Annotated in this window: 36 protein-coding genes and 1 pseudogene (1 of these 37 running past the window's edge); 7 read left to right on the top strand and 30 right to left on the bottom strand. The window is 65.7% G+C overall.

Annotated features, from left to right (window positions below; genetic code table 11):
• Positions 1–86: 86 nt before the first annotated feature.
• Positions 87–890, bottom strand: a pseudogene (locus C7411_RS08155) (IS110 family RNA-guided transposase); the annotation flags it as partial.
• Between the two features lie 378 nt (positions 891–1,268).
• Here C7411_RS08155 and C7411_RS08150 point away from each other — a divergent pair.
• From C7411_RS08150 to C7411_RS08140, 3 genes are read left to right on the top strand one after another with little or no spacing between them, the layout of a single operon-like run.
• Positions 1,269–2,708 carry an MFS transporter gene (locus C7411_RS08150; protein WP_110384163.1) on the top strand — a complete coding sequence of 480 codons (1,440 nt, stop codon included), beginning with the start codon at positions 1,269–1,271 and terminating at the stop codon, positions 2,706–2,708.
• A gap of 24 nt (positions 2,709–2,732) precedes the next feature.
• Positions 2,733–3,929, top strand: coding sequence for a CaiB/BaiF CoA transferase family protein (locus tag C7411_RS08145; RefSeq protein ID WP_110384162.1), 1,197 nt, complete (start codon positions 2,733–2,735; stop codon positions 3,927–3,929).
• A 2-nt stretch (positions 3,930–3,931) separates the two neighbouring features.
• On the top strand, positions 3,932–4,774 hold the full coding sequence (locus C7411_RS08140) for a citryl-CoA lyase (RefSeq protein WP_110384161.1): 843 nt from the start codon (positions 3,932–3,934) through the stop codon (positions 4,772–4,774).
• Between the two features lie 74 nt (positions 4,775–4,848).
• Here C7411_RS08140 and C7411_RS08135 read toward each other — a convergent pair whose 3' ends face one another.
• The 21 genes from C7411_RS08135 to C7411_RS08035 form a co-directional block, all read right to left on the bottom strand.
• Positions 4,849–5,649 (bottom strand): IclR family transcriptional regulator, encoded by an 801-nt coding sequence (locus C7411_RS08135; protein WP_165822762.1) that lies wholly within the window; start codon positions 5,647–5,649, stop codon positions 4,849–4,851.
• Between the two features lie 98 nt (positions 5,650–5,747).
• A complete protein-coding gene (locus C7411_RS08130; RefSeq protein ID WP_181431322.1) occupies positions 5,748–6,755 on the bottom strand; it encodes a LacI family DNA-binding transcriptional regulator in 1,008 nt (335 codons plus the stop codon).
• A 35-nt stretch (positions 6,756–6,790) separates the two neighbouring features.
• Positions 6,791–7,888 (bottom strand): ABC transporter ATP-binding protein, encoded by a 1,098-nt coding sequence (locus C7411_RS08125; protein ID WP_110384158.1) that lies wholly within the window; start codon positions 7,886–7,888, stop codon positions 6,791–6,793.
• A 9-nt stretch (positions 7,889–7,897) separates the two neighbouring features.
• Positions 7,898–8,827 (bottom strand): carbohydrate ABC transporter permease, encoded by a 930-nt coding sequence (locus C7411_RS08120; protein ID WP_110384157.1) that lies wholly within the window; start codon positions 8,825–8,827, stop codon positions 7,898–7,900.
• On the bottom strand, positions 8,824–9,768 hold the full coding sequence (locus tag C7411_RS08115; RefSeq protein WP_110384156.1) for a carbohydrate ABC transporter permease: 945 nt from the start codon (positions 9,766–9,768) through the stop codon (positions 8,824–8,826). The genes C7411_RS08120 and C7411_RS08115 overlap by 4 nt, the downstream gene beginning before the upstream one ends.
• 8 nt (positions 9,769–9,776) lie before the next feature.
• Entirely contained in the window at positions 9,777–11,015 is a 1,239-nt protein-coding gene (locus C7411_RS08110; RefSeq protein ID WP_110384155.1) for an ABC transporter substrate-binding protein, read from the bottom strand.
• Between the two features lie 241 nt (positions 11,016–11,256).
• Complete coding sequence (locus C7411_RS08105; protein ID WP_110384154.1) at positions 11,257–12,660, bottom strand: GH1 family beta-glucosidase; 1,404 nt, start codon at positions 12,658–12,660, stop codon at positions 11,257–11,259.
• A 208-nt stretch (positions 12,661–12,868) separates the two neighbouring features.
• Positions 12,869–14,545: a SulP family inorganic anion transporter gene (locus C7411_RS08100; RefSeq protein WP_110384153.1), complete on the bottom strand. Its 1,677-nt coding sequence runs from the start codon at positions 14,543–14,545 to the stop codon at positions 12,869–12,871.
• 195 nt (positions 14,546–14,740) lie between these two features.
• Positions 14,741–16,465, bottom strand: a complete 1,725-nt coding sequence (locus tag C7411_RS08095; RefSeq protein ID WP_110384152.1) for a SpoVR family protein — start codon at positions 16,463–16,465, stop codon at positions 14,741–14,743.
• The gene (locus C7411_RS08090; RefSeq protein WP_110384151.1) at positions 16,462–17,730 is read right to left on the bottom strand and encodes a YeaH/YhbH family protein; all 1,269 of its coding nucleotides are present in this window, start codon (positions 17,728–17,730) and stop codon (positions 16,462–16,464) included. Before C7411_RS08090 ends, C7411_RS08095 begins: the two co-directional genes overlap by 4 nt.
• A 174-nt stretch (positions 17,731–17,904) precedes the next feature.
• Positions 17,905–19,827, bottom strand: coding sequence for a PrkA family serine protein kinase (locus tag C7411_RS08085; protein WP_069265701.1), 1,923 nt, complete (start codon positions 19,825–19,827; stop codon positions 17,905–17,907).
• Between the two features lie 788 nt (positions 19,828–20,615).
• Positions 20,616–21,377, bottom strand: coding sequence for a 2-keto-4-pentenoate hydratase (locus C7411_RS08075; RefSeq protein ID WP_110384149.1), 762 nt, complete (start codon positions 21,375–21,377; stop codon positions 20,616–20,618).
• A gap of 379 nt (positions 21,378–21,756) precedes the next feature.
• Positions 21,757–23,544 carry a methyl-accepting chemotaxis protein gene (locus C7411_RS08070; RefSeq protein ID WP_110384148.1) on the bottom strand — a complete coding sequence of 596 codons (1,788 nt, stop codon included), beginning with the start codon at positions 23,542–23,544 and terminating at the stop codon, positions 21,757–21,759.
• A gap of 200 nt (positions 23,545–23,744) precedes the next feature.
• Complete coding sequence (rbsK, locus tag C7411_RS08065) at positions 23,745–24,686, bottom strand: ribokinase (RefSeq protein WP_279306236.1); 942 nt, start codon at positions 24,684–24,686, stop codon at positions 23,745–23,747.
• A 44-nt stretch (positions 24,687–24,730) separates the two neighbouring features.
• A complete protein-coding gene (locus tag C7411_RS08060) occupies positions 24,731–25,768 on the bottom strand; it encodes a LacI family DNA-binding transcriptional regulator (RefSeq protein WP_110384147.1) in 1,038 nt (345 codons plus the stop codon).
• 138 nt (positions 25,769–25,906) lie between these two features.
• Positions 25,907–26,989, bottom strand: coding sequence for an ABC transporter permease (locus C7411_RS08055; RefSeq protein WP_110384146.1), 1,083 nt, complete (start codon positions 26,987–26,989; stop codon positions 25,907–25,909).
• Positions 26,986–28,716, bottom strand: coding sequence for a sugar ABC transporter ATP-binding protein (locus tag C7411_RS08050; RefSeq protein WP_110384145.1), 1,731 nt, complete (start codon positions 28,714–28,716; stop codon positions 26,986–26,988). The genes C7411_RS08055 and C7411_RS08050 overlap by 4 nt, the downstream gene beginning before the upstream one ends.
• Positions 28,716–28,874: a hypothetical protein gene (locus C7411_RS37360; RefSeq protein ID WP_165822761.1), complete on the bottom strand. Its 159-nt coding sequence runs from the start codon at positions 28,872–28,874 to the stop codon at positions 28,716–28,718. The genes C7411_RS08050 and C7411_RS37360 overlap by 1 nt, the downstream gene beginning before the upstream one ends.
• A gap of 108 nt (positions 28,875–28,982) precedes the next feature.
• Positions 28,983–29,945 carry a sugar ABC transporter substrate-binding protein gene (locus tag C7411_RS08045; protein WP_110384144.1) on the bottom strand — a complete coding sequence of 321 codons (963 nt, stop codon included), beginning with the start codon at positions 29,943–29,945 and terminating at the stop codon, positions 28,983–28,985.
• A gap of 175 nt (positions 29,946–30,120) precedes the next feature.
• The gene (corA, locus tag C7411_RS08040; protein WP_110384143.1) at positions 30,121–31,098 is read right to left on the bottom strand and encodes a magnesium/cobalt transporter CorA; all 978 of its coding nucleotides are present in this window, start codon (positions 31,096–31,098) and stop codon (positions 30,121–30,123) included.
• Between the two features lie 206 nt (positions 31,099–31,304).
• Positions 31,305–31,751, bottom strand: coding sequence for a hypothetical protein (locus tag C7411_RS08035; protein WP_110384142.1), 447 nt, complete (start codon positions 31,749–31,751; stop codon positions 31,305–31,307).
• Between the two features lie 163 nt (positions 31,752–31,914).
• Here C7411_RS08035 and cydX point away from each other — a divergent pair, with 163 nt between their 5' ends.
• The gene (gene cydX, locus C7411_RS38880; protein ID WP_110384185.1) at positions 31,915–32,094 is read left to right on the top strand and encodes a cytochrome bd-I oxidase subunit CydX; all 180 of its coding nucleotides are present in this window, start codon (positions 31,915–31,917) and stop codon (positions 32,092–32,094) included.
• A complete protein-coding gene (locus C7411_RS08025) occupies positions 32,091–32,684 on the top strand; it encodes a P-loop nucleotide/nucleoside kinase family protein (RefSeq protein WP_110384141.1) in 594 nt (197 codons plus the stop codon). Before cydX ends, C7411_RS08025 begins: the two co-directional genes overlap by 4 nt.
• A 4-nt stretch (positions 32,685–32,688) precedes the next feature.
• Here C7411_RS08025 and C7411_RS08020 read toward each other — a convergent pair whose 3' ends face one another.
• Both C7411_RS08020 and C7411_RS08015 read right to left on the bottom strand, forming a co-directional pair.
• Entirely contained in the window at positions 32,689–33,792 is a 1,104-nt protein-coding gene (locus C7411_RS08020) for a saccharopine dehydrogenase family protein (RefSeq protein WP_042265706.1), read from the bottom strand.
• Between the two features lie 210 nt (positions 33,793–34,002).
• Positions 34,003–34,467 (bottom strand): Lrp/AsnC family transcriptional regulator, encoded by a 465-nt coding sequence (locus tag C7411_RS08015; RefSeq protein ID WP_042265707.1) that lies wholly within the window; start codon positions 34,465–34,467, stop codon positions 34,003–34,005.
• Positions 34,468–34,693: 226 nt separating this feature from the next.
• Here C7411_RS08015 and C7411_RS08010 point away from each other — a divergent pair, with 226 nt between their 5' ends.
• On the top strand, positions 34,694–35,245 hold the full coding sequence (locus tag C7411_RS08010) for a Spy/CpxP family protein refolding chaperone (RefSeq protein WP_110384140.1): 552 nt from the start codon (positions 34,694–34,696) through the stop codon (positions 35,243–35,245).
• A gap of 172 nt (positions 35,246–35,417) precedes the next feature.
• A complete protein-coding gene (locus C7411_RS08005) occupies positions 35,418–35,852 on the top strand; it encodes a PGDYG domain-containing protein (RefSeq protein ID WP_110384139.1) in 435 nt (144 codons plus the stop codon).
• 69 nt (positions 35,853–35,921) lie between these two features.
• On the opposite strand, the gene C7411_RS08000 is transcribed toward C7411_RS08005, so the two are convergent.
• The 6 genes from C7411_RS08000 to C7411_RS07975 all read right to left on the bottom strand — a co-directional run.
• Positions 35,922–36,287 (bottom strand): DUF3022 domain-containing protein, encoded by a 366-nt coding sequence (locus tag C7411_RS08000; protein ID WP_110384138.1) that lies wholly within the window; start codon positions 36,285–36,287, stop codon positions 35,922–35,924.
• A 33-nt stretch (positions 36,288–36,320) separates the two neighbouring features.
• Complete coding sequence (locus tag C7411_RS07995) at positions 36,321–37,130, bottom strand: YhfC family intramembrane metalloprotease (RefSeq protein WP_110384137.1); 810 nt, start codon at positions 37,128–37,130, stop codon at positions 36,321–36,323.
• 114 nt (positions 37,131–37,244) lie between these two features.
• Entirely contained in the window at positions 37,245–38,339 is a 1,095-nt protein-coding gene (locus C7411_RS07990) for a substrate-binding domain-containing protein (RefSeq protein ID WP_110384136.1), read from the bottom strand.
• Entirely contained in the window at positions 38,336–39,301 is a 966-nt protein-coding gene (locus C7411_RS07985; protein WP_110384135.1) for a 2-hydroxyacid dehydrogenase, read from the bottom strand. The genes C7411_RS07990 and C7411_RS07985 overlap by 4 nt, the downstream gene beginning before the upstream one ends.
• Before the next feature lie 21 nt (positions 39,302–39,322).
• A complete protein-coding gene (locus C7411_RS07980) occupies positions 39,323–40,606 on the bottom strand; it encodes an MFS transporter (RefSeq protein WP_110384134.1) in 1,284 nt (427 codons plus the stop codon).
• Positions 40,607–40,704: 98 nt separating this feature from the next.
• Positions 40,705–41,573 carry the 3' portion of a sugar kinase gene (locus C7411_RS07975; protein ID WP_110384133.1) on the bottom strand. It continues 109 nt past the right edge of the window, so the window shows 869 of its 978 coding nt (coding positions 110–978); its start codon lies beyond the right edge, outside the window; the stop codon is at positions 40,705–40,707.

Below are 41,573 nucleotides of genomic sequence, written 5' to 3'. Positions count from 1 at the left end.
CCGCACCGTGCGGCTCTGGCAGACATGCTAACCCGCGTTTGATGCCGCGCGGCAGGCCAGCCTCTACCTCACGGGAGTCATACTGCCTTGCTGATGCCACCGAGCTTCACCTTGCCGCCAGAACTGTTCTGTCGCGGCACGAGACCCAGATAGGCAGCGAATTCCCGACCGGAGCGAAACGTCTTTGCCTGTCCGATGACCGATACTGCGGCGGTCGCCGTGAGCACGCCCACGCCTGGAATCTCCGAGATGCGTCTGCATGCGTCATCGTTACGGCGCCACTCGAGAATGCGCTGTTCGATCTGTGCGATTTGTTCGTCGAGCGCGCGAAGGCGCGAAAACTGATCCTGTAGGCTGACTGCGAGCATGGCTGGCAACTGGTCGGACAGTGACGTCAGCGCGGCTTTGGCGGCCTCGATCGATGCCCGGCGGCCTTGCGGCAACACAACGCCGAATTCGTAGAGCAGTCCACGAAGCTGGTTGACCTGCATGACGCGAATCCGGACCAGTTGTTGACGCATGCGGTGCAGCGCCAGCATGGCCTGCTGGTCTTCGGTCTTGACGGCCACGAAGCGCATGCCCGGACGCTGGGCCGCTTCCCAGATCGCCGCTGCATCGGCGGCGTCATTCTTGTTCGATTTCACGAACGGCCGCACGAACTGAGCTGCGATGAGCCGCACGTCGTGGCCAAGCCGCGCCAGAACGCGTGCCCAATAATGCGCGCTGCCGCAGGCTTCCATGACGACACGGCTCGCAGGCCGGTTGGCGAAGAACGGCACGAGCTGGGCGCGTTTGAGTACCTTGCTGTGAATCGTGCCAGTCTCAGGCTCGACATAGTGAATCTGGAAAACGCGCTTGGCCAGGTCGATGGCAATGGTCGTGGGTTCCATCTGGTTCTCCTTGGCGGCAGGATCTGCCGAACCAGCAATGTGGCACGCTCTGGGCATGAGTCTGTGGCGTCGGATGGCCCGTTAAGGCGGGAGGCGACCATTCCATCTATAAAGCTACTACAGTCAAAAATTCGATAATTTATCTTATGTTAAATAGTAAAAATCCATAGACAGCATCACCTGGCAGGTCTTCCCGCCCGTCCGCAACCCAGATCCCGATAGTCCGCATTCGTTAGAGCCGATTGCCTGCATCGCTTCCCAGTAAAAACCCTGGTCGGTTGCCTCAACGCGGCGCAGTATCATCGAGCCACATTTATAGAACGTCGTTCTGTTAGAAAGAACGAATAGACACGCAAACGAAGCGTTCAGGAGATTCCGATGTCCAGCTTGCCAATCGGAGCGATGCGTGCGTCGCTCCGGGACCATGCCGACGTGCCCGCCAGTGCGGCCGAGATCAACGCGCGCATTGATCGCCTGCCGGCCACGCGCACCATCTGGACGCTTGTGCTCCTGCTTTCGTTGGGCGGCTGGTTCGAGTTCTACGACTTGTTTTTCACGGCCTATGTCGGGCCAGGCCTTGTGAAAAGCGGGCTCTATTCGACCACCACGGCTTCGTTCTTCGGCTTCTCGGGTCTCGGCGCATTCGTGGCGGCGTCGTTCGCGGGGCTCTTTATCGGCACGTTCTGCCTGACCGGTCTTGCCGACCGCTATGGCCGCCGTACCCTGTTCACCGCATCGCTGCTTTGGTATTCGGTTGCGACCTGCATCATGGCGCTGCAGACGAGCGCGCCCGGCATCAACCTGTGGCGCCTCATCGCGGGCATTGGCGTCGGGGTCGAACTCGTCACCATCGACACCTACGTGAGCGAACTCGTGCCCAAGCACATGCGAGGCCGCGCGTTTGCGTTCGTGCATCTGGTGCAGTACACGGCCGTGCCGGCCGTCGCGTTGCTCGCGTGGTGGTTCGTGCCGCGCGCGCCGCTCGGCTTCGACGGCTGGCGCTGGGTCGTGATGTTCGGCGCGTTCGGCGCGCTCATTGCCTGGGCGATCCGCCGCCGCGTGCCCGAGAGCGCGCGCTGGCTCGCCCAGCGCGGCCGCACCGAGGAAGCCGCCCGCATTCTCGCGAGGCTCGAAGCGAAGATCGAGGCGCAGCACGGGCGCTCGCTGCCCGCGCCCGTCGTCGAATCGGCCAGCGCGCAAACGCACGCCAAGACGCGCTTCGCCGAGATCTGGCAGCCGCCTTACCGCCGCCGCACGTGTACGCTGCTCGTCTTCAATCTGTTTCAGGCCATCGGCTTCTACGGCTTCGCCTCGTGGGTGCCGACGCTGCTCGTTTCCAAGGGCATTACGGTCACGCACAGCCTGCTCTACTCGTTCGTGATCGCCGCGTCGAATCCGTTCGGCCCGCTCCTCGGCATGGCAATTGCCGACCGCATCGAGCGCAAGACGCTTGTCGTGCTCTCCGCGCTCGCCATCGCAGTCTGCGGCACGCTGTTCGCCATGCAAACGTCGGCCGGCATGCTCATGTTCCTCGGCGTGCTCATCACGCTTGGCGGCACGCTGCTCTCGGTCGGCTATCACGCGTACCAGGTCGAGCTGTTCCCCACTCGCATGCGCGCCACGGCCGTTGGCTTCGTTTATTCGATGTCGCGCCTCTCCGCGATGTTCTCGGGCTTCATGATCGCGTTCGCGCTGCGCCACTTCGGCGTGCCAGGCGTTTTCGCGCTGATCACGGGCGCAATGATCGTGGTGATGGCGGCCATTGGCATCTTCGGGCCGCGCACGAAGAATCGCGCGCTCGACGATATCTCCCGCTAATTGATTCAATATAAGGCTGTAACCATGCTTCCGTTAGCCGGCGTGCGCGTCCTGGATCTGTCGAATGTGCTCGCGGGTCCGTTCTGCGCCTATCAACTCGCGCTCTTCGGCGCCGAAGTCACCAAGGTCGAGCATCCCGAAGGCGGCGACCTTGCGCGGCGCCTCGGAGCCGACAAAGACGCCGCGGCGCGCAATATGGGCGCGTCGTTCGTGGCCGTGAATGCGGGCAAGCGCTCGATCACGCTGAACCTGAAGGACCCGCGCGGCAAGGCCATTCTGCTCGATCTGGTGCGCCACGCCGACGTCCTCGTCGAAAACTTCCGCCCCGGCGTGATGGATCGCCTCGAACTCGGCTACGATCAGTTATCCAAAGTGAATCCGGCGCTGGTCTACTGCGCGATTTCAGGGTTCGGCGACGAAGGTGAGCTGTCGCGCCGTCCGGCTTACGACCAGATCATTCAGGGCATGTCCGGCGTGATGAGCGTGACGGGCGACGCGCACAGCGCGCCGCTGCGCGTGGGTTATCCCGTCTCCGATACGGTGGGCGGCCTCACTGCTGCATTCGGCATTTGCGCGGCGCTCGTCGACGCACGCACGAGCGGCCGCGGGCGGCGCCTCGACGTTTCGATGCTCGAAGCCACACTCGCGACCATGGGCTGGGTCGTATCGAACTATCTGAACGCCGGAGTCGAACCCGCACCGATGGGCAACGAGAATTTCACGGCCGCACCCTCGGGCACCTTCCGCACCGGCGCAGGACTGCTCAATATCGCCGCAAACGAAACGCGCCAGTTCGAAAGCCTGTGCGAGGCGATCGGCCGCCCCGACCTGCCGCGCGACAAGCGGTTTGCCGCGCGCCATACGCGCAAGCAGTATCGCGAAGCGCTCAAGTCCGAGATCGAAACCGCGCTCGCCGCGGACAGCGCGGCCAACTGGGAAACGCGCCTGCTCGAGCGCGGCGTGCCCGTGGGCCGCGTGCTCTCGGTGCCCGAAATCCTCGCGCATCCGCATCTGGCCGAACGGCGCTTCATACGCGAGTTCGAGGCGGCACAAGGCGAAGCCGCGCAACGCGTGACGCGCGCGGGCCTGCGGCTCGCCGATGCCGACGCCGCGCCCGCCACGCCCGCGCCGACGCTCGGCGCCCACACGCGCGAAACACTCGCACAACTCGGCTACGAAGCCGCCCAAATCGACGCCCTCCACCAGGACGGAGTGATCTGATCATGCCGACGACGAATACGACCACGCCCGATCTCGCCGCCCTGTGCGCCGACTACTGGAGCACCTCGATCATCGACATCCATCCGGGCTCCATCAAGGTGCGCGGCTATCCGATCCAGGAGCTGATTGGCAACGTGAGTTTTCCGCAGATGATCTGGCTGATGCTGCGCGGCGAACTGCCCGGCGACGAAGAGGCGACGCTGCTCGAAGCGGCGCTTGTGGCCTCGGTCGATCACGGGCCGCATGCGCCTTCAATCGCGATCTCGCGCATGGCCACGAGCTGCGGCTTGCCTATCAACGGTGCCATGGCGTCCGCGCTCAACGCGCTCGACGACGTGCACGGCGGCGCCGGCCAGCAGGCGGTCGAACTCTATGCCGACATCGCCGCGCGCATCGTGGCAGGCGCCTCGTTCGAAGCGGCCGTGGAAGCGGGCGTAGATGAATTCGTCGCCGCTCACGGCAAGTATCTGCCGGGCTTCGGCCATCGCTTTCATCCGGTCGATCCGCGCGCAGGACGGCTGCTCGCCCTCGTCGATGCGCGTGTGGCGTCCGGCACGATCAAGGGCCGCTATGCCGCGATTGCGCGCGGCATCGAGGCCTTGCTGAAAAAGCGCAAGGACCGGCCCGTACCGATGAATATCGACGGCGTAACGGCCGTTATCTACGCCGAACTGGGCTTTGCGCCCGAACTGGCGCGCGGCGTGTTCTGCCTCTCGCGTGCGGTGGGCATCCTTGCGCATGCATGGGAGCAGCGCGGGCGCGGCGAGCGCAACAAGGGGCCCATGCCGCGCCAGATTCCGTATGCCTATACCGGCGCGCCTGAGCGGCATCTGGAGCACTCCTGATCAACATGCCGTGAAAGCACGTGTGTGCAAGCGGCGTCTAGCGCCCGCGGCGTTCGCGCTAGCCGCGCGTGATTTCAGGCGTCCTGGCGTGCGCGCGCAGCGTGCGTACGTTGGGCGGCGCGCAGCGCGCGCGAGTCGCCGCCGAGCGCGTCGGTAGCGCGTATCGCGCAATCGAACAGTGCGTCGAGATGGCGTTCGACGAACGCCCTGTCGATGCGCGAACTCGGGCCGGCGAGTGTGAGCACGCCACGCAAGGCATCGTGAACGCCGAACACGGGCATGGACACGCCCGCGGTTTCGCGGTCGCGCTCACCGAGCGAGATGCAGTAGAAGTCGTGGCGAATGGTCTCGAATGGCTCGCCCGGCTCGCCGCCGAATGCCAGCAGCGCGCGACCGCCAGATCCGCTTTCGAGCGGCAGCACGTCGCCCTCGCGCACATGGTGGCGCACCACATGATGGGAATCCACGCGATGCAGGCACACGCGCACCGCATTGTCACGCACGTAGAACGAAACGCTCTCCCCGCTCGCTGCAGCCAGATCGCGCATGAGCGGCAGCAGAATGTCGCCCATGTTGAGGCTGCGCTGATAGAGCGCGCCCAGCGCGAACGTGGCGGGGCCGAGCTGGTAGCGGCCGTCGTCGAGGCGCAGCAGCAGGCGATGCTGTATCAGCGCGCCGGCCAGCCGCAGCAACGTGCTTTTATAGAGGCCCGTGCGCGCCGCGAGTTCGGCGAGCGTGAGCGCGCTGTCTCCTGGTCGAAACGCAAACAGGATGGCACACGCGCGGTCGATGACAGCGACGCCTTCTTCTTTCTTGACCGTACCAGCCGGGTCTTGCGCGGGCATGAATGGAAAACGCGGGGATTGGGAATGCATTCGATTTTACGCGACTTGCCGGCTTGCGGGTGCGGCGGCTTCCCTCACCTCCGGCTCCGCCCCTGTTGCTCGATACACGCTCCGCTCGCGCGTTACTGTTACTTCGCCCGCGCCACCGAATCGCGCATCGTCACGCTCACCGGGAACGTCCGCTCGATCGGCCACTGCGTGCCGTAGCACTGGTTGATGAGCCAGCGCACCGCGTTGCGCGTGAGCTCCGCGTTAGGAATGTGCACCGAGGTCAGTGCCGGCGCCATGTAGGCCGCCGAATAGTCGTCGTCGTAGCCGATTACCGAAACGTCGTGGGGCACGCGCAACCCTGCCTGATGCAGGCGCGCGAGCGCACTCATGGCCATCGTGTCGTTCGCGCAGAATAGCCCGGTGAACCGGTGCCTGCGTTCGAGGAGCGTCCCGGCCGCCACATAGCCGCCTTCGGGCGAGAAGTCCGAGACGATATGCGGCACGGTTCTACGCTCGATGCCGTGACGCGCCAGCTCGGCGAAGAAGCCATGCAGACGCGCCGCATTGTCCGATGACGTGGACGGCCCGCCGATCACCGCAAGCTCGCGATGGCCGTGCTCGATCAGCGTGCGGGCGGCCATCTCGCCGCCGTGAAAGTGATCGGCGCAAAAGGATGCTTCGGGTAACTGATCGAATGAGCGGTTCAGGAAGGCCATGCGCGGGTGCATGGCGTGCAGCATCTGCAGGTCGTCGTCGTACAGATCGTGGCTGATGACGACCACGCCGTCGCAATCGCGGCCAATCAGGAAACGCACGGCCTCGATGGCCTGCTCGCGCGGCGAAGCTTCGCCGCAACCGGTGGCCACCACCACATGGCGCCGTACGGCGCGCAGTTGCGTATCGGTTTCCTTCAGGATGGTGCCGTAGTACGAGCCGAAAAACGTCGGTACGAAGATGCCGATGATGCCGAGCGACTTCGTGGCCATTGCACGGCCGATGGACGAAGGCCGGAAATTGAGCTGCTCGATCGCAGCCTGCACGCGCGCCGCCGCGTCCGCCGACACCGGACCGTTGCCCGATATCGCCCGCGAAGCCGTCGAAAGGCCTACGCCGGCCAGCGCCGCCACGTCTTTCAAGGTCGCCACGTTCCTGGTCTCTCTTTCTTTGTCGGTCGTGCGCATCAAATCCGCGCGCCGGTTTCTTCGTCGAACAGCGAGACATGCGCACCGTCGATCGAGAACGGCACCGCCGCCCCACTCGCAAGCGGCGTCTTGTCCTGATCGATCGACGCGATCTGCCCCCCCTGATGCTCGATCCACAGGACACGATGATTGCCCATGGGCTCCACGAGCGTCAAGCGGCCTTCCCACGTCGTTTCATGCGAGCGCGCGGCACTGCCCGAGCGCACGTCTTCCGGGCGCACGCCGAGCACGCAGGCGCGCGTCGGATCGGGCGTGCCCTTGAACGCATAAGCCGAAACATCCACGTCGAGGCTTGGGCCCCGAAAGCGCAGGCGGCCTTCGTCGGCTTCGAGCCTGCCCCGCAGCAGGTTCATCGGCGGCGCGCCGAGGAAGGTCGCGACGAACAGGTTCTCGGGGCGCGCGTAGACTTCGGCCGGCGTGCCGAACTGCTGGATCGCCCCGCCCTTCATCACCGCCATGCGCGTGGCGAGCGTCATCGCCTCGACCTGGTCGTGCGTCACGTAGATCATCGTCGCGCCGAGTTGCTGGTGCAACTGCTTGAGCTCGCGGCGCAATTCGGTGCGTAGCTTGGCGTCGAGATTCGAGAGCGGCTCATCGAACAGGAACACGTCCGCCTCACGCACGAGTGCGCGCCCAATCGCCACGCGTTGGCGCTGGCCGCCCGAGAGCTGGGCGGGTTTGCGCGAGAGCAGCGGCCCGAGCTGCAGCATGTCGGCGGCCCGCTTGACGCGGCGGTCGATCTCCGCCTTCGGCGTGCCATTGATACGCAATGCGAACGAGAGATTTCGCTCCACGTTCATGGTGGGATAGAGCGCGTACGACTGGAACACGAGCGCCACGCCCCGATCCTTCGGGTCGGCCCATGTCATGTCCTCGCCGCCGATCTCGATGCTGCCGTCGGTCACGTCGACGAGGCCCGCAATGCTGTGCAGCAAGGTGGATTTGCCGCAGCCCGAAGGCCCGAGCAGCACGACGAACTCGCCTGCGCGCACATCGAGATCGAGTTCGTCGATCACCGTGTTCGCGCCGAGGTCGATGCGCAGATTGCGTACGGAAACGTTCGTGAGGTTGCCCATGCCCTGCTCCTAGCCTTTCACCGCGCCCGAGGCGATGCCGCGCACGAACCAGCGCCCCGAAATGAAGTAGACCGCGAGCGGCACGGCCGACGTGAGGATCGTCGCGGCCATGTTGACGTTATAGATGCGCTCGCCGGTCGTCGTGTTGATGATGTTGTTCAGTTGTACCGTCATCGGCAGGTTTTTCGTGCCCGCGAACACGAGGCCGAGAATGTAGTCGTTCCAGATGCCGGTGACCTGCATGATGATCGCCACGACGATGATGGGCACCGACATGGGCAGCATGAGCTGCACGAAGATGCGCCAGAACCCGCCGCCGTCGATGCGCGCGGCCTTGAACAGCTCCTTCGGCAAGGACGCATAGTAGTTGCGGAACAGGAGCGTCATGACCGGCATGCCGAAGATCGTGTGAATCACGACGATGCCCGGCAGCGAACTGAACAGATGCACGAAGGCCAGCACGCGCACGAGGGGGTACACCATCACCTGCACGGGGATGAAGGCGCCCGCGAGCAGAATGCCGAACAGCACGCCCGCGCCGCGCGGCCGCCAGAACGACAGCGCGTAGCCATTCACGGCGCCCACGGCGATGGAGATGGCCGTGCTCGGCACGACGATGCGCACCGAATTCCAGAAGCCCACGCGGATGCCGTCGCAGTCGAGGCCCGTGCACGCGGAGGACCACGCGTCGCGCCACGGCGCGAGCGTGAAATGCACCGGCAGCGCGAGCAGATGGCCGAGGCGGATCTCGGTCATCGGCTTGACCGAAGTCACCAGCATCACATAGAGCGGCAGCAGGAAGAACAGCGCTGCCGTAAACAGAAACGCATACACGCCGAGCCGCGCGGGCGTGAAGCGGCTGCGCGGCTTGCGCCGCTTTTGCGCCGCACGCGCTCGAGCAGGCGCGGGACGCAGCGAATCGGCCGTAGGCGTGCTCATGCCCGGTCTCCTTTGAGCGCCGCGCGGCTGCGCGCGTAGAAGAATGGCGCAAGAATCGCGAGCACGGTGGCGAGCAACACGATCGACGCTGCCGAAGCGAGCCCGATGTTCGCGCGATTGAACAGATAATCCATGATGAATTTCGCGGGCACCTCGCTCGCGGTGCCGGGGCCGCCCTGGGTCATCGCGACCACGGCGTCGTAGAGCTTCACGACCATCACGAAGAGCAGCACGAATGCCGTCGAAAGCGAGGTCTTGAGCATCGGCACGACGATGCTCGCGTACACGCGCCAGCGCGGAATGCCGTCGAGGCGCGCGGCCTTCCATATTTCGTCCTCGATGCCGCGCAGGCCCGCGAGCATGAGCGCCATCACGAGACCGGAAGCCTGCCACACCGTGGCGATCACGAGCGTGTAGATCGCAAAGCGCTGCGTGACGATCCAGTCGAAGCGCGCATGCTCGAATCCCATGTGCCGCAGCACGGCTTGCACGCCGAGTTCGGGGTTGAGGATCCACTGCCAGACCAGACCCGTTGCGACGAACGACATCGCATAGGGATAGAGAAACACCGTACGCAGCGCGCCTTCCGCTGCGACGCGCTGGTCGATGAAGATCGCGAGCAGCAGCCCGATCACGAGGCACGCCGCGATGAAGCACGCGCCATAGATCACGAGATTCTGCAGCGACAGGATCCAGCGGTCGTTCTGGAAGAGCCGCACGTACTGCGTCACGCCCGCGAAGGTGTGGGTGGGCAGCGAGCGCGAGAAGCTGAGCGAGACGCGTGCAGTAAACAACATCGTGCCCAGATACGCGAACAGGACCGTCGCCGCCATGGGCGCGAGCGCGATCCAGGCGGCGAGCGGGAGCCGCCGGCGCACGGGGCGAACGCCGCGCGCTTGCCCCGCTTGACGTTTGGCCGGATGCAGCTTGGCGGCGTACATGGTTGCGCTCAGCTCTTGATTGCGGAGGCGAAGGCGTTCTGCGCGTCTTCGGCCGACTGGTTCTTGTTCCAGAAGTTCGTGATGACATCCTGGAGCGCGCCCTGGACATCAGGCGGAATCAGCATTTCCGGATTCGGCAATTGCCGCGACTTGTCCTTCATGATCGCCATGCCCTCCTTCGCGCAGATGTCGAAGCCCGAGGTGTCCACGTCGGGGCGGATCGGAATCGAGCCCTTCTTCTGGTTGAACGCGACCTGCGCGGCAGGCGACGTCATCACCGTGGCGAGCAGTTGCTGTGCTTTGACCTGCTCGGGGTTGTCGGTCTTCGGGAACACGAACACGTCGCCCGCGATCATGTACGGCGAGTTCTTGAAGCCGGGGAAGCATCCGAAATCCTTGCCCGCCACCTGGTTCGCCGCCGAGAACTCGCCCTTGGCCCAGTCGCCCATGATCTGCATGCCTGCCTTACCGGAGATGACGAGCGCCGTGGCGTCGTTCCAGTTCCGGCCCGGCGAGCCTGGATCCACATAATTATGCAACCGCTTGAAGGTCGTGAGCACATTGCGGAACGCAGGCGTTTTCACGGCGTTCGCGTCGCGGTCGCGATAGACCTTCATGTAGAGATCGCGGTCCATGTCGGCGAAGATGGCGTCGAAGGTGATCTTCTCCTGCCACGCCTGGCCGCCCAGCGCGAGCGGAATCAGGCCAGCCGCCTTGAGCTTGTCGAGATCGCCGAAAAGCTCGTCGAAGTTCTGCGGTTCGCTCTTGATGCCCGCCTTCGCAAAAGCGGGCTTCGAATAGAAGAACCAGTCCTGCATGTGGATGTTCACGGGCGTCGCGTAGTAATGCCCGTTGATCCGGATCGCGTTGACGATCGACTCGGGGAAGATGGCGCCCCAGTTCTCCTTCGTCGCGACGGCATCGACATTGTTCAGGAGTCCCTGGTCGATGAGGTCGTGAAACTGCTTGGACGTATTGAACTGTGCGGCGGTGGGCGGTTCGCCGCCCACGATGCGGTTGATTGCCGTTGCACGCGCCTGGTCCGCACCGGCGATCGCGTTGTCCACCCACTTGCCGCCCGCCTGGTCGTAGGCGAGCGCGAACTGCTTGATCGCGGCCGACTCGCCGCCCGACGTCCACCAGTGAATCACGTTGGCCTTGAGCGGCTCCGCGGCGTGGGCCGCGAGCGCGCCGGCCAGCGCGAGAGCGGCGACGATGCCGCGCAGAACGGGTGCGTTGTGCTTCATTGCGTCTCCTGTCGATCCGGAGTGGGCGCTTCAGCTGTCGCCTGGCGTCAGTGTGTTCGGCACCGGCGTCGGGCCCATGCAGGGCTCCGGTTGCTCCGGGTTGGTCTGCAAAAGCTTATGGTTGGAAGTTTCGCGGCCACGGCGCGTCAAGCGGCATGCCCGAGCGTCGCATGCCATGCCGTGATTGTCACGCTAGTTGTTGCCCTTGCCCGGGAACCCTGTCAAACACCCTGAAGCGTCTTCAAGCGCCGTCGAGCGCGCGCCGCTGCGCGATGAAATGCGCGATGAGTTCCGCACTGCGCTTGGGCGTGCGAACCTGCGTGTCGTAATCGACATGCACGACGCCAAAACGCCGCTCATAGCCGAATGCCCATTCGAAATTGTCGAGCAGCGACCACACGAAATAGCCGCGCACGTCCACGCCGGCCTTGATCGCGGCGTCCACGGCGGCCAGGTGGCGCTTGAGGAACGAGATGCGCTGCGTATCGTTCACTTCGCCGTCGATGACGCGATCGTCCGAGGCCATGCCGTTTTCGGTGATATAGATGGGCGGCAGGTTCTCGTAGTTGCGCCCGAATCCGATCAGCAGGTCGCGCAGGCCGTCGGGGTGGACCTCCCACCCCATCTGCGTGCGCTCGACGTCCTTCAGCGGCACTTCGACAAAGCCGTGCGCGCCATCGCTCTTCACGTTGGTGCGGAAGTAGTAGTTGATGCCGAGGAAATCGAGCGGTGCCGAGATCGTCTTCATGTCGCCTTCGAGCACGAGCGGCTCGGTGCCCGGCCACAATGCGAACAGCTCTTCAGGATACGCGCCCCTGAGCAGCGGATCGAGAATCCACGCGTTGTGCTGCACTTCGAAGCGGCGTGCGGCGCGCACATCTTCCGGCGACGAGGAATCGGGTGTCCCGCGCCCCACGTTCGCGACGATGCCCTTGGTCGAGCCCGGATCGTTCGCGCGCAGCACGCGGGTCGCGAGGCCGTGGCCGAGCAGCAGATGATGCATGGCCTGCGTGGCGTAGCGGCCGTTCGCGAGGCCCGGGGCATGATGGCCGTTGCCGTAGCCGAGGTACGCCGAACACCACGGCTCGTTGAGCGTCATCCATGCATCGACTAAGCCGGACAGTTCGCGGCTCATGAGGTCCGCGTAGTCGGCGAAGCGGTACGCGGTGTCGCGGTTGAGCCAGCCGCCGCGATCTTCCAGATGCTGCGGCAGGTCCCAGTGATAGAGCGTGGCGAAGGTGCGCACGCCCTTCTCCCGCAGGCGTTCCAGCAAACGCTTGTAGAACGCGATGCCTTTGGCATTGGGCCGCCCCGCCTCGTCCATCACGCGCGGCCACGCGATCGAAAAGCGATACGCCTCGAAATTCAGGCTTTCGAGCAGATCGAGGTCGGCCTCCCAGCGGTGATAGTGGTCGCAGGCCACGGCGCCCGTGTCGCCCGCGAGGACCTTGCCCGGCGTGGCGCTGAAAGTGTCCCAGATCGACGGCAGGCGGCCGTCCTCGTGGATCGCGCCTTCGATCTGATACGAAGCCGTGGCCGCGCCAAGCAGGAAGTCGCTGCGCCACAGTGCCGAGCTGGCGGGCGGGGTGAACGGATCGTCGGCAACTGCGGCGTCGGAATGCGGCGATGCGGAGTCCTGATTCACGAAACCTCCTGCGCGGGAGTCACCGGCGTATGCATTCTGGGCAGCCGGATCGGGTTGAAGTGGAAGCGCTTCCACCGGGCTTGAAGCGCACAATAGCAGCGGCCAAATCCCACGGACAATCGGGGTTTTTCTGGACGTTTTTATGTAGCCGCTTCAGATGTTTCTCGCGCTACAGGGCTTTTCCACTTGTAGCATGGCTACACGGCGTTCATGCGTCCGAGCGCGATTCCAGATCGGGACGCACCGCCGCAAGCGCCTCGTGGAGTGTCGGGAAGATGTTGGCGTGCCCCACTACAGGGGTGATGCCGTGCCGATCCATGTCCGAGAGCAAATACCGGTTCACGCGCCCGAAAATCACCTTCACGCCGCGCTCCGCGAGTGCCGAGCACAGATCGATCACGGCGCGCCCCGCGGAATAATCGAGATCGGTAATCGCCCCCGCATCCACGACCACGCAGTGCACGGGCGACGGCGCCCGATCGATCAGCATGCGCAATTCGTCGACGAACAAGTGGTCGTTCGCATAGAACAGGTCCGCACCGAATCGATAGACGATCAGCCCCGGCGCCGTGAGCTGGCCCGCTTGTGCGGGTTCGGGCAGCCAGTGCCCCTCCTCGTTCGGCACGAGCACCATGGTATGCGGCCGGTAGCTATGGCGCACGTGGCGCAGCAAAGAAAGGCCGATCGCGATGAGGATACCGTTCTCCACGCCGATCACGACAACGGCGAGCGCCGTCGTGACCGCAAGCCGGAATTCGCCGGGACTTTCGCGGCGAATGTCGATCAGCTGGTGAATGTTCACGAGACCCACGGCAATCGTGAAGACGATCGCGGCCAGCACGCAATGCGGCAGGTATTGCAGCAGGCGGCTGAAGAACAGCAGCACCACGAGCACGACGCCCGCGAAGACGAGCTGCGCGAACTGGCTGCGCGCGCCGGCCTGATCGGCCATGGCAGTCTGCGTGAGGCTGCCGTTCACGACGAAAGCGCCGCTCATCGAGGCCGCCGCATTGGCCGCTGCGAGGCCGAGGAGATTGGCGTCCTCGTCGGTGCGCTCGCCGTAGCGTTCGGCAAACGCGCGGCTCGTGGCGGCGCTCTGCGCGACGATGATGACGAAGCACGACGCCGCCACCTGCAGCAGATCGATCATCTGGAACCAGCCCACTGCGGGAAAACTCAGGCGCGGCAAGCCGCCCTGCACCGGGCCGATCACGGAAATGCCGTGGCCCGCGAAGTTCAGCATGGCGCTCGCGGCGATGCTCCCCGCCACGGCGACGAGCGGCACCGGCCAGCGCGGCCGGAACCGCTTGAAGACCAGAATCGCGGCCACGACGACCACGGCAATGCCAAGCGTCGGCCAGTGAATCGTGCCCGACTGGGTGACGATCTGCTTGATCTGCAGGACCGTGCGGCGTGAATTGACGGTTATGCCAAGCATGTCGCCGAGCATCGCCACACCCACTTGCACGCCGACGCCCGTGAGAAAACCCGCGAGGACGGTGCGCGATAGAAAGTCCGCGAGGAAGCCGAGCCGAAACAGGCGTGCGATCAGCAACATCACGGCCGTGAGCAAGGCGGTCATGCCCGCGAGCGCGACGTAGTCGGCGCTCGCGGGCGCCGCCATGGTCGTGAGACGGCTCGCGAAAATGGTGGCCGTGGCGGAGTCGGCGGCGACCACGAGATGACGCGACGCGCCAAAGAGGGCGAAAGCCACGAGCGGCAGAAAGCCCGTGTACAGACCGCTTACGGCAGGCATGCCCGCAATGCGCGCGTAGCCAAGCAGTTGCGGCACGTTCATCGAGGCAAGCTGCACGCCGGCGAGCGCGTCGCGCAATGCAGACGCGCGCGACAGCGGCCGCACACCGCGAAACAGTTCAAACGCCATTACGCCATCCTTTCGAAATCCGCCTCTGCGTGCGGTGTTTTTTTACTGTGGGTTCACTGGCGCAGTATGTTAGCGCGCGTGGGCGTTCCGGTACGCGTTCGATTGCAGCGTCGTTGCACGCGCATCAATGAAAGAGGCCAGCCCGCAGGCTGGCCTCATGACTGATACGCTCAACCGCGTCACGCAGCGCGATGGCTATACCCGAATCGGCGGCGGCACATAACGGCATTCGTAGCGTTTTCGGACCGTGCCGTTCTCATCCACGCTTTCAAGGAACACGTCGAACTGCCAGAGGCGCGCCATGTGGCGCAGCACTTCGTCGGTGTCGCCCGAAAGATGGCGGTTGTCGCTCATGAAGTGACGCAGCGTGAGGCTGCGATCGCCGCGCGTGTTCACCGACCACACCTGGATATTCGGCTCGCGGTGATGCATGTCGTATTGACGCGAGAGCGCCTGGCGTACGTACTGGTAGCCGCTTTCGTCGTGGATGGCCGAGACTTCGAGCGCGTCGCGCATGTCGTCGTCGAGCACCGAGAACAGGCGCATTTCGCGGATCAGATGCGGCGACAGGTATTGCGCGACGAAGCTCTCGTCCTTGAAATTACGCATGGCGTAGTGCAGCGCCTTGAGCCACGGACTGCCGGCCAGCTCAGGGAACCACTTGCGGTCCTCCTCCGTGGGGTTCTCGCAGATGCGGCGAATGTCGCTCATCATCGAAAAGCCGAGCGCATACGGATTGATGCCGCTGTAATACGGCTTTGTCACCGGCGGCTGATAGATCACGTTGCTATGCGAATGCAGGAACTCCATCATGAAGCCGTCTTCGAGCTTGCCCTGCGTATAAAGCGTGTTGAGCAGCGTGTAATGCCAGAACGTGGCCCAGCCTTCGTTCATGACCTGGGTTTGCCGCTGCGGGTAGAAGTATTGCCCGATCTTGCGCACGATGCGGATGACTTCGCGTTCCCACGGTTCGAGCAGCGGCGCGTTCTTTTCGGCGAAATACAGCAGGTTTTCCTGCGGCTCCGGCGGAAAGCGCTCGTCGATCTCCTCGGCAACGGGCATTTGCTGCTTGGGCAGCGTGCGCCACAGCTCATTGACCTGGGACTGCAGATAAGCCTCGCGCTCCCGGCGCAATGCGGCCTCGCGTTCGAGCGACAGCTTTTGCGGCCGTTTGTAACGGTCCACGCCATAGTTCATGAGCGCGTGGCACGAGTCGAGCAGCTCTTCCACACGGTCCAGACCATAACGTTCCTCGCATTCGGCGATGTAATTCTTCGCATAGACGAGGTAGTCGATGATGGCGTGCGCGTCCGTCCAGAGCCGGAACAGATAGTTGCCCTTGAAGAACGAGTTGTGCCCGTACGCGGCGTGCGCGATCACGAGCGCCTGCATCGTCATGGTGTTCTCTTCCATGAGATACGCAATGCAGGGGTTGGAGTTGATGACGATCTCGTAGGCGAGACCCATCTGGCCGCGGCGATAGCTCTTTTCGGTGGAGAGAAAGTGCTTGCCGAACGACCAGTGGCGGTAGTTCACCGGCATGCCAACGGACGCATAGGCGTCCATCATCTGCTCGGCGCTGATCAGCTCGAGCTGGATCGGATAAACATCCAGTTCATATTGCTCTGCAACATGCGAGATATGTGTGTCGTACTCCTCGATGAGTTCGAAGGTCCAGTCGGAGGGGCACGGCAACGGCCGTTTGTCGGCTACGTTCATTTGCACTTCCCTTTGCTGGGCGAGCCCATGCTCCTTGTGGCGAGCAGCCCCGGCGGCATGTCCGGGCGCTCCGGCGTCTTCGCGGTGGCCGGGCTTGCGCTCGTCACCGTGTTCGCCATGCTGCCCTTTTTCGTGGCCGCTCGTCTTCCGGCGCTCCGGCTGGTAGCCGCGCGCCTCATTGTGCAGGTGGCGTGTCGTCATGAGTGCTCCACCTGCTTTTCGAAAAGCTCCCGGAACACCGGGTAGATGTCCGCCGCGGTGTCGACCTTTTTCATCGCCAGATGCGGTTCGGTGAGCGCGAGCTGCGCGTATTCGAGCCAGAGGTTCTGCTCTTCTGGCGTCACCTGAATATACGCAAAATAGCGCACCTGAGGCAGTATGTCATCCGCGAGAATCTTGCGGCATTTGGGTGAATCGTCAGTCCAGTTGTCGCCGTCCGAAGCCTGTGCGCCGTAGATGTTCCAGTCGCTTGGCGAATAACGGTCCTCGATCACCTTTTTCATCAGTTCCAGCGCGCTCGACACAACCGTGCCGCCGCTCTCGGTGGAATGAAAGAAGGTGTCCTCGTCCACTTCCTCGGCGCGCGTGTGGTGGCGAATGAAGACCACCTCGATCTTTTCGTAATTGCGCTTGAGGAACAGGTACAGAAGGATGAAGAAGCGCTTGGACAGGTCCTTGCGCTGCTCGTCCATCGAGCCCGACACGTCCATCAGGCAGAACATCACGGCCTGGCTCGACGGTTGCGGCTGCTTCACGCGATTCACGTAACGCAGATCGAACGGGTCAATGAACGGAATGCGCCAGATGCGCCCGCGCAGGTGATGAATCTGCTCTTCGAGCAACGCGATCTCTTCGCGCCGGTCGGCCGGGTCGGCCTTGAGCGCTTCGAGCTGCTCCTCGAGTTCGTGCAGTTCGTTGACGAGCGGCGCGCCGAGCGCGATGCGGCGGCCGAGCGCGCTGCGCAGCGAGCGGACGACGTCGATGTTGTTCGGCGTGCCCTCGGCTGCCCAGCCCGCGCGGATGCTCTTCCACGTAGGCACGGCCATGAGATGGGTTTTGACGAGGCGCGGCAGTTCGAGGTCGTCGAAGAAGTACTGCATGAATTCTTCGCGCGAGAGTTCGAACACGAAGTCATCCTGGCCTTCGCCCTCGTTGCTCGCCTGGCTGCCGCCACCGCCCCCGCCGCCCTGTGGGCGCGGAATGCGGTCGCCGCGAATGTAGTCCTCGTTGCCCGGGTGAACCATTTCGCGCTTGCCGCCGTGGCCGTGCCGGAACGACGGCTCCGCGATGTCCTTGCGCGGAATGGTGATGCTCTGGTTGCTCTGTATGTCCTTGATGCTGCGGTCACGCACCGCTTCCGATACGGCGTGACGAATATAGTTCTTCACGCGGCGCAAAAAGCGCTCGCGGTTAGCAATGCTCTTGTTCTTTCCGGCTAGCCTGCGGTCGATGATTTGATGAAGCACATCCAGTCTCCCGCTCCAGTTTCGAATGGGCGAGGTGCGCAGTGTTCATTGCCGCGTTTGCCACCGTGCGTGCCGCGTTCACCCGCTCATGGCCACGCCGCCTGCGCCCCGCCGGGGTCCGCTTGCGCCGCCGCAAAACTGCGGCAGCGCGCCCGGACGGTAAAGCCTCTTCGTTCACGACGACTTGCGCACCCGCAGATACCAGTCGCAGAGCAACCGGACCTGCTTCGGCGTATAGCCCTTCGCCACCATGCGGTTGACGAAGTCTTCGTGCTTGCGCTGCTCTTCCGCCGATCCTTTCGCATTGAACGAGATGACCGGCAAAAGTTCTTCCGTGTTCGAGAACATTTTCTTTTCGATCACCACGCGCAGCTTCTCGTAGCTGATCCAGGCCGGATTCTTGCCGGCATTGGCGGCACGCGCGCGCAGCACGAAGTTCACGATCTCGTTGCGGAAGTCCTTCGGGTTGCTGATGCCCGCGGGCTTCTCGATCTTCTCGAGCTCGGCATTCAACGCCGCGCGATCGAAGCTCTCGCCCGTATCGTGATCGCGGAACTCCTGGTCCTGAATCCAGAAGTCGGCGTACGTGACATAGCGGTCGAAGATGTTCTGCCCGTATTCCGAATACGACTCGAGGTAAGCGGTCTGGATCTCCTTGCCGATGAACTCCGCGTAACGCGAGGCCAGCACGTCCTTGACGAACGACAGATACTTCTGCTCGGTTTCCGGCGGGAACTGCTCGCGTTCGATCTGCTGTTCGAGCACATACATGAGGTGCACGGGATTCGCGGCCACTTCGGTCGAGTCGAAGTTGAACACGCGCGAGAGAATCTTGAACGCAAAGCGCGTCGAGACCCCGTTCATCCCTTCGTCCACGCCCGCGAAGTCGCGATACTCCTGGTACGACTTCGCTTTTGGATCGGTGTCCTTGAGGTTTTCGCCGTCGTACACCTGCATCTTCGAGAAGAGACTGGAGTTCTCCGGTTCCTGCAGGCGCGTGAGCACCGACATCTGCGCCATCATCTTCAGCGTGCCCGGCGCGCACACGGCCTCGGCCAGCGACGAATTGCGCAACAGCTTCTCGTAGATCTTCATCTCTTCCGAGTAGCGCAGACAGTACGGCACCTTCACCACGAAGATACGATCGAGCAGTGCCTCGTTGTTGCGGTTGTTGCGGAACGCCTTCCACTCCGACTCGTTCGAGTGCGCGAGGATGATGCCGTTGAACGGAATCGCCCCGAATCCTTCGGTGCCCTTGAAGTTGCCCTCCTGGGTGGCGGTGAGCAGCGGGTGCAGCACCTTGATCGGCGCCTTGAACATTTCGACGAATTCGAGCAGGCCCTGATTCGCGAGACACAGGCCGCCCGAGTAGCTGTACGCGTCGGCGTCGTCCTGGGCGTATTGCTCGAGCTTGCGGATGTCCACCTTGCCGACGAGCGACGAGATGTCCTGATTGTTTTCGTCGCCAGGCTCGGTCTTCGCGATGCCGATCTGGCGCAGGATGGACGGGAAGCGGCGCACCACGCGGAACTTGCGGATGTCGCCGTTGTATTCGTGCAGGCGCTTCACGGCCCACGGGCTCAGGATGCTGCGCAGGTAACGGCGCGGTATGCCGTATTGCTCTTCGAGTATCGGACCGTCTTCGTCGTAGTCGAAAAGCCCGAGCGGAGATTCGTTCACGGGCGAGCCCTTGATCGAATAGAACGGCACGCGCTCCATGAGCTGCTTCAGACGCTCGGCGATGGACGACTTGCCGCCCCCAACCGGTCCGAGCAGATAGAGAATCTGCTTCTTTTCTTCGAGTCCTTGCGCCGCATGGCGGAAGTACGCGACGACCTGCTCGATCACGTCTTCCATGCCATAGAACTCGCGGAATGCGGGATACACCTTGATGACCTTGTTCGCAAAGATGCGCGACAGGCGCGGATCGTTGCGGGTGTCGATCTGTTCGGGTTCGCCGATTGCCGTCAGCATGCGTTCGCCAGCCGTGGCGTACGCATTGGGATCTTCCTTGCAGAGCGCGAGATACTCCTCGAGCGAGAACTCCTCCTCTCGCGTTTTTTCGAAGCGGGTCGCGAAGCTGCTGTAGATATCCATGCTACCTCCTCGCCGAGATCTGCGACCGATGTCGTGCGCGGCGCGCTATTCGGAAACGACATCGCTCAAATTCATCCTAAACCCTTTTGAAATTTTTCGCACCGTTAAATCGCGCCTGATGTGCCCTCGAAAGCTAAGCATTATTGAGCGCTTGGAGGGCGCCAGACAACGACTTACAATGATCTTCCCCACTGGTGCAAATTTCAGACCGGGGTCACGCTCCTTCCCAAATGCTGTGCCTGCGTGCTGGCCAATTCCGTCGGGCTGCGCATACGCGGCAACCCGCTTTTTTCCCGGTTTCCCCCTGGTGTTCGACCGGTTTTTCGCCTTGTCGTGCGGCCTGTCCGGCCTGTCCGGCCCTACGGCATACGCAGCGCCTCTTCATCAAACGCACGAGTGCAGCGCCGGTGCACAGCCCTCGTTACGATTTGTTCGCGAGCCCGCAGAGCGCGCTCGCATGGCGCACCGCCACGCCGATGTTGTGAGCACGCGTCAATGCGATTTTTTTCCCGTTTTACGCGTCGATTTCGCCATCGTCGGTGACCTGCCGCGCATTCTTGCGCGGATGCCGGCGGACGCTGCCAGGCCCTGTCGGCAGTAGTGGTTTTCCCGCTCCACTCAACGACGTGCGGTGAAGACGACGCGCGTGACAGGTTGCCAGGTTTACACCCTTGGGACGTACAGCGTGCACAAAAAAATAAAGCCGCCGCGCAATGCGCGCGGCGGCCTTTCGTTGCAGCCAATATGACAGGTGCGACAGTTACATGATCGAGGCGCCCCTGGGCGGCCTAGACGAACTCGACTTCGACTTCCCCTAACCCGTCGAAGTGGCCGTGCAGGAGACCCGGTGTATCGATGCGGTGCGCACCGACATAGGTGCCGGTCGTTATGGTCCATTCGGGCTCGATCGTGATGCCCATTGCGGCGCAATGATTGACGAACCAGACGAGCAGTTCGCGCGGATCGCCAGCGGGGTTGCCCGGCGCCTCCGGCACGAGCGAGGCGCCGTCGAACGTCAGTTCGAGTTCCGGCGCGACGAAATCGAGCACCCGGGCAAGCGCCGGGTACGGCAGCGCATGGCCGGTCACGAGTGCGCCATTGTTCTGCGCATCGGCGAGCTGGGCGAGCGGCGCCACATTGGGCCACTGCGCGAAACGGCTGTCGACGATCTCGATGGCCGGCAGGATCTGGCCGACGCGCGCGAGCACCTCGTCGCGCGCATAGGCTTCGGCGCGCGGGACGATCGGTTCCGAAAAACGAAAGGCGATCTCCAGCTCAACGAGCACGCGGAAGAAGTGGCGGCGCTCGAAGCGGGCCGGCGAGGCGTGCACGAGCGGCGCCGGGATCGGCGCGCCGGAGGCAGGGCCGCCCGGGGCGCGCGCGCCCACCTTCCAGCCGCCCGTGGTCGTCTCGAGCCCGGCGAGCACCGCCTGCTGGATCGCGTAGGCCGTGGCCGCGTCCGGCGGCACGCGCTCGGGTTCCAGCGTTTCGATTAGATGATGATGCCGGCGCGCATTCACGAGGCGTTGCGCGAGATCGTCATGCGTCATGTCGGGTTCCTTGTTTGTGCTGTCATGCGGCGCCGGCGCTCGATGCCGGCGCAATCCGTCCTGCCTGGCGCGGTGCGCCCTCCCGTGCCTGTGGCGCGGGTCTTTCCCCTTGCGCCGCCACCCCGTGCGGGCCGCGCCCGTGCATCGGCGCGGGCTGAACCGTCCAGCAAGACGCCATGCCGTTCGCGGGCACCGCTGGGCGCCGCAGTGTAGCGCGCCGACCGGGCCGCGCAGATGACACGGCTGACAATGTACCGTAACGGCGCGTGCATGGCGCACGGCGGGGCCGCACAACGGGGTCAAGGGCGCAAAAAAAGCCGCTGGGGCGCAGCGGCTGGCTCGCGCGCACGGACGGCCCGCGCGGGTGATCGGAGGAATTTCAGAAGGTTTCCCAGTCGCCGTGCGAACCGGCGCCCGCCGCCACTGCGCTCAGTGGCGCGCTCGGAGCCGCGGCGGCCGGCTGGGTGGCGACGGGAGCGGGGTTTCTGCGCGGCGCGCGCTTTGCAGCGGGCGCGGCCGCCCCGCCGGCCGATGCCGGGCGCGTGACGGACCGGGACACGGAACGCGGGACGGAAGCGGCCCCGGCGGCTGCCCGCACCGGCTGCACCGGCGCCGCGCCGGGTGCTGCGTCTTCCAGGCTAAACACCGCGACGGCCTCGCGCAGGCGTGTGGCCTGGTCCTCGAGCGACTGCGCCGCGGCGGCGGCCTCCTCGACGAGCGCGGCGTTCTGCTGGGTCACCTCGTCCATCTGCGTGACCGCGCGCGCGACCTGGTCGATGCCGCCCGACTGCTCCTGCGAAGCCGCCGAGATCTCCCCCATGATGTCGGTCACGCGCTGCACCGCGGCGATGATCTCGGTCATCGTGCGGCCCGCCTCGTCGACGAGCGCCGAACCGGCCTGCACGCGCTCGACCGAGGTATCGATGAGCCCTTTGATCTCCTTGGCCGCCGCCGACGAGCGCTGCGCGAGGCTGCGCACCTCGCCGGCCACCACGGCGAAGCCGCGCCCTTCCTCGCCTGCGCGCGCCGCTTCGACGGCCGCATTGAGCGCGAGGATGTTGGTCTGGAACGCGATGCCCTCGATGATCGTGATGATGTCGGCGATCTTCGCGGAGCTGTCGTTGATGTCGCCCATCGTGCCGACCACCTGATTGACGACCGAGCTGCCCTTATTGGCGATTTCCGAGGCGTTGGCGGCGAGCGCGCTGGCCTGGCGGGCGTTGTCGGCGTTCTGTTTCACAGTGCCTGTGAGCTGCTCCATGCTCGAGGCGGTCTGCTGGAGCGCCGAAGCCTGTTCTTCGGTGCGCGACGAGAGGTCGAGGTTGCCCGCGGCGATCTCGCGCGTGGCCGTGGCGATCGATTCGGTGCCCGAGCGCACCGAGCGCACCGTTTCGGTGAGGCTGCGCTGCATCTGGGCGACGCCGCCCAGAAGTTGGCCCATCTCGTCGTTGCGGCGCACGACGACGGGCCGGCGCAGATCGCCCGCGGCGATCGCATGGAAGGCGCCGAGCGCCTCGCCAAGCGGCTCGGCAATGGCGCGGCGCAGCGAGAAGAACGAATACGCGGCAGCGCCGATCCCCACCAGCAGCGCCGCGATGCACGCGATGCGCAGCTGGGAGAACGCGGCCTGGGCGTCGTCGAAACCCTTTTGCGCCTGCGTCATCTGGAACTTGTCGAGCACGGCGTCGGCCTTCGAGAGTCCGTCGTAGGCTTCCTTCAGCGCTTTGGAGCCCGCCGCGACCTTTGTCTGGTCGCCCGACTGGACAGTTACGGAAAACTGGTCCGCAATCTGGTGCAGGGCCTCGCGCCGGGCTGCGACATCCTGAGCGAGGCGCGCTTCCTCGCCGCCATGCGGCAAGGCCATGTACTTCTTCCAGTAGTCGTCGGATACGCCGCGCAACATGTGCGCACGGTCGATCGTCGCGGCAGCGTCGGGCGTACCCAGTTCGAAGGCCGCCCGGTCGAGCGCGAGGCGCTCGCGCGCCGCATAGATCTCGGCCAGGTTGACCGCGTGCGAACTGGGCATCTGGTCGGTGAAGGTCTCGCGATACGCCTCGTTAGAACGCGTGAGACCGAGCAATCCGACCGCGCTGAGCGCGACGATCAACATCGCCAGAAAGCCCATTGTGATGCCGATGCGCGTCTTGATACTGATGCCCTTGCCCATGTCTCCCCCAACGTTTGTCGTGTGGCCGGGCCTGGCGCCCGACCTGGAGTTACCGCTCTAACAGGCGTTTACGGCAGGGGCCTTCATGGTCTTGAAATGTGTATATGGTATGAAGTATTGGCGCAAATCATCCAATCATTCATGAGCAGGACGAGTAACCGGCGTCTTGCCGGCTATGCCTGCAGGACCACCAGATTCGCTCAGCCCGCGAGTTCGGCGAGCGTCGGAATGGAAGGTTGTGCGCCCGCGCGCGTGACGGAGACCGACGCCGCGCGCAGCGCGAACGCAATGGCCTCGAGCGCAGGCGCGCCGGCGGCAAGGCGCGCGGCGAATGCGCCGATGAAGGTGTCGCCGGCCGCCGTCGTGTCCACGGCATCCACGCGCGGCGCGGGCAGATGGGCCGGCCCGGCGCCCTCCAGCAGCGCACATACGCCCTGCGCACCGAGCGTCACCAGCACGTTGCGCGCGCCCGCCTCGCGCAGCGCCAACGCCGCGTGCGCGGCCTCTTCGGGCGTGCCCGCGGGCACGCCGGTGAGCGTCGCGGCCTCCAGTTCGTTCGGCACGAGGTAGTCGACGAGCGCAAGCCACTGCGCGGGTAGCGGCCCCGTGGCGGGCGCCGGATTGAGGATGGTGATCTTGCCGAGCCGCCGTGCGGCGGCGAGCGCGGCCGCCACGGCATCCGGGGGCGTTTCGAGCTGGCAGACCACGACGTCGGCCTGCGCGAGCACGGCCTCATGGCGCCGGATCGTTTCGGGCGTGAGTTCGCCGTTGCTGCCGGCCACGATGACGATGGCGTTCTGGCTCGCGTCGTCGACGATGATCAACGCCACGCCGGTTGGCGCACCCGGCGACGTTTCGAGCGCGCCGCAGTCGATACCTTCCGCCATCAGCCCCGCGCGCAATACTTCGCCGTTGCTGTCGGCGCCGACCCGGCCGATCATCGCCACCTGGGCCCCCAGGCGCGCCGCGGCCACCGCCTGGTTGCCGCCCTTGCCTCCGGCCACCTGCGCAAACGCATTGCCCGCGAGCGTCTCGCCGGGAGACGGCAAGCGCGGCGCACGCGCGACGAGATCCATATTCAGACTGCCGACCACGGCCACGCGAGCGCGCGCGTCGGTCCGCTTTGCTGCGTCAGTCGTCACGATGCCTCCTCGATGGCTTGCGCCTTCGGTACGGCCGCCCTGCCTCAGGCCGCAAGCGGTGCGTATTCTTCAGCGCCGACCCAGGGCCCCGTCGATTCGCGGGCGAAGAGCGTTGGCGGCATGACGCGGCGCCGCGCCCTCGCGCCTTCCTCGCACGTGTTCGCGATGCGCTCGATCAGCGTGAGCGCCGCCATGTCGCCGAGCGCGCGCGCCGGCTGGCCGACCGTCGAGAGCGCGGGCCAGGTGAAGTTGCCAAGCTCGATGTCGTCGAAGCCGATGATCGAGCAGTCGCCCGGTACGCGCAAGCCGCGCTCGGCGGCCGCGCGCAAGGCGCCGATGCCCATCATGTCGTTGCCGGCGAAGATCGCTGTCGGCCGCACGCTGTCGAACAGCTGCGCCGCCGCGCGGTAGCCGCCCGCGCCTGAAAAATCGCTTTCGACGATCGCCCCCGGCGCGATCTCCACGCCGCGCTCGGACATGGCGCGCAGAAAACCGTGCATGCGCATCGCGCTGACCGCGGTCGTCACCGGCCCGGTGATGCAGCCAATGCGCGAGTGGCCGAGTTCGAGCAGGTGCCGCGTGGCGAGCCAGGCGCCGCGCTCGTGGTCGATCTGCACGAGATCGGCGTCGAGCCCCTCGATGTTGCGGTCGATGACGACGATCGGCTCGCGCGCGTCGGCAAGCGTCGAAGCCAGCACGGCGTCGTCGCCGGCCGAGGCGACGATGAGGCCGTCGATGCGCTTTTCCTGCAGCACGCGCAGGTAGCTGCGCTGCTTGACCGGGTCGTCGTCGGAGTTGCAGAAGAACACGCAGTAGCCCTTGCGCGCGCAGGCGTCCTCGACGCCGCGTGCAAGCTCGGCGAAATACGGGTTGGTGCCGTTCGGCACGAGCAGACCCACGGTCGCCGTGGCACGCGCCTTGAGCGAGCGCGCCACCGCCGACGGCACGTAGTTCAGGTCGCGGATCGCACGCTCGACCTTGGCCCGCACGTCCGCCGACACCGGACGCGAATTGTTCACCACATGCGACACCGTCGTGAAAGACACCCCCGCCACGGCGGCCACATCCTTGATCGTCGCCATCTTTATGTTGCTCCTGCTTTTTTGCTGCCCTGTTGCTGCCGGCTCTCTGCGCGCCCGTTGTTGGTTTGGTCTGGCGTCGCTTTCCCGGTCATTTCCGCCGGCCCGCGCTGCATTGCGGACCGCGCCCTCGAAAAATTGTTATGGCCTGCCGCCTTTACGACTTCGCCTGCTGCGATACGTGTCGAGCACGACCGCCACGACGATCACCGCGCCGGTGATGATGCGTTTGGTGGGCTCGTTCGCGCCGATCTGCGCGAGCCCCGCGGCCAGCACCGAGATGATCAGCACGCCGAAGAACGTGCTGATGACCGAGCCGCGCCCGCCCATCAGGCTCGTGCCGCCGATCACCACGGCCGCGATCACCTGCAGCTCCAACCCCACGCCCGCGTTCGGATCGGCGGCTTCGAGGCGCGAAATCTGGAACAGCGCCGCGAGCCCGGAAAGCGCGCCCATCAGCGCGAACACGATCACCTTGTACGGCCGCGGATCGACGCCCGCCAGGCGCACCGCCTCCTCGTTGGTACCGATACCGATCAGATACCTTCCGAACACCGTGCGCGTGAGCGTCAGCTGCGCGATCACCATCACCGCCACCGCGATCAGGAACGCCGGCGAAATGCCGAATGCGATCGGGTTCGAGAGAAAGTCGAACGCGTCGCCGATATACGCCGTGCGCGAATTCGTCATCTGGTACGCGAGCCCGCGCGCCGCTTCGAGCACGCCGAGCGAGACGATGAACGACGGGATGCGCCAGCCCACCGTCACCGCGCCCGTGAGCGTGCCCGTGGCCGCCGCGGCGACGAGGCCGAGCAGCGCCGCCGGCAGCGCGCCCCAGCCCCACTTGAGCGACGCCACGCTCACTACCGACGCGCCGAGCGCGAGCACCGAGCCCACCGAAAGATCGATGCCCGCGATGATCAGCACGAAAGTCATGCCCACTGCCATCACCACGAGATCGGGAATCTGGTTCGCGATCGTGCTGAACGTATCGTACGTGAGGAAGTGCGAACTCAGCAGCGAGAACAGCACGATCATCGCGATCAGCGCGAGCGCGAGGCCCAGGTAGTTCGAAAAGCCAAGGCGCGTACCCACGGGCTTGCCGCTCGCTTGCATCGCATGCGGCTGCGGCGCGGCGGGCGGCACGATTTTGGTCGAACGGGTTCGCCCACCGCTTTCGTCACCCTGAGGCGACGGTTGCCCGCGCAACGGGTCGTTCGTCATGAAGCGCTCCCTCGTGGGTCGTCGTTTCGTTCCTGCGGCTTGCCCGTCTCCACGTGTGGCGGCCCATCGCCCATTTCAGGCAGATCGCACGCGTTCGCAACCAGCGCATCCTCGGCGCGCAGCCCCGCGAACGCGGCGGCCAGCAGCTTGTCCTGGCTCCACTCGTCGCGACCGTAGATGGCGGTCATCTTGCCCGCCGACATCACGCCGATGCGGTCGCAGATCAGCATCAGCTCGCGCAGGTCGCTCGACACCACCACGAGCGCCCGGCCTTCGCGCGCGAGCGCGCCCATCAGCGCGTAGATGTCGAACTTCGCGCCGACGTCGATGCCGCGCGTGGGCTCGTCGAACAGCACGACGCGCATCGACTGCGTAATGTCGCGCGCGAGCCAGCGGCCGATCACCACCTTCTGCTGGTTGCCGCCCGACAGCTCGCTCACCGGCTGCGCGGGCCCGGACGCGCGGATTCGCAGGGCGTCGATCTGCGTGCGCGCCAGGGTGTTCTCGCGGGCCGCGTCCACCACGCCGTAGCGCGATACCGCGCCCACGTTGCCGAGCGTCACGTTCGCGGCGAGCGGCTGCGGCAGCAGCAGCCCTTCGCCCTTGCGGTCCTCGGTGATGAGCGCGATGCCGAGCCGAACCGCATCGGCGGGCGAGGCGATCTGCACCGGCTGCGGCGCCGCGCCCGGCGTGGGCGCCAGCGCCACCGTGCCGCGCTCCATGCGGTCGGCGCCGTAGATGAGCCGCATCAGCTCCGTCCTGCCCGCGCCGATCAGCCCCGAAACGCCGAAAATCTCGCCTGCGCGCACTTCGAACGACACGTCGCGCACGGCCTTCGCGCGCGTGAGCCCGTCCACCTTCAATAGCGGCGCGCCGATGCGCCGCTGCCCGAGATCGATGCGCTCGCCAAGCTCGCGCCCCACCATCAGCGCGACGATGCGCTCGGGCGTGAGGTTGGCCATGGTGTCCACCCGCACGAGCTTGCCGTCGCGCAGCACCGCGACGCGCTGCGCGATGCGCTCGAGTTCTTCGAGCCGGTGCGAGATGTAGACGATCGCCACGCCGCGCGCCTTCAGCCGCGCGATCTGCTCGAACAGCAGCTCGACCTCGCGAGCCGTGAGCATGGCCGTCGGCTCGTCGAGGATCAGCACGCGCATGTCGCTGCCATGTGCGCCATAGGCACCATCCGCGCGCTCGGCACCCTCGGCGCTGCCGATCAGGTTGCGCGCGATCTCCACAAGCTGCTGATGCCCGATACCCAGCTCCCCGACCGGCGTGTCGGGGTCGATCGCCTCGAGCCCGACCTGCGCCATCGCGGCCCGCGCGTTTTCACGCAGCCGCCTGCGATCGATCCAGCCGAACCGCAGCGCCCCCGACTGCGGCAGGCGGTCCAGAAAGAGATTCTCGGCAATGGTCAGCGTGGGCAGCAGGTTCAGCTCCTGCATGACCATGCGCACGCCGAGCGCCTCGGCTTCGCGGCGGCTCGCCGGGGCGTAAGGCCGGCCCATCAGCGCCATGCTGCCCGCGCCCGGTGCCGTGAGGCCGCTCACGATCTTCGAGAGCGTGCTCTTGCCCGCGCCGTTCTCCCCCGTGAGCGCAAGCACTTCGCCGGCGTGCAGCGCGAGGCTGACGTCGGCGAGCACCGGCTGCCCGTAGGTCTTCCCGACGCCCGTAACCGTAAGCACGGCGGGCCCAGGTGACGCTACGTCGGGGACATTTGCATCCATCACGATCCTGTAGTCGCGAGCCGCGCCGCCGGGTTCAACCGGTGAGCCGCGCCGCCCGGATACTGCGGGTCCGCACCGCCGCCGCACGCTTCGGTAGAGCATGCCTCGAACGGCGCGCCGGGCAGCGATGCGCCGCACAGCGGAAGATGGCCGCCCATGCGGCCATCCCGGTACAAATAACGGCTGCGCGGCGAGATTCTTGAGCCCTTATTGCGTTGCGCACGCAAATACCGCCGCGGCACGGCGTGGCGCCTGCCAGCAGCGCTTCACTTCGTGACGAGCACCACGGGCGTCTCGACGATGCCCGACAGCTCCGACTGCTTCTTGTGCTCCTTGAGCGCCTTCAGGGCCGTGTCGATACCGAACACGGCCTGCTTCGCCGCGAACTGGTCGGCGGTGGCGAGCACGCGGCCGTCCTTGAGCATAGGCTTGATGGCGTCGATGTTGTCGTAGCCGACCACGTACACCTTGCCCTGCTTGCCCGCCGCGCGCACGGCCGACACGGCGCCGATCGCCATGTTGTCGTTGCCGCACAGGAGCGCCTTGATGTCCGGATATTCATTGAGCATGGCGGAGGCGACGGCGTTGCCCTTGTCGATCTCCCATTCGCCCGACTGCGTCGAGACGATCTTCGCGCCCACGGCCTCCATCGCGTCCTTGAAGCCCGCGGTGCGCTGCTGCGCGTTGGTCGTGGTGGAGACGCCTTCGACGATGCCCACCTGGTCGCCCGACTTCAGGCGCTTGCCGAGGTAGTCGCCCACGAGGCGTGCGCCCTTGCGGTTGTCCGGGCCGACGAACGGCACGTTCAGGTCCTTGGACTTGAGCACGTCGGCGTCGAGCTTGTTGTCGATGTTCACGACGATGATGCCCGCATCCACCGCCTTCTTCACGACGGGCACGAGCGCCTTGGAGTCGGCGGGCGCGAGCACGATGGCATCGACCTTCGAGACGATCATCTGCTCGACGATCTGGATTTGCGCGGCGGTGTCGGTCTCGTTCTTGATGCCGTTGGTGATGAGATCGAACTGGTCGGCGTTGTGCTTCTGATAGTCCTTCGCGCCGGTCTCCATGGTGAGGAAGAACTCGTTGGCGAGCGACTTCATGACGAGCGCGACCTTCGGCTTGTGAGGCGCCTGTGCGCGCGCCGCGAGCGGCAAGGCGCCGGTCACGGCGGTCGTGGCGAGCGCGCTGGCGGCGAGAAGGATGCGGCGGCGAATGCGGGAGTTCATTTTTGGGAAGTCTCCGGTTTGTCGGGCCCGGCTGGGCCCTGCTTTCTGGTTATGCGCAAACGTTTCCTGCCGGCCCATTCTCGGCGCAGGCGATTCATGGTGTCAACTTCGCGTTATGCCTGCGGCGGAGAGCCGTCATGCGGCGCTGCAACAACGCGAAGCTGGCTCGCCCGCCTCAGAGCCAGTTGATACGACGAAACAGGAAAAACAGGAAGAGATCGAGCACGAGCATGGCAGCGAGGCAGATCTGGTAGCCGAATCTGAAATGCAGTTCCGGAATATGCTCGAAGTTCATGCCGTAGATGCCCGCGATCATCGTCGGCACGGCGAACAGCGCGGCGAACGAACCGAGCCGCTTCGTCACCTCGTTCTCCGCGAGCGAGATCATGCCGAGGTTCACCTGAATGGCCGTGACGATCATTTCGCGACGCGCGTCGATCATGTTGGACACGCGCTGCAGGTGGTCGTAGACGTCGCGGTAATAGGCCTGCATGCCCACGCAGATTTGCGGAATGCGCCCGCCGATCAGCTTGCCCACCGGATCGACGAGCGGCGTGACGTGGTGCGCGATGATCACGAGACGGCGCTTGAGCGAATAGAGATCCTCGATGATCGCGCGCGAGCCCGCGAGGTCGTGTTTTTCGAAGATGCGGTCCTCCAGTTCCTCGATTTCGCTGGAGAGGGTTTCGAGCACTGGCGCGTAGCGGTCGACCACGCTGTCCATCAGCGCGTAGAGCACGAAGCCTGAGCCTTCGCGCAGCAGTTCGGGCTCGCGCTCGCAGCGCGCGCGCACGTCGGTGAAACCCTGTTGCGCGCGGTGGCGCACCGAGAGCACGAAATTGGGGCCGGCGAAGATGTTCACCTGGCCTGTAATGACTTCGCCGTCGTCGTCGAGTTCGAGCGTGTGGAGCACGCAAAAGAGCGTGTCGCCGTATTCCTCGATCTTCGGCCGCTGGTTGCCGTTCATCACGTCTTCGATGGCGAGCGCATGCAGGCCGAACTCCTCCTTCATCGCCGCCATTTCGCCGGCGTCGGGATCCTTGAGCGCGATCCAGACGAAACACTCGGGCTTCGCCAGATAGTCGCTGATGGCTTCGACCGTGACGTCGGCCAGTTTCTTGCCGCCTTGATACGCGACGCAGTTGATTAGCATGTTCCTTGTCTTCCGCGCGGCGGGTCGCGCCCGCGCCGCTTCGAGTTGCACCGGTTGCCAAGTGTAAGGCGTTCCGTTGATCCGCGGCGCCTGGACGGGGTGCCCGGGCGGCCTGCGGCCGCCGGACGGGGCCTGACTGGGGCCTGACTGGCGCCCGCGAGCACTGCCCGTGCCTGCCGCGCAACGGCGGCGGCGAACGGGCGGCCCTATTGCGCGACGCGGCGGATGCCGATGTGGTGATCCTTGTCGAAGGCGACGCTCGCGCGGTTGGTGTAACGCGGATCCACGAGAAAGCGCAGCTCGATTACGGGATCGAACTGTGTCGTCACGCCGATGCGGTGCACGCCCGGCTTGAGGTAGAACGCGACGTGCTCGCCGTCCATGAGGTCGGTCACGCGCTCGCCGTCGACGTAGACAGGCGCATCGCGGAATTTGACGATGACGTTGCGGGTGCGCTCGCGGCGCACGTCCACGGCCACGAGGCCCTCGCCCGGTTCGGTGTAGCCCGGCTTCAGGATGCGTTCGGCCGGCACCGGCTTGAATGGCATGGGCTGCGGCTGCTCTTCGGCGCAGCCGCCGAGTGCGAACGCCGCGGCCACCGTGACGGCGGCGGCGAGACTTGCAATCGACCTGCGCGATGGCAAAGGCGGCATGGGCGCTTTCCTCTTCCCGGACCTGCCGGTCCCGGCCTGGCTCCTGGTTCGCGCCCATCATATCCGCACCGGCGCCAGACCGATCATCGTTGTTATATGCTTTGGGGAATGCGCGGCAGCGCCCGAAATCGGCACAAATCGCCAGAAAGAGGAGGCAGCGGCCATGTGGTACTTCTCGTGGATCCTCGGCATCGGCGTTGCGCTCGGCTTTGGCATCATCAACGTGATGTGGCTCGACGCCAACGGCAAATTCCTGAACGGACATGAGCCCGGGCAAACCGGCCCGAAAGGCGCCCCCCCGGGCGACACCGGCACGCAACACGGCGAGGCGCGCCGCCCGTGACGAGACTCGTGTTCTTCTGCGGCCACGCCGGCGCCGGCAAAACCTCGCTCGCCAAACGCCTGTTCGCCCCGCTCGCCCGCCAGACCGGCGAACCATTCTGCCTGCTGGACAAGGACACGCTCTACGGCAGCTATAGCGCCGCGGCGATGGGCGCGCTCACGCACGATCCGAACGATCGCGACAGCCCGCTTTTCCTGCAGCATTTTCGCGAACCCGAGTACCGGGGGCTCATCGACACCGCCCGCGAAAACCTCGAGCTTGGCGTGAGCGTGCTCGTGGTCGGTCCGCTTTCGCGCGAAGTGCGCGAGCGCAAGCTGTTCGACCGCGCCTGGCTCGGCATCGGTCAGGAGGTGGGGCTCACCGTGGTGTGGGTGCATACGAGCGAGGAAACGGCGCACACGCGCATCGTCGCGCGCGCCCATCCGATCGATGCCTACAAGCTCGCACACTGGGACGAATACCGGCAGCGGCGCTTCATGCCGTCGGGCGCGCAGCTCGACGGCCTTCTGCTCTTCGACAACACCGCGCCCGCCGCGGCCGACTACGACGCCTTGCTCGAGCGCGTCGTGTCGGCAACGGCATCGGCCTGAGATTTCAGGCCGCCACCTTCGCGCGGCTGTCGAGCGTCGCGCCTTCGTACACCTGACCAAAGCGGTTCGCGAGGAACTGCTGGAGCGACACCTGCTCCTGGCGCACGAATCCGGCTTGCGGCAGACGCTTTTCGCGGAACAGATCGAGCACCGCGCACATGGCGCCGGCAGTGGTGATCTGGATCGCGCTCATGGGCACGCCGCACACCGTCTTCGCGAAGATCTTGCGCGTGAACACTTCCTGCACGAGCTTGCCGTCGCGCATGCCGGTCACGGTCATGAAGATGAGCACGACGTCCTGCTCCGTGGCGGGCACCGAGCGGCGCATGATGGACTTGAGCGTGTCGCGGTCGCTCGCAAGGCGCAGGTCTTCGAGCAGGAACTGCATGAGCGCGCGATGACCCGGATAACGCACCGACTTGTAGTCGAGCGACTCCACTTTGCCCGACAGCGTCTCGCAGAGCGTGCCAAGACCGCCCGAGGTGTTGAATGCCTCGTACTCCACGCCGTCGAGCGAGAAATGCTCGAGGCCTTCGAGCGGCTGCACCCACTGCGTGCGGCCTTCGCGGATCGCTTCGCACGGCTGGCAATATTCGTTGATGAGACCGTCCACGCTCCACGTGAGGTTGTACTTGAGCGCGTTGGTGGGGAACTGCGGCAGCGCGCCTACGCGCATCTTGACGTCGCGGATCTCGGTGAAGCGGCTCGCGAGCGCATGCGCCGCAATGCCGATGAAGCCGGGCGCGAGACCGCACTGCGGCATGAAGACATGATCGGCGCCGTCGGCCAGCGCGCGGATTGCGTGGGTCGCGCGCACGTCCTCGGTCAGGTCGAAGTAATGGACGCCCGCGCCCTTCGCCGCCGAGGCGACGTTCACCGCGAGGTAATACGGCAGCGCGTTGATCAGCACGTCGTAGCCTTCCAGCGCGCCGCGCAGCGCGGCGGCGTCGCCGGAATCGACTCGCGCGGTGGGGATGCCCTGCGCCGCAAGCGGCTCGAGCGCCTTCGCATCGCGGTCGAACGCCGCGACTTCGTAGTCGCCGCTCTCGCGCAGCATGTGGGCAATGGTGTGGCCGATCAGCCCGGCGCCAGCAATCGCAACTTTCATGGGTCATCTCCTTTGGTTTTCTATGCTTGGGGATGGGCAGCGCCCGCTCAAACACAGTCTAGGGAGAGACAAATACGGTTTATAGACGCAAAACGATGCGTTTAGACCGCGATTTTCGTCATTATGACGATCGATTTCGTCGAAATGACGAAACCGGTCATTTTCGATCGAGCATGCCCCGTCGTTCGGCCCGCATTTCAGCCCCGCGTTTCAGCCAGTCACCGAGCCGCGATCGACCTTGCGCGCGAGCACGATCGACGTGGTCGTGCGCTCGACGCCGGGGATGCCGCCGATCTGGTCGAGCAGATCGTTGAGGCGGTCGGGCGAATCGGCGCGCAGCCACGCCACGTAGTCGTACTCGCCGCTCACCGCGCACAGCAACTGCACTTCGGGCATCTTGCCGAGGCGCTTTTGCACATCGGGCCCATGGCGCGGCGCGATGATGAGCCCGACCCACGCCTGCAGGCTCGCGTCGAGCACGTCCTGGCCGAGGCGCACGCCGTAGCCGGCGATCACCTGGGTGCGCTCGAGCCGCTCGATGCGCGCAAGCACCGTGGTACGCGCGACGCCCAGGCGCCGTGCGAGATTCGCAACGCTTTCGCGCGCGTTTTCCTGCAGCAGCGCGACGAGGCTGCGGTCGAGGTCGTCGAGTTGATCGAGGCGCGGAGGTCTCATCGGGCGGCGGTCTGTGTGCGAAGTCTGAACGGCGTCATTATCGCGCGCGGGTGAGCGCACCGGGCGGCGGCCGCGGCGTGCATGTCTTGCGCGACGGGTATTTCCACGCGTTTCGTTTGTAAGCAAGTGTCGCAGCCGCGGCGTGGCGAAGCGAGAACGTGGTACTAATAGCGCCTGCAGCCATTCTGGCCATGCTACCCGCTACGAAATGATTCAAGGAGTCACAATGAAGAAAGCTTTCGTCATCCTTGCCGCCTCGCTCTCGATGAGCGGTGCGTTCGCGCAAAGCGCCGCTCCGGCCGCTTCGGCAACTGCTGCGGCCGCGTCGAGCGCCGACGTGCGCGCCGCGCAGCATCAGCAGCGTGTCGAGGAGCGCATTACGTGGCTGCATACGCAGCTCAAGATCACGCCCGAGCAGGAGCCGCAATGGAAGACGTTCGCCGACGTCATGCGCAGCAACGGCGAGACCATGTCGAGTCTCTTCAAGCAACGTGCGGAGAGCGAAAGCTCGCGCAACGCGCTCGACGACATGAAGCAGTACGCGCAGATCGCCCAGGCGCACGCGGACGACATGCAGAAGCTCGTCTCGGCGTTCGAGCCGCTCTATACCAGCCTCTCGCCGGAACAGAAGAAACTCGCCGACCAGGCCTTCCGCCACGGCAACGAGCACGGCCCGTCGGGCAATCCGGGGCATCCGAAGCACAAGGGCCGAGCCAGGCCGTCGGCAGGCGCAGCAGCCAGCGACACTGACGCGGCCAGCACGCCGGCCGCGCAGTAAGACGGAGTCAGGCGCATCCGCCTATCGGGCTACGCCGGGCCACGCTCCCATGCGTGCGCAACGGCCCGATCCAGGGTACCCTTGCGGACCGCGCGACGGCCCGGCAGTTTCTCCCCCCGGCCGTCGCTTCCCCGGAAGCCGTTTTTTGTGAAGCCGTTCCGCTGCTGCCGCCATGATTGAACTGACCCGACTCGACCTGCGTGTCGACCCCGCCGCACAGCGCGTCGTCAAGGACGAGACCGTGAGCGTCGAGTTCGCAGCCCTTGCCGGCGAGCTGATGAGCCTGGAAGGCCCGAACCGCTATGCGCCCGGCGACGCGATCATCACCGGTTCGACCGGCGATCGCTGGGTCGTTTCGCGCGATCGATTCGATGCGAAGTACCTGCCGGCGAGCGACACCCTCGCCCATGGCGATGCAGGCGCGTATCGCAATCGCCAGGTCGTGGTGCTCGCAAGGCGCATGGACGAGCCGTTCACGCTCGTGCGTTCGGCCGGCGGCGACCGGCTAAGCGGCGAGGCCGGCGACTGGGTCATGCAATACGCGCCCGGCGACTATGGCGTCGTGCAGGCTGCACGTTTCGCCAAGGTCTACAAGCTCGCCGACTGAATCTCAGGGCAACACTGACCGCGCGCGCCGCACCCATCGCTGCAATCGAACGCGCTGCAAGCAAACGCTTTATGCAAATTCTTCGTCCAGCGCGATTGTCACCTCGCGCGGCACGTCTTCGCCCTTCGCGTGCTGTTCCTCGAGCGATTCGATCGTCGCCTCCACGTAGGCTCGCAACACCGCGAAGCTGCGACCGCGCAGCCGCGGCGGCAATGCGCGATAGCGCGCGAGCGCGGCGGGAGCAATTGCGACCGTGAGCGCCATGCGGCGCGCCTTCGAGCCGAAGCGCATCGCCACCCAGTGCACGACCAGGTGTGGCACGCCGTTTTCATCCGGCTCTTCGGCAAAGCGCGTCTGCTCGGGAAAGATATCGGCGATCACGCGGGCGAGCTCGCCAAATTCGGGGCTCGCGCATTCAAACAAGTAAGCTTCCATTGACGCCAGAAAAGAGGAGTAAGACGCGCGCACTCACGCCGCGCGTGCGACGCGCCGCTCGCGGCGGCACGTCCTGAAAAGCACGACGGCGACCACCACGGCCGCCGCCACATACAACGCGTCCACGGCCACGAGCGGCGCGAGACGCGCCTGGTACATCGCGGCGGGCACGTCGATGAGCGCGTGCACGAGGATCGCGAGCGGCAAAATCCCCTTCCGTCCCGCGCGCACACCGCGCCACATCAGCACCGACAAGGCAATCTGGAACACGAACGCGGCCGTGCGCTCGAGCGCGAACACGCCCGCGAAAAGCGGCGAAAGGCTGGCGAGGATCAGATGCACGCGCAAGACCGAGTCCATCGTGAGATTGGAGAGATGCGCGTCGAGATCGCCGCGGTTCGCGAGCACCGCGAACACGATCCATTGCAGTTGCACGAGCACGCCGACGAACCACGCCTCCGCACCCGCATGGCCGATGCCGTAGCCGAAGGCCGCGCTGTCGGCGGGGGCGTCGGGCTTGCGTGCGCCGCGGCGCGCGATGAGCCGCATGGCGATATAGCGCCCGACCTCCTCGCACACGCCCGCGGCGAGCGCCCCGTACAGCACGAAGAAAACGGGATTCGAAAGCACCTGCGCGACGGCGGCGTTGCCGTGCAGCATGTAGTCGTTGATCGCGCGTTCGATCACCGTCGCGAAAAACGCGAAGATGGCGACGCCTGCGATCGTATCGCGCCAGTCGAGCGCGAACGGCACACGCAGCCGGCGATAGAGCGATACGGGCAAGGCGGCGACGAACAGCGTCGCGAGCGAAAGGCAGACGAGCGTGATCGGAGCTACGGACATGGGCTTCCTTATGACGTTCGGCACGCACGCACGCGCGCCGCAGCCCGAATGATCGCAGATATCGGCGCCCGCGCGCAGCCCCGGCTGTGCGAGAGACCCGCAATCGCGCCGTGCTCACGCGAGCGTCGAGGCCCTCACCACCAGTTCGCCCTCGAACGCCGCCGCGCGCGCCTTGGGCGCCGCGCCCTCGATGCGTTCGTGCAGAAACTCCACGGCGCGATAGCCGATCTCGCGCGTAGGCTGGCGGATCGTCGTGATGCCGGCAAGCTCGGCCCACTCCGGATCGTCGATGGCGACGAGCGCCACGCGCTGCTGCCACTGTGCGCCGAGGGCCGCCTTCAGATGCAAGGCGAGGCGCAGCGCCACCGGCGCGTTGGCCGCGAACAACGCGCACCGCGCACCGCGCGCGCGCGCGCGCGCCTGGGTCACGTGGGCGTCGAGCGCCGCGAGCGCGGCTTGCACGGCGGCTTCGTCGTGGAGGTCGAGCACGTGCGTGAGGCCACGCGCCGCGCCCTTCGTCGCCTGCATCGACTCGCGAAACGCCGCTTCGCGCTCGCGCCGCGAACTCACCTGCTCGAACGGCTGCACGACGAACACGATGTCGTCGTAGCCGCGCGCAAGCAGATGCTCCGTGCCGAGGCGCACGGCCGCCGCGTTGTCGAGGCCGACCATGTCCGCATCGAGGCCATCGACGGTGCGGTCGATCAGCACGGCCGGGATGCCGCCGCTGCCCACCGGTTTCAACATCGATTCACGCACGCCGAGTGCGTTGACGATCACGCCTTCCACGCGATACGTGGCAAGCAGTTGGAGATAGCGCCGCTCCATGTCGATTTCGTTCGCCGCGTGGCAGATGAGCGGCATGTAGCCGAGCGCGTGACACGCCTCCTCCACGCCCTGCAGAATTTCCACCGAATAGGGATTGGCGAGATCGGCGAGCAACAGGCCGAGCAGACGGTTGCGGCCGCGCTTGAGCCCGCGCGCCATCTGGTTGGGGCGATAGTCGAGCCGCTCGATCGCGGCTTCGATGCGAGCGCGCAAGTCGGGCGAAAGCACGCCCAGCTCGCCGTTCAGATAGCGCGAGATACTGGTCTTGCCGGTGCCGGCTTCGCGCGCCACGTCGTTGATGGTCGCGCGGCGCGGCGCCGTGGCCGCCGCGCCCGTTTGCGCGTGATCGTCGCGATCCGCGCCGCCCGAAGCGATGCTCATCGCGCGAGCACGTCGCGGTTGACGACGTTCACATCGAGCGTGCCGGCGAGCGCCGCGACGAGGTTCTCGGCCGCGCAGCGCGCCATCGCGTGACGCGTCTCGTGCGTGGCCGAGCCGATGTGCGGCAGCGCCACCACGTTCGGCATGCGCAGCAGCGGCGAGGCGGGATCGATCGGCTCGCGCTCGAACACGTCGAGGCCCGCGCCGTGAATCGTGCCCGCTTCGAGCGCCGCGATCAGCGCTTGTTCGTCGACGGTAGCGCCGCGCGAGGCGTTGATGAGAATCGCGCTCCGCTTCATCTTCTGCAGTTGCCTTGCGCCGATCAGGTGGCGCGTGGCGTCGGTGAGCGGCACCTGCAGGCACACGAAGTCCGAGCTTGCGAGCAGTTCGTCGAGTTCGACACGGCGCGCGCCGTAGTGGCGCTCGGCCGCTTCGTTCGGAGTGCGGTTCGTGTAGAGCACCTTCATCTTGAAGCCGAGCGCCGCTCGGCGCGCCACGGCGCCGCCGATGCGCCCGAGCCCCACGATGCCGAGCGTCTTGCCCTGCACGTCCACGCCGAATTGCGCCGGCCCGATGCTGCCCTTCCAGTGGCCCGCCTTGACCCAGTCTGCCAGTTCGACCACGCGGCGCGCGCTCGCGAGGATGAGCGAGAAGACGGTGTCGGCCGTCGATTCGGTCAGCACGTCGGGCGTGTGGGCGAGCACGATGCCGCGCTTCGTGAGATCGGGCACGTCGAACTGGTCGTAGCCCACGGAGATCGTGGAGAGCGCCTTCACGCGCGAACCGTCCAGCATCGCCGGTGTGATCTTCACGCTCGCGCCGATCGCGCCGTCGGCGCCCCTTAGCGCGGCGGCGAGTGCGCCGGGCTGGCCGGCATCGACGTCGATCAGTTCGGCATGCTCGCGCAGATAGTCGGCGACGTCGGCGGGCAAGGCTTTGTAGACAACGATTTTCGGCTTCATAAGAGCGCTAGAAAAGAGAGGTTATTTTCCGTGAGCCGGCGATGCATAACCACGGGCGTCGGCGCGCTGCGGCCTGACGGCTAGCATAAGGCCCACCGAAACGAGCAGCGCCGCGCTCATGAACGCATAGGATGCCGCAGGCGAGCCCGTCGCGCCATTCAGATACCCGACCACATAGGAGCCGACGAACGAGCCGAGCGCGCCCATGCTGTTGATGAGCGCCATCGCGCCGCCGGCCACGTTCTTCGGCAGCAGTTCCGGCACGATCGCGAAGAACGGGCCATATGGCGCGTACATTGCCGCGCCCGCCACCACGAGCAGCGCGTAGGAGATCCAGAAGTGCGTCGAGCCGAGCGCATAGGAACCCGCGAAGGCCAGCGCGCCGACCAGCAGGAACGGCCACACGAAGCCGCGGCGATTGTCGAGCTTGTCCGACGCCCAAGAGGCGGCGAGCATCGCGATGGTCGCCGCGAGATACGGCACGGCGGAGAGCCAGCCCGTTTCGACCATGCCGAGCGCCGAGCCGTTCTTCACGATCGAGGGCAGCCACAGCACGAAGCCGTACACGCCAATGCTCCAGCAGAAGTACTGCGCCGAGAGCAGCATCACGGCAGGCGTGCGGAACGCCTCGGCGTAGTTGCGCACCGGCTTGATGGCGGCCTGCTCGGCGCGCATTGCGGCGTCGAGCGCGCGCTTTTCGTCGCCGGAGAGCCAGTTGACCTGCGAGGGCCTGTCGCGCACGAGCAGCCACCAGCACACGGCCCACACGACAGCCGGCACGCCTTCGGCGATGAACATGTGGCGCCAGCCGAAGGCGTGCACGAGATAGCCCGAGACGACCGACATCCACAGCACCGTGACCGGATTGCCGAGGATCAGGAACGTGTTGGCGCGCGAGCGCTCCTTCTTCGTGAACCAGTTGCTGATGAAGATGAGCATGGCCGGCATCACCGCGGCTTCGACCACGCCGAGCACGAAACGGATCGCCATGAGCGACGGAATGTTCGTGACGACGCCCGTGAGCGCGGCGCAGCCGCCCCACAGCACGAGGCTCGCGAACACGAGCGTGCGCACGCTGCGGCGCTCCGCATACACGGCGCCCGGCAACTGGAAGAAGAAGTAGCCGAGGAAGAACAGCGCGCCGATCAGCGACGAGAGCCCCGGACTGATGCCGAGATCGCGGTTGATGCCGGCCGCCGCGGCGAAGCCGTAGTTGGCGCGGTCGAGATAGGCGAGGCTGTACGTGATGAACACGATCGGCATGATTGCCCACCAGCGGCGCGGTGCGAGCGAGGTTGAGGTCATCGGTGTCTCCAGTTGAATGGGGCTCGGTACCTGCCGGTGCCGCCCTCTGGGTTCATGTCACTTGGCGCGCCGCGCCCGGCGTGGCGCGCCTTGTTCCCTTAGGCCGCTGTCGCAGCAGCCTGCGTCTGCGCGCCTTCTAGCGCATCGAGTTGCGCGCGCGTCGGCAACCCTTCCGAGTCGCCGATCACCTGTACGGCCAATGCGCCGATGCGGTTGCCGCGAGCGACGGCCGCAGCAAGCTCCCGCCCTTCGAGCAGCGCGCTCACCACGCCGACGGCGAAGCCGTCGCCGGCGCCCACAGTGTCGACCACGTGTTCCACGCGCTGCGCCTCGACGCTGCCCTGCCCGCCCTCGGCCGTGGCGTAGTACGCGCCCTGCGCGCCGAGCTTCACGATCACGCCGCGCGCGCCGCGCGCAAGATAGAACTGCGCGATGGCTCGAGGGTCGTCCGAGCCCGTCAGCACGCGGCCTTCGCCGACGCCGGGCAGCACCCAGTCCGCGAAGCTCGCGAGTTCGTTGAGCGTGCCGACCATTTCGGCTTGCGAGCCCCAGAGCGTCGGACGCAGATTCGGATCGAACGAGATCGTGCGGCCCGCGGCGCGCATCTCGTGCGCCAGCTTGAACGCCAGTTGGCGCGACGACGAGGAGATCGCGGGCGCCACCCCGCTCAGGTGCAGATGGCGCGCGCCGAGCACATAGTCGGCCTGATAGTCGCAAACGGAGAGCTTGCTCGCCGCCGAGCCGCGGCGGAAATATTCGACGGCGGGATCGCTGCCGTCGTCGTTCTTCGACTTGAGCTGAAAGCCGGTCGGAAAGCGCGTGTCGGTGCTGACGCAGCGCGCGTCGATGCCTTCGTGCGCGAGCACGTCGCGCACGAACTGGCCGAACGAATCGTCGCCCACGCGGCTCATCCAGCCCACCTTGAAACCGAGGCGCGCGAGGCCGGTCGCAACATTGAGCTCCGCAC

The sequence above is a fragment of the Paraburkholderia silvatlantica genome, from assembly GCF_003096715.1.
Taxonomy (GTDB): Bacteria; Pseudomonadota; Gammaproteobacteria; order Burkholderiales; family Burkholderiaceae; genus Paraburkholderia; species Paraburkholderia silvatlantica.
This window is presented reverse-complemented; position numbering and strand designations above follow the sequence as displayed.

Bases quoted from the DNA above. Each gene is read 5' to 3' on its own strand.
- C7411_RS07980 (WP_110384134.1), bottom strand. From the start codon at position 40,606: ATGACCTCAACCTCGCTCGCACCGCGCCGCTGGTGGGCAATCATGCCG.
- C7411_RS08055 (WP_110384146.1), bottom strand. From the start codon at position 26,989: ATGACGAACGACCCGTTGCGCGGGCAACCGTCGCCTCAGGGTGACGAA.
- C7411_RS08015 (WP_042265707.1), bottom strand. From the start codon at position 34,467: ATGAGACCTCCGCGCCTCGATCAACTCGACGACCTCGACCGCAGCCTC.
- C7411_RS08120 (WP_110384157.1), bottom strand. From the start codon at position 8,827: ATGAGCACGCCTACGGCCGATTCGCTGCGTCCCGCGCCTGCTCGAGCG.
- C7411_RS08060 (WP_110384147.1), bottom strand. From the start codon at position 25,768: ATGGCGACGATCAAGGATGTGGCCGCCGTGGCGGGGGTGTCTTTCACG.
- C7411_RS08140 (WP_110384161.1), top strand. From the start codon at position 3,932: ATGCCGACGACGAATACGACCACGCCCGATCTCGCCGCCCTGTGCGCC.
- C7411_RS08110 (WP_110384155.1), bottom strand. From the start codon at position 11,015: ATGAAGCACAACGCACCCGTTCTGCGCGGCATCGTCGCCGCTCTCGCG.
- C7411_RS37360 (WP_165822761.1), bottom strand. From the start codon at position 28,874: ATGGGCGGCCATCTTCCGCTGTGCGGCGCATCGCTGCCCGGCGCGCCG.
- C7411_RS08035 (WP_110384142.1), bottom strand. From the start codon at position 31,751: ATGCCGCCTTTGCCATCGCGCAGGTCGATTGCAAGTCTCGCCGCCGCC.
- C7411_RS08085 (WP_069265701.1), bottom strand. From the start codon at position 19,827: ATGGATATCTACAGCAGCTTCGCGACCCGCTTCGAAAAAACGCGAGAG.
- C7411_RS08010 (WP_110384140.1), top strand. From the start codon at position 34,694: ATGAAGAAAGCTTTCGTCATCCTTGCCGCCTCGCTCTCGATGAGCGGT.
- cydX (WP_110384185.1), top strand. From the start codon at position 31,915: ATGTGGTACTTCTCGTGGATCCTCGGCATCGGCGTTGCGCTCGGCTTT.
- C7411_RS08095 (WP_110384152.1), bottom strand. From the start codon at position 16,465: ATGACGACACGCCACCTGCACAATGAGGCGCGCGGCTACCAGCCGGAG.
- C7411_RS08100 (WP_110384153.1), bottom strand. From the start codon at position 14,545: ATGGCGTTTGAACTGTTTCGCGGTGTGCGGCCGCTGTCGCGCGCGTCT.
- C7411_RS08145 (WP_110384162.1), top strand. From the start codon at position 2,733: ATGCTTCCGTTAGCCGGCGTGCGCGTCCTGGATCTGTCGAATGTGCTC.
- C7411_RS08020 (WP_042265706.1), bottom strand. From the start codon at position 33,792: ATGAAAGTTGCGATTGCTGGCGCCGGGCTGATCGGCCACACCATTGCC.
- C7411_RS07995 (WP_110384137.1), bottom strand. From the start codon at position 37,130: ATGTCCGTAGCTCCGATCACGCTCGTCTGCCTTTCGCTCGCGACGCTG.
- C7411_RS08000 (WP_110384138.1), bottom strand. From the start codon at position 36,287: ATGGAAGCTTACTTGTTTGAATGCGCGAGCCCCGAATTTGGCGAGCTC.
- C7411_RS08150 (WP_110384163.1), top strand. From the start codon at position 1,269: ATGTCCAGCTTGCCAATCGGAGCGATGCGTGCGTCGCTCCGGGACCAT.
- C7411_RS08050 (WP_110384145.1), bottom strand. From the start codon at position 28,716: ATGGATGCAAATGTCCCCGACGTAGCGTCACCTGGGCCCGCCGTGCTT.
- C7411_RS08075 (WP_110384149.1), bottom strand. From the start codon at position 21,377: ATGACGCATGACGATCTCGCGCAACGCCTCGTGAATGCGCGCCGGCAT.
- C7411_RS08045 (WP_110384144.1), bottom strand. From the start codon at position 29,945: ATGAACTCCCGCATTCGCCGCCGCATCCTTCTCGCCGCCAGCGCGCTC.
- C7411_RS08115 (WP_110384156.1), bottom strand. From the start codon at position 9,768: ATGTACGCCGCCAAGCTGCATCCGGCCAAACGTCAAGCGGGGCAAGCG.
- C7411_RS07990 (WP_110384136.1), bottom strand. From the start codon at position 38,339: ATGAGCATCGCTTCGGGCGGCGCGGATCGCGACGATCACGCGCAAACG.
- C7411_RS08005 (WP_110384139.1), top strand. From the start codon at position 35,418: ATGATTGAACTGACCCGACTCGACCTGCGTGTCGACCCCGCCGCACAG.
- C7411_RS08125 (WP_110384158.1), bottom strand. From the start codon at position 7,888: ATGGGCAACCTCACGAACGTTTCCGTACGCAATCTGCGCATCGACCTC.
- C7411_RS08070 (WP_110384148.1), bottom strand. From the start codon at position 23,544: ATGGGCAAGGGCATCAGTATCAAGACGCGCATCGGCATCACAATGGGC.
- corA (WP_110384143.1), bottom strand. From the start codon at position 31,098: ATGCTAATCAACTGCGTCGCGTATCAAGGCGGCAAGAAACTGGCCGAC.
- C7411_RS07985 (WP_110384135.1), bottom strand. From the start codon at position 39,301: ATGAAGCCGAAAATCGTTGTCTACAAAGCCTTGCCCGCCGACGTCGCC.
- C7411_RS08135 (WP_165822762.1), bottom strand. From the start codon at position 5,649: ATGCATTCCCAATCCCCGCGTTTTCCATTCATGCCCGCGCAAGACCCG.